A 57,671-nucleotide genomic window follows, 5' to 3' on the forward strand; every position below is an offset into this window, starting at 1 on the left:
AGGCTGAAAGCAGGATGGGATGAAAAATACCTGTCAACACTTTTACAGGACAGCGCATTTTAATGCGTCGGCCCTGACATGGATAATGTTTGCTTTAAACGTATCTGGTTATTTACTTAAAAGGTACATTAAGTAACGCTTAAAGCATATACTTAAATAGATGTAAGTTCAGGCAGAAAATCTATTTCACTCCCCTACAGTGTTATGAAATAAAGTTGAAAGAGGATTTTATGCAGATTGAGCAGAAAAGTCACTATCTTTGCACACTCACTGAACCGATTATAACAAAAAGACACTATAACAATATGGAAAAGAACTTTAAAAGAACCACAGTGACCTCGGCTTTGCCTTATGCCAACGGCCCCGTTCACATCGGGCACCTGGCCGGCGTATACGTACCGGCAGACATCTATGTCCGCTACCTGAGACTGAAAAAAGAAGATGTACTTTTTATTGGCGGGTCAGACGAACACGGTGTGCCCATCACGATTCGTGCCAAGAAAGAAGGAATCACTCCGCAGGATGTGGTAGACCGTTATCATTTCCTTATTAAGAAATCCTTCGAGGAGTTCGGTATCTCATTTGATGTATATAGCCGCACGTCATCGAAAACACATCATGAGTTGGCCTCAGACTTCTTCAAAGAATTATATAACAAAGGGGAGTTCATTGAAAAAACATCCGAACAATACTACGACGAGGAGGCACATCAGTTTCTTGCCGACCGTTATATCACAGGCGAATGTCCTCACTGTCACTCCGAAGGTGCTTATGGCGACCAGTGCGAGAAGTGTGGTACTTCTCTTTCTCCAACAGATCTCATCAACCCCAAGAGTGCTATCAGTGGCAGCAAACCGGTGATGAAAGAAACCAAACACTGGTATCTCCCACTGGACAAACACGAAGCATGGCTACGTCAATGGATTTTGGAAGATCACAAAGAATGGCGCCCCAATGTATACGGCCAATGTAAAAGCTGGCTCGACATGGGCTTGCAGCCTCGTGCAGTGAGCCGTGACCTGGACTGGGGAATTCCCGTTCCGGTAGAAGGAGCCGAAGGAAAGGTGCTCTACGTGTGGTTCGATGCCCCCATCGGCTATATTTCCAATACAAAAGAGCTGCTTCCGGACTCTTGGGAAACCTGGTGGAAAGATCCGGAAACACGCCTGATCCACTTTATCGGAAAAGATAATATCGTATTCCATTGTATCGTATTCCCGGCCATGCTGAAAGCCGAAGGTAGCTATATCCTACCGGATAATGTACCGAGCAATGAGTTCCTGAACCTGGAAGGTGATAAAATTTCAACTTCACGCAACTGGGCAGTATGGTTGCACGAATATCTGGAAGACTTCCCGGGCAAGCAAGACGTACTGCGCTATGTGCTGACCGCCAATGCACCGGAAACCAAAGATAATGACTTCACCTGGAAAGATTTTCAGGCACGTAATAACAATGAGTTGGTAGCTGTTTATGGTAATTTCGTAAACCGCGCAATGGTGCTCACTCAGAAATACTTTGATGGATGCGTTCCCGCACAGGGCAATTTGACCGATTACGATAAAGAAACGCTGAAAGAATTCGCCGACGTAAAGGCCGAAGTAGAAAAGCTGCTCAACGTATTCAAATTCCGTGATGCGCAGAAAGAGGCTATGAACCTGGCACGTATCGGAAACAAATATCTGGCAGACACCGAACCGTGGAAGCTGGCTAAAACAGACATGGAACGTGTAGCAACGATACTCAATATATCTCTGCAACTGGTAGCCAACCTGGCTATTGCTTTTGAACCGTTCCTGCCTTTCAGTTCCGAACGCCTTCGCCAGATGCTGAACATGAACAGTTTCGACTGGTCAGAACTGGGACGTGACGACCTCCTCGCCGCCGGACACCAACTCAACAAACCGGAATTGTTGTTTGAGAAGATTGAAGACAGCGTCATTGAAGCTCAGGTACAGAGACTGCTCGACACCAAGAAAGCCAACGAAGAAGCCAACTATAAAGCCAAACCGATCCGCGAAAACATCGAGTTCGACGATTTTATGAAACTGGATATTCGCGTAGGTACTGTTCTTGAATGCCAGAAGGTGCCCAAGGCAGACAAGTTACTGCAATTCAAAATAGACGACGGACTGGAAACACGTACTATTGTCAGTGGCATTGCCCAGCACTACAAACCGGAAGAGCTTGTTGGCAAACAAGTTTGCTTCATTGCCAACCTTGCTCCACGCAAGCTGAAAGGTATCGTTAGCGAAGGTATGATTCTCTCTGCCGAAAATAATGACGGTAGTCTGGCTGTAGTAATGCCGGGCCGCGAAGTGAAGCCGGGCAGTGAGGTGAAATAGCTCTCATAATTCCAAATAATTCATGAGCGAATCACTTAAAGAAAAGACAGCTAAAGGATTATTCTGGGGCGGATTCAGCAATGGCATACAGCAATTGTTGAATCTGTTCTTTGGGATATTTCTGGCCCGGTTGCTCAATGCCGATGACTATGGTATGGTAGGAATGCTTACCATTTTTATAGCCGTAGCCGGTACCTTGCAGGAAAGTGGTTTCACCAATGCGCTGACCAACAAACGGGAAGTAACCCATAAGGATTACAACGCAGTATTTTGGTTTAGTACCCTGACAGGGATAACCATGTACATTTTACTTTTCTTAAGTGCTCCGCTGATTGCCGATTTCTACGACAAGCCGGAACTTGTTCCACTGGCACGCTATCTGTTCATCGGATTTCTGATCTCGAGTTCTGCTACCGCACACAATGCCGTCTTATTCAAGAATCTGATGGTAAAGCAAAAGGCAATGTCACAAATTATAGCTTTAACCCTCTCCGGGATTATAGGCGTAATTATGGCGTTCAATGGAATGACATACTGGGGAATAGCTACACAAAGTGTGGTTTATATTCTGGTGGTAACCATCTGCTTCTGGCACTTTTCTCCCTGGCGTCCCACACTCAATATAGATTTCAGACCATTGAAAAGTATGTTCGGATTCAGCAGCAAGATACTGGTTACGAATATCTTCACGCAAATCAATAATAATATATTCTCAGTTCTGTTAGGTAAATTCTTCTCAGAAGCAGAAGTGGGCTATTACACGCAAGCCAACAAATGGAACACAATGGGGCACTCGCTCATCACAGGCATGGTTAGCGGAGTAGCACAGCCTGTGCTTACTGAGGTAGCCAATGACGCGGGACGCCAACGAAATGTATTTCGGAAAATGTTGCGTTTCACTGCCTTTATCTCTTTCCCGGCTATGTTCGGACTGGCACTTATCGCTCATGAACTTATTGTCATTTCGGTAACTGATAAATGGCTGGACAGTGTGCCTATCCTGCAATTATTGTGTATCTGGGGAGCCTTCCTGCCGATATTGTCTCTCTACTCCAATCTTATCATCAGTAAAGGAAAGTCCGACATTTATATGTGGAATACAATTGCCTTGGGGATTCTTCAGATTATAGTCATTTTACTGGCTTATCCTTACGGTATACATACCATGATCGTTGCCTTTGTGACTGTCAATATTGTCTGGATGCTGGTATGGCACTATTTTGTATGGCAACAAATCCGCCTCAGTCTCTGGAATGCACTGAAAGACGTTATCCCCTTTGCCGCCCTGGCAGGAATCACAATGGTTGTCACCTATTATGCAACGCGCAGTATCGGCAACATATATCTGCTGTTCACCGCTAAGGTAGTGGTAGCCGCTATACTGTATACCTTGCTGATGTGGGGAAGCAATTCTGTTGTTTTCAAAGAAAGCATACAGTTTTTGAAAAAGAAGAAGTAGGGAGAAGGAAAGATGATAAGCGTAGTTATACCTTTATATAATAAAGAACGATACATAGAAAGAGCAGTCTATTCGGTTCTCTCCCAAACGTTTCAGCAGTTTGAGATAGTTATTGTCAACGATGGTTCTACCGACGGGAGTGTTTCTGTCATCGAACGAATGAACAATCCACTCATCCGCCTCATCCACCAAAAGAACGGAGGTGTATCTGCTGCAAGAAACCGGGGGATTGAAGAAGCACGTTTTGAGTATATTGCATTTCTGGATGCCGATGACGAATGGAAAGAAAATCATCTGGAAGTAATAGCAGGACTGATAAGAAAATTTCCGGAATGCGGTGTATTCGGCACTTCCTATTATTATACCCGGGAAAACACCTCTCCCGCCACTCCGATTCTACCCGTACCATTCACCTTCGGCGGAGAAGAAGGAATCATAGACAACTATTACGAAATGGCTTCGGGAACCGACTTCCCTATCCATATGAGTTCATATGCAGTCCGTAAAAGAGAAATACAAAAAATAGGCGGATTCCCTGTGGGCATTCCATCGGGCGAAGATGTTATCACGCTTGCCAGACTCCATGCCGTTTGTGACATTGCCTATTCCAAACTACCGACTTCAATCTACTATCTGATATACGAAGGCAAAAACATCCGTCCAGTACTCATGAATAATCCGTTGGACGAAGCGTTCGACAGACTGTTTAAAGAGGCATCACACCGCAAAGGTGTACGCCGTTTCGTTTCATCATGGCACAAGCGAAGAATGGTAGGTGCTATCTATGCAGGTAATTACCTGTTGATGTGCAGAGAATTCTTCATCGCTTTTCGCCTTTACCCTTTGCAAAGGAAATTATACACCTCTCTGCTACTCAGTTTCTTCTCCCGGTGTACGGGAAAAGATTTATACTCCATCAACCGGATTTTAAACAAAAAGAAAAGAACATGACAGCCTCTCCTACCAGTTCCTCTTTCTCTCTTGTATCCGTTGTAATGTGCACTTATAACGGAGAGAAATTTCTGCGCGAACAACTGGACTCTATTGTACAACAGTCCTATCCTATCCACGAGTTGCTGATTCAGGATGACCAGAGCACAGACCGGACAACAGAAATCATAAAGGAGTATCAAGCCCGCTATCCTTTTATCCGACTGCATATTAATGAGAAGAACCTGGGATTCAATGCTAATTTCCATACTGCACTCTGTAGCGCAACAGGTGATTTCATCTCTATCTCCGATCAGGACGATGTCTGGCATCCCGACAAACTTAAAGAGATGATGGCTTGTATCGGAGACAAAGCTATGTGTTTTTCTTTTTCCGCTACACCACAAGATCACTCTATAGATGATATAGAGCGCCGCCTCAACAATAACGAAAGCCTGGAACGACTGCTGTTCTCCAACTGCGTACCGGGACATAGCATGCTGCTACGCCGCAGTATGATTGAAAAAATTCCTTTCTGGGATGACAATGTGCTCTATGACTGGTGGCTGGCTATCAATGCCCAACTCTATGGAGGAGTAGCCCGGTGTAATAAGATACTGACCAACCACCGGGTACATCAGGAATCAGCCATGAGCCTTTTTTACCAGAAGAACTATAAAAAAGCGAAACCTTACCTTCCCTATCTGAAAGGTTATCAATCGTACCGGGCATTAAGAAAAAAAGAGAGTTGGCAGAAATTCTACCGCCATATCTATAGAGAGAGCAATGGGCAGAAAGAGCTAAATACTGCACACCGCATTGTGGACGCGATGCTGGGAAGGAGTTTCTTTTCTTTCCTGAAACTATGCCTGTTCTGCACGATACATAAAGACAAAATTGCAGCGAGAAAAAAGATCAATCACCTGAGAGCATTCTTCTATCCCTGCTTCTATGCATACAAGAATAAATGCTTTAATGATAGAGCGTTTCATGATTAACTCTGCGTGTGAACTATTAAAGAAAAAGCCATGAGAATACTTGTTATCATTGTGAGTTACAACTTTGAGCGCTGGATAGATCGCTGTCTTGGCAGCCTGCGTGAATCGGTACATCCGGTTGACACAGTAGTGATAGATAACTGCTCGTCTGATTCTACCACCCAACTCATTGAACAGCGTTATCCCGAAGTACGCCTCATCAAAAACAAAGAGAATCTCGGTTTTGGGCGTGCCAACAATATTGGAATGGAAATAGCCATCAGCGAAGGATATGATGCTGTTTTTCTACTCAATCAGGATGCATGGATAGACCCACAAACCATTGGTACACTTGCCAACCTTTGCCAAAAATATTCGACTTATGGTATCCTCTCTCCGGTACATCTGACCGGTAACGGAGATAAGCCCGAACAAGGATTCAGTGCTTACACCGGTATCCGGCAACTGAGTGATCTGAACAAGGAAGTTCCCATAGTGCAAACAAGTTTCATCAACGCCGCTTTCTGGATGATCCCCGTTGCCGTACTCCATACAGTGGGAGGATTCTCACCTCTTTTTTATCACTACGGAGAAGACAAAGATTACGTCAACCGCCTCAAACACCACGGATATTTCGTAGGATACTCTCCCATAGTATTCGGTTGTCATGACCGGGAAAACCGGAAAGTCAGCCACGAAGTATGGATGCGTTCGGAACAAATATACCTGCTTACTGAATATGCCAACATCAACTACTCGTCTGTACAAGCCTTCGGATACGGCATATTGGCAGGCATCCAAAAAGCATTGCAAATGCTCGTACAAGGAAAAACCAAAGATGCACTGTCCTACCTGGCTATCTCCTGCCGGTTGTTGAAACAGAGTTCCAAAGTGAACCGGTTCCGAAAACAAAGTTGTCAAAGAAAAGCTAATTATTTACATTTATGAAAGTACTCTATACCTTTGGCGGAATGCCCCATTACCTGAATGCCATGCTCAATAAGCTACAGGCGAAAGGTGTTGATATCGTAGTTATTACTCCACAAAAAGGAAATGCCAGCATCGGCAAAGGAGTAAAAATGGTAGAGAGTGGCTCTTATAAGCGTCTTACCAGCCCGGAAAAAAAGATGTTTTACGGGAAAACAGCTTATCCGCAACTGCCAGAAATTATCCGGAAGGAACAACCGGATATTCTTGTAATGGGATGGCCTTACTTCCTGCAACTGTTCTTTCAGCCGGAACTAAGAAAAGCGGTAAAGAGCTGTGGAACAAAAATCGTCATCCGTGAGATACCATTCCAGACTCCACCCTATGGAAAGATAAGAGCGTTTTTCAAGGCTCAGCCTATGTATGACGAAAACATGCGGTTGCAGAGTACCGGAATGTCATTTTACATCAAACAATGGCTTACAGCACATATCCGCAAATATTGTTATTCAAAAGTGGCGGGAACGCTTAATTATTCAACGGCTGCATACGACATCCTCCCTTCCTATGGAGTAGAAAAAGAAAAAATACATGTTACTTATAATTCTACCGACACAGAAGCGTTGCTTCGTGAAAAGGAAAACGTACAGACAGCCCCTTCTATCCTTCCTCCCAATCCAAGACGTATTCTCCACATCGGACGGCTGGTGAAATGGAAACGGGTGGACCTGCTGATAGAAGCTTTACCCAAAGTAATAGCACAGTTCCCGGACACAGAATTGGTGATAGTGGGTGACGGACCGGAGCTGGAGAACCTAAAGCAACAGGCAGAGCAACTGAACCTGAGCAGCTACATCCGTTTTGCAGGTAGTGTTTATAAACCAGAAGTGCTGGGAGCTTATATGAATGAATCTGCTGTATATGTACTTGCTGGTATGGGAGGGCTTTCTATCAACGATGCTATGACTTATGGTATGCCGGTCATCTGCTCTGTATGTGACAGTACCGAACGGGATCTGGTAACCGATGGGAAGAACGGCTTTTTCTTTAAAGCAGGGGATGCCAACAGCCTGGCCGAAAAAATTACAACTCTTTTCTCATCTCCCGAACTTTGTGAGAAGATGCGAAAAGAGTCGCAAAAAATTATTCTTGAAGAGATCAATATCGATACAGTCAGTCAACGATATCTGGACGCTTTCAAAGCATTCATGAGGTAGACTTCCGAGATGTATACTCTATCGCAAAGCTGCTATGATACGTTCACAGGCATGTCCGTCTCCATAAGGATTGTGTGTCTCGGACATCTTCTGATAAAGTGCTTTATCACGCAATAATGTATTTACATTGCTGACAATTGCATTGTAATCCGTACCAACAAGCTTTACCGTCCCGGCAGCTACAGCTTCCGGACGTTCCGTTGTATCGCGCATCACAAGAACAGGTTTCCCTAATGACGGAGCCTCTTCCTGCACACCACCACTATCCGTCAGCAACAAAAGACTGTGCTGCATGGCATAAATAAATGGCAGATAATCCAACGGATCAATCAGATAGACATTACTCAAACCCGAAAGCAACTCGTAAACAGGCTTCTGCACATTCGGATTCAAATGCACCGGATAGACAATATCTATATCAGGATGTTCTGCTGCTATCTCTTTAATGGCTTTGCAAATATGCAAAAAGCCTTCGCCAAAGTTTTCACGGCGATGTCCGGTGACAAGAATATATTCACGGTCTGTCAAGATATAACCTTTGGCTTTCAGAATCTCATGTAGCTCCTGCTGTTTCTCCGGACTGGCAGATATAATATCCACCGCCATCAACAGGGCATCAATCACGGTATTTCCCGTTACAAAAATACGATTACCATCAATATTCTCACGAAGCAGATTCTCTTCAGACTGATGGGTAGGAGCAAAATAGTAATGACAGAGACGATCGGTTACCTGACGATTCATCTCTTCGGGCCAGGGAGAAAGCATATCATAAGTACGTAAACCGGCTTCTACATGCCCTACCTTGATCTGCTGATAAAAAGCAGCCAGGCCGGCAGCCATTGAGGTGGTTGTATCACCGTGTACAAGTACCACATCGGGAGCAAACTCTTTGAATACATCACGTAAACCTAACAATACCTTGGAGGTTATATCATATAAATCCTGCCCTGGGGCCATGATATTCAGATCATACTCAGGTACGATACCAAATACTTCCAATACCTGATCCAGCATCTGACGATGCTGTGCCGTGACACAAACCTTCGTTTCAAAGTGTTCTGTATCTCGTTGCAAAGCTTTTACCAAAGGAGCCATCTTGATGGCTTCCGGTCGTGTTCCGAATACCAGTAATATCTTCTTCATTACTTTCTCACTCCGCAAAAATCCAGTTCCAGTTTGCCTTCCTCACGCACCATCTCTACAAAAGGGGTATGACGCACCAGCCACACTACGATATCTGCCTTCGCATAAGCCTCTTTATAATCCGTCAAATGAAAACTGGGATGTGAACATATATTCGGTTCCACAATCAGTACATCCGCTCTTGACTCTGAAATAATACGGGAAGCAATATATTTGGCAGGAGACTCCCGCAAATCATCAATATTGGGTTTGAAGGCCAATCCCATACAGGCAACAACCGGCTCCCGGTCATTCTTCTCTACAAACCGCTGGCAAGTTTCCATCACTTTGTTAGCACACCAGTCGGCTTTATAATCGTTCGTCTCACGGGCACGCTTGATAAGCTGTGCCTGTTCCGGATAATCAGAGACAATAAACCAAGGGTCTACAGCAATACAATGCCCTCCTACACCACATCCCGGTTGGAGAATGTTAACACGCGGATGTTTATTGGCCAACTCTATCAACTCCCATACATTTACTCCTGCCTTATCACAAATCATCGAAAGTTCATTGGCAAAAGCAATTTGAGAATCACGTGACGAATTTTCAGTAAGTTTACACATTTCAGCCGTACGGGCATTGGTACGGTGCAAAGTACCTTTTACAAAAGCAGAATAAAATTCAATCGCTTTCTCCGTAGATTCCGGATTGATACCACCAATCACACGGTCATTATGAACCAGTTCATAAAGTGTATTTCCCGGTAATACACGTTCCGGACAGTATGCAATGTACAATTTACCTTTCAGCTCCGGTCGTTCTTTATATATAATTTCTGACATCCGCTCGGTGGTAAAAACAGGAGATGTAGATTCAATAACAAATAAATCTCCCGCCTTCAGGTAAGGAATTACCGAACGTGTAGCAGATTCCACATACATAATGTCTGCCCTATGGTTCTGTTTGAACGGAGTAGGTACCACTACAAAGAAAGCATCCGCTGTTTCGGGTTTCGACACAGCCCGAAGATTTCCTTTTTGAACAGCTTCCTTTACTATCTTATCCAAATCCGGCTCTACAATATGTATTTTCCCTTGATTGATAGTGTCCACTACCACTGGGTTCACATCTACTCCAATCACCTGATAACCATGAGTTGCAGCAACTGCCGCCGTAGGAAGACCAATATATCCCAAGCCCAAAAACAGAACCTTTTTCATATGTTAAACCTATTTATATATAGTGCTGCAAAAGTACAAATAATCCATGACTTTGTACGGATTCTCACAGAAAACCGCTATTTTTGCCAAAACATTCTGGCGCATGAGAGTACTGATCATAAATACATCCGAACGAATAGGTGGTGCGGCCGTAGCTGCCAGCCGTCTGATGGAAGCACTGAAAAACAATGGAATCAAAGCCAAAATGCTGGTACGTGACAAACAAACCGACCAGATAAGTGTTGTCGGACTCGACCGTAGCTGGCTGACTTTATGGAAATTCGTTTGGGAACGCATTGTCATTTGGAAAGCAAACCATTTCAAGAAAAACAATCTTTTTGCAGTGGACATAGCCAATACAGGCACAGATGTTACCTCCCTCCCGGAATTCCGGCAAGCAGACATTATCCACCTGCACTGGATCAACCAGGGAATGCTCTCACTCAAAAATCTCAGCAAAATACTGGAATCGGGGAAACCTATTGTATGGACTATGCATGATATGTGGCCTTCTACCGGTATTTGTCACCATGCACGCGAATGTACCAATTACCAGCATGAATGTCACCATTGTCCCTTCCTTTATGGCGGAGGCAATAAAAAAGACTTGTCCACCCGCATATTCAGAAAGAAAAAAGAACTTTATAAAGCTGCTCCTATCACATTTGTAACCTGTAGCCATTGGCTTGAAGAGAAAGCCAAAAGCAGTGCATTGCTTACCGGACACACTGTAACAAGCATTCCGAACCCTATCAATACCAATCTGTTCAGACCCCATAATAAACAGGAGGCCCGTACACATTTCCGATTACCCCAGGAAGGAAAATTGTTACTGTTCGGCTCTGTCAAAATTACAGACAAACGTAAAGGAATCGACTATCTGATAGAATCATGTAAGCTATTGGCAGAGAAACATCCTGAGTTGAAATCCTCACTCGGAGTTGTGGTATTTGGCAACCAATCACAACAACTGACTAATTTGTTGCCTTTTCCGGTCTACGCACTCGATTACGTCAGCAATGAGCATGAATTAGTGAATATATACAATGCTGTCAATCTGTTTGTAACTCCCTCACTGGAAGAGAATCTTCCCAATACTATCATGGAAGCAATGGCATGCGGAGTACCTTGTGTAGGATTCAATGTCGGAGGTATTCCGGAGATGATAGACCACCTGCATAATGGCTATGTGGCACAATACAAATCGTCTGAGGACTTTGCCAACGGAATTTACTGGGCATTGACAGAATCGGAAAACCCTATATTGGCGGAACAGGCCTCACGAAAGGCCATAGCTAACTATTCGGAAAGTATCATTGCCAAGAAATACATCGAAGTTTATAACAAAATCACGGGAAAGCATGCATAACCATCCTACCCCTAAATTCTCAATTATCACCGTAACTTACAATGCCGGACAGGTGTTGGAAGACACAATACAAAGCGTCATTTCACAAACCTACCGACATGTAGAGTACATTATTGTGGATGGAGCCTCAAAAGATAACACGCAGACGATTATAAACAAATACCGCGAACGGATTCATAAAGTGTTCAGTGAACCGGATAAAGGTTTGTATGATGCTATGAATAAGGGAATATCATTGGCGACAGGTGATTATCTCTGCTTTCTCAATGCCGGCGACAGTTTTCATGAAGATGATACACTGCAACAAATGGTACACTCGATCAGTGGAAACGAACTTCCCGATGTACTGTACGGTGAGACGGCAATTGTAGATAAAAACGGACATTTTTTACGTATGCGCCGCCTTTCGGCTCCTAACGTATTAACCTGGAAAAGCTTCAAACAAGGAATGCTGGTATGCCATCAGGCTTTTTTTGCCAAACATACCCTTATAGAATCATATGATCTGAATTATCGTTTTTCTGCCGATTTTGACTGGTGTATCCGGATTATGAAAAAGGCACGTACCCTACACAATACCCATCTCACCGTCATTGATTATCTAGACGAAGGAATGACTACCCGGAATCAGAAAGCATCTCTCAAAGAGCGTTTTCGTATTATGTGCCAGCATTATGGAGTGATGAGCACCGTAGCACATCACGCCTGGTTTATCATACGGGCTATCTCCAAAAAATAAAAAGCTACCCGGAGGAAGGAAGCGTTTTCCTTATCAGTTCAGTCGGACTCTGAATAAAATACCCGTAATCTGCTTTCTGCCTGTTCTATCATTTCTTTATGAATACGGGGACAACCTTCGAAAAAAGAAGTTACTATTTCAATCTTCTTGTTTTTGCCAACAGTTTTTTTCCAGTTACCCACTACCTTACCATTATACAAGATCACCGGATAAAATATCCCGTACGTATTGAACGCTTTAGGATGATGTTCCTCGGCAAGCACAGCTTTACGTTCTTTATAACTAATAAGATATTCATCATAAGATGGCAGAAAGTGAAGTATATCAGCAGAGTTAATCTCTCCCTGATAAGATTCGTGCACGAACAATTCATAAGAGTCAAAACGTTCCTTCACCAATTGTGAATCAATCAGCCCCATAGCAGTTCTTGCTTCGGTAACTGATAAGCCCGACCACCATACAAAATCTGTCAGACTTGCCGGAGAATGACTACGAAAATAACGCAATGCCAATGTAGCCAAAGCTTCATCCTTTGTCAGTTCTTTTACCGGAGGAACACGTTCTTCAAGCAAAGCATACGTTGCTTTCTTCCCTTTATCAACACCGCTGCAAACAATACCTTCCACCTCAGCACGTGCCATAAACCGTGTCATCAATCGATTATCAACAGTCATCCCTTCATTTGCCAGTCCGGCTTCTATCTCTTGCTTAGTCAGACTTTTATTTCCTTCCAGCAGTTTTTCTATTAAGCGGTTACAACGAGAAAAAAGTGTTTCTGAAATATCTACTCCATGTCCCTTCGCGAAGGAGTCATTGGCCGACTTTATACGCTGTGCAGACAGTTTCAGCATCCAGCGTATATCTTCTGCTGCCACTAAATGCCAAGTAGGGCGCATCACATGTGTACGTATTATCTCTCCCCGTGCAAGGGCGTCCTCCACAGCTCTAAGAGTGGGTGATTTTAAGCGGATACCTACAGCCCACTTAGCCATAGCATAATCCTGTCCCTGGATAGCTCCCATCCATGACACAACCTCTTTGGGAGAATTAAAACACGGATTCAGCAATTGCTGACTTATCTGACGAATATTTGCAATCATAGGCCAAGAAGGTGTTTAAGTTCGACAACGCCTTCCGAAGCTCCTTTTTGAATAATATGTATGGAACGGGAAGTATGAGTATCCACCGGTTTAGGATCGATCAGATAAACCTCTGCTGTACGTGGCACATAATTCAACAACCCGGCAGCCGGATAGACATTCATGGAAGTTCCGATAATAACAAATACATCCGCCTTCTCCACAATATCAATGGCTGCCTCTATCATTGGTACAGCCTCACCAAACCAGACTATGAAAGGACGCAGCTGAGAACCGTCTCGGGCACAATCCCCCATACGTACTTCATATTCCTCCGGTTTCAATTCCTTTATATAATGAGGATTATTCGGATCACGGCTGGAACATACTTTTGTCAATTCACCGTGTAGATGAATCACATGTGTACTCCCTGCCCGTTCGTGCAGGTTATCAACATTTTGGGTAATTACAGTCACATTAAAGTGTTTCTCCAACTCTGCCAACAATTCATGCCCGCGATTAGGCTTCACATCCAACAGTTGTTTACGCCGCTCATTATAAAAATGAATCACCAGTTCCGGATCACGTGCATACCCCTCCGGAGTTGCTACCTGCTCCACCGGATACTTATCCCATAACCCACCAGCATCACGAAATGTACTGATCCCACTCTCCGCGCTCATCCCCGCACCTGACAAAATGACTAAATTCTTCATGCTTCCTTTTTTACATTGATTCAGATATATAGCAAAAGTAAACAGAATAATTGAATAATAAAGCGAATAAAAACAGATAACTTATACAGTGATAAGAAATTTTAAATCCAAAAAGCCCGATCATTCAAATAAAACATGTATTTTTGCCAATTGTTAATTTGCAATTGATTGAGAGTAAAAGATTCAAGTTTCTTCCTCCAATCTCCAACAAAAATATATATGGATAAATTTAGTTATGCAATCGGCCTTGGAATCGGCCAGAACTTGTTAGGTATGGGTGCCAAGGGCATCTCGGTAGAAGACTTTGCTCAGGCAATTAAAGATGTACTGGAAGGTAATCAGACAGCTATCAGCCACCAAGAAGCCCGCGAAATAGTAAATAAATATTTCGAAGAACTGGAACAGAAGATGAGTGCTGCCAGCATTGAACAAGGAAAAGCATTCCTGGAAGAAAACAAGAAAAAAGCGGGTGTTGTAACCCTTCCAAGCGGACTGCAGTACGAAATAATCACCGAAGGAAAAGGTAAACTGGCCAAAGCCACCGATCAGGTGAAATGTCACTATGAAGGTACACTTCTTGACGGAACACTATTTGACAGCTCTATCAAGCGCGGACAGCCTGCCGTATTCGGTGTAAACCAAGTGATCCCGGGATGGGTAGAAGCATTGCAGCTGATGCCGGAAGGTTCTAAATGGAAACTGTATATTCCGTCAGATCTGGCTTACGGCGCACAAGGTGCCGGAGAGATGATTCCACCGCACAGCACACTGGTATTCGAAGTAGAATTACTTGAAGTTTTAAACAAATAATTTTTTAAAAGCAAAATGAAAAAGATTACAATCCTGGCAGCAATCGCTGCCGTAACTGGTCTTGCATCATGTACAGCCCAGGCTCCTAAAGCAAATCTGAAAACAGAACTCGATTCACTGTCTTATTCAATCGGTATGGCTCAGACTCAAGGTCTGAAAGGCTATCTAGTAGGACGTATGGATGTTGACACAGCTTACATGGCTGAGTTCATCAAAGGTGTAACCGAAGGTGCCAACAAAACCGGAAAGAAAGAAGCCGCTTACATGGCAGGTCTTCAGATTGGTCAGCAGATCAGTAACCAGATGATGAAGGGTATTAACCACGAACTATTTGGTGAAGATTCAGTAAAAACTATCAGCAAAGAAAACTTCCTTGCAGGTTTCATCGCAGGTACACTGGAAAAAGGTGGCTTGATGACTATGGAAAAAGCTCAGTCATATACTCAGACAGCTATGGAAGCTATCAAAGCAAAAGCTATGGAAGAAAAATACGCTGACAACAAAGCTGCCGGTGAAAAATTCCTTGCTGAAAATAAGACTAAAGAAGGTGTAAAAACAACTCCGAGCGGATTGCAGTATAAAGTAATCACTGAAGGTAAGGGTGAAATTCCTGCTGATACTTGCAAAGTGAAAGTAAACTATAAAGGTACTTTGATTGACGGTACTGAATTTGATAGTTCATACAAACGTAACGAGCCAACTACTTTCCGTGCTAACCAGGTTATCAAAGGTTGGACAGAAGCATTAACTATGATGCCTGTTGGTTCTAAATGGGAACTTTACATCCCACAAGACTTGGCTTATGGCTCAAGAGATCAGGGCCAGATCAAACCGTTCTCAACCTTGGTATTCGAAGTTGAATTGCTTAGCATCGAAAAGTAAGCAAATTATCCCTATAAATAAAAAGAGGTGCAAAGAAATTTGCGCCTCTTTTTTGCTATTTCCTATTTTTTATCCGTTTTATAGAGAGAAATTAAAATAAATCTCTATATTTGCTTACTATTTGATAACAATTGGAAAATATACTCATTAATTATGGAAAAAATAGACAACCTTGACAGGCAGATTCTTGAGATCATTTCTCAGAATGCCCGCATACCTTTTAAAGATGTAGCAGCAGAATGTGGTGTCTCACGTGCAGCCATCCATCAGCGTGTGCAACGCCTTATAGATCTGGGAGTTATTGTAGGATCGGGTTATCACGTAAACCCCAAATCACTTGGATACAGAACTTGTACATACGTTGGTATTAAGCTTGAAAAGGGTTCTATGTACAAATCGGTGGTAGCCGAGTTACAAAAAATACCGGAGATTGTAGAGTGTCACTTCACTACCGGTCCATACACCATGCTGACTAAACTCTATGCATGCGACAACGAACACCTGATGGACTTGTTGAATAATAAGATGCAGGAGATACCAGGCGTTGTAGCTACTGAGACCCTGATCTCCCTGGAACAAAGTATCAAGAAAGAAATTCCTATTCGCATAGATAAGTAAACCAATGGAGTTCTTGAACGAATATCATCTGGCAGGACTTCTAATTGGCATCTGTACTTTTTTAATCATCGGACTCTTTCACCCGGTCGTGGTAAAAGCCGAATATTACTGGGGTACTAAATGTTGGTGGATTTTTCTGGTATTGGGAATAGCCGGCGTATTAGCTTCATTAAGTGTAGACAATATTCTCGTTTCTTCCCTGTTAGGCGTTTTTGCTTTTTCTTCGTTCTGGACTATCAAAGAGGTCTTTGAACAAGAAGACCGGGTTAGAAAAGGATGGTTCCCGAAAAACCCCAAGCGTACTTATAAATTCTGAAACATTGAAAGAATATAAGAAACTGTTTTGATTTTGCTCTAAAAAGTTTGCATATTTCGGGAGAAAATACTAATTTTGTCCCCGCATCCAAGATAAAAGGATACACGGGCTTTTAGCTCAGTTGGTTAGAGCAACAGACTCATAATCTGGAGGTCCTTGGTTCAAGCCCAAGATGGCCCACTTAAAAGAAGACTATAGATCGATGATTTATAGTCTTTTTTTTATAAGAACAGGTACAAAAACTAATCAGAAACAAACTGTTATGAAAAAAGTCCTCAAGTTCGCAGGTAGCCTGATTATTGGTATGTGTATGGGTGCTGCCGGTGTAATACTGGGAATCAGCTGGTTTACCGGGACCTCACTGACTGCATTTCTCGAACATCTGAAAATCGAGACACTACTAAGTAGTATGTTTATATCGCTCATAAGTCTTTTTATTGCCGGTTACCTGCAAATTATCCTACATGAAGCAGGACATTTGCTTTTTGGATTAGCCACCGGTTACAAATTTATCTCTTTCCGTATCGGGAAACTAACATTAATCAAAGAAAAAGGAAGATTCAAGATAAAGTACTTTAAGATACCCGGAACGGCTGGCCAATGTCTGCTTCTCCCACCGGATGTAAGTCCGCAACAACTCCCGTTCATTCTCTACAATCTGGGAGGTGTATTAATGAACCTGTTCTCGGCAATAGTAGCAATCTTATTATTGACTACAATTCCTTCTATTTTTACTCCCCTCAAACTATTCCTTCTATTTACCGCCCTTATCGGAATTCTATTCGCACTACTCAACGGAATTCCAATGAAAAGAAGCGGTATTGTCAATGACGGCTATAACCTCAGGCTGATGCAAAAGTCGTTGGAAAGCCGCCATGCCTTAATACTCCAGCTTAAGGTAAATGCTTTGTTTCAGGAAGGTACCCGGTTGAGGGATATGCCTGCCGAATGGTTTACAGGAGAAGACACAGAGTACAGTAATCCGTTGCTGACCGGTGTTAAGGGATTTTGTGTATCCCGGCTTATAGATCAGAAAGAGTTTGCACAGGCTGAAAAACTATTGCAAGAGATACTTGCACATCGGGAAGAGATTATTCCTATCTTCGTATTGGAAGCCGAGTGTGAATTACTTTTTCTGGAATTGATTGGACAATGTCGTTCAGAAGTAATAGAGGAATTATACAGTACTTCCTTGCAACAATATATCAGCCGGTTCGGAGAAACCTCAACCGGCAAACAGAGGTTGCAATGTGCACTCGCACTCTTATGGAAGAAAGATCGGAAAGCTGCGGAAGAAATATATAATAGTGTATGCCGGAAACGGAATCATTACCTCATGAAAGCAGAAACAGAAATGGATATTGAACTCATGGAATGGACGCTCCAACGATGAAATACAGAAAATGGGGACTCCTGGCATTCTGTCTGCTACTCACAGCATGTCATACCGGAAGAAAACCGACGGGAGAAAAGACAACAGTCATTTCTCCTGTAGAAACTATTGCTACAACAGAAGAAACCCAATCGCCCGTTATAGAGAAGAGCCGTATAGCACTCTATCTTGACTCGCTCGGACTTATAAATATCCAAAGCGCAGACAGTAGTATTGCTGTAAAGTTACTGTATGCAACCCCGGAAAACTTTACAGGAGAACTACTCTACGAAGATTTAAAGGACGCCTATCTGCATCCGGATGCTTTAAAATCACTGCTTCGTGCCCAACAGTTATTGAAAGAGAAACACCCCGGATACAGCCTGATTGTTTACGATGCTGCCCGTCCCATGTCCGTACAGAAAAAGATGTGGAATGTAGTGAAAGGTACTTCAAAAAGCATCTATGTATCCAATCCTTCCCGCGGTGGAGGACTCCATAACTACGGACTGGCAGTAGACATCAGCATTCTCGATAATAATGGAGTTCCTCTTCCTATGGGAACGGAAGTAGACCATTTGGGTGTCGAAGCTCATATCACCCACGAAGCTGAATTAGTAAAAAGCAGAAAAATCAGCGAGGAAGCTGTAAGAAACCGGCAACTACTCCGACTCATTATGAGAGAAGCAGGTTTTCGTGCACTCAACAGTGAGTGGTGGCACTTTAACCTGTGTAGCAGAGAAGTAGCTAAACAAAGATATAAACGAATCGAATAATACCATCTATTATGCTTAAAAGAAAACAAAACCTGTTGTTGGTTTTTCTAACAATGTGGTGTATCGCCTTACCGGCACAAGAAACCACAAAGCAACAGCACACATTCTCCTTCCATACCGGATACGGGAATATGCTGAAAGGAACTGCCGGACTAACCAACAGTTCAAAAAGTTACGAGCGTAGCCTTTCGGAAGGGGTTAGCTGGGATGCGCAATATTATTACCGTCCGGCAGATATAGTCGGAATAGGATTCCTGTATTCAGGATTCTCTTCCCAAGGAAGCCACGAAGAAGGAAGCGATCATCTATACACACACTATTTTGCTCCCCAGGCAGGGATCTATTGCCTTCGGACAAAATGCTTTTTCATTCGCTTGGATGCAGGTATAGGTATATTGTCATATAGGAACTACAGTAAAGTATTCGATAAAAGCAGACGCGTAACTGCAACTTCCTTTGCCACTAATGCAGGGCTCAACGCTACCTTGAAAATAACCCGGCAATGGAATATAGAAGCCGATATACAATACGTAGCCTCCAATATTCACAAAATATACCCACGTTATCATAATGAAACGACTACCGTTAAATTCCGCAACGACCCGTTATCGGTAAGCCGACTTAATCTTTCAGCAGGAGTCTCTTTCAATTTTTAACCTGAAATATATACAATATGATGAAGAAATATATCCTCATTCTTCTTTCCGTTCTTTGCTGTATCGGTTGTGACAGAGAAGATGAAACAGTAGACATTACAGTGATGCCACCTGCCACTACTATTGGTGCAGAGACGTTTGGCTGCCTGATAGACGGCTGGTTATATGTCGGAGGCAGATACCGGGATTACGGTTATTGGTTCGGCCCTTCCGTAGACAGTCCGTCAATCAAATTCTTATACAATGAGAAGCAGGCGGAAGTAGACGTATCTGTCATGGTAAAGCAAGACAGATACATCCGGTTTACCATAGTATCTCCTCAGGAAGGACAAGAATCGGAGTTTACTAACGTACGCTTTGGAGAAGAGAAATTAAAAAACGGAACAGTTACCATCACCCGTTTTGATACGGAACGAAATATCATCAGCGGAACATTCAGTGGAGGCCGGATCACTAACGGCCGCTTCGATGTTCATTATAAAGATCAGGAAGAAGATCTCATGTAATTTATGGAACAACTATCACAACCTACTATCGAGTTTATTCGTGCCCATAGTCGGGATGACGTCCGGCTACTAGCATTACAGGCTCCCAGATATCCGGACGTGGATATGCCTGCCGCTATTGTACAAATAGCCGGAAGACAGGCTGCTGCCAATAAAATACCTTCGTGGCAATCTATTGAGGAGCTATGGTATCCGCGTCATCTATCGATGGAACAATGCTCCTCTGAAATAACAGCACAATACAAATCGACACTGGCAGACGGAGAGACATTAACCGACCTGACCGGAGGTTTCGGGATAGACTGTGCTTTTATGGCAAGCAGGTTTCGTAAAGTGTCCTATGTGGAACGGCAAGAAGAGCTCTGTGAAATCGCAAAACATAACTTCCCCCTACTCGGGCTGAAACATATTACGGTATATAATGAAGACGGAGTAGCTCATTTACAAAAGATGGAACCGGTGGATTGTATTTTTATTGATCCGGCACGCCGGAATGAACATGGAGGGAAGACAATCGCCATATCAGATTGTGAACCTGATGTAGCAGAGCTGGAAGAGTTATTGTTGAGCAAAGGCAAACAGATCATGATCAAGTTATCGCCCATGCTGGACCTTACCCTTGCACTAAAAAGTATGAAGCACGTCAGGGAAGTACATGTTATCTCCGTAAACAATGAGTGCAAAGAGCTATTGCTGATAATAGGAAACGAACCCTCCCGGTTGATTCCTATCCATTGCATCAATCTCACCTCCAAAGAGAAACAAACCTTCACTTTCACCCGGGAAGGGGAACTTACTTCCGAATGTCTCTATACCAAAGAACTTGGTAAGTATCTGTATGAACCGAATGCTTCCATCCTTAAAGCGGGTGCATTTCGCAATATTGCCTCCCGGTATAAAGTAAAGAAGTTGCATCCGAACAGCCATCTCTACACTTCGGATCTGTGGATAGAGAACTTTCCGGGAAGATCTTTCCTGATAACCGGACAATGTTCCTTCAATAAGAAAGAAATAAAAGAAACCATCGGGGAGCTAAAGAAAGCCAATATCACCGTTCGTAATTTCCCGGCTACGGTAGCAGAAATACGGAAGCGAACCAAGTTATCAGATGGAGGGGAGGTTTATCTTTTTGCAACCACTCTATCCAACGAGCAGAAGGTATTTATAAAATGCAGTAAAGTATAGAATGAATAAGAGATCCGATACAGGATTAACTGACTCTTTATAAACAATGCGAATCAGTAGTTATTTACGATTGGACGATTGACGATTTACGATTGGGATTACTCTGTCTCTAATAGCGCTGAAACAGGCTTTTAAAAGAGTAACTTCAATCGTAAATCGTCAATCGTCCAATCGTAAATAACCACTGATTCGCATAAATAATAAGTTCTTGCCAAACAAAGTTCTATTATTTTACATAGGATGTTTCTCCGGAACTGCACGCCCCGCTCGGCTCCGGGGAGGACGTTCCTCGGCTCCGGGGAAGAGGTGCTTCGGCTCCGAGGAGGAGGCTGCTCGGCTCCGGGGAGAAAAAGAGGCCAAACAGGCATTGACAATCAAGAGGTTACAGAAGCATATTTTATCGTCTCGGGATATGCATGAATGACAATATTACTTTACATAACTCCAAGCATTACCTAATAAAGCCCATATACAGTAGGCTGCCAACTTTCTGAATGAGAAACGATATGATCTCGGTTTTACCCTTCTTTAGTCTCCTCCGGTTTCAATCCGCTTTTAGGAATAGTCGTCTCATTTCCATCGCGTACTGCCATATAATGCGGAGACATAATCTCAACATCCGCCTCAGCAAATACATCCTGAATACTCTGATACAGATTGGAATAAATCTGTGCTAACTGGTCCGCCTCTGTTATATACGCATTAATCTGATACACCGGATACCAATCCTGCAATTCCGTTTCAAGTACAAACGGTTCGGGATCCGCCGCGACTCCCTGCGTTGCTTGTGCTGCTTTCAGGAGCAACGAATGCACTTTACGCCAGGGTACATCATATCCGATGCTCACTTCTGCATGAATAATCAATCCGTAGGTTCGTGCCGATGCACTATAATTCACTGTATGAGAAGACATGATAAAGGAGTTGGGAATAGTGACCAGCTCATTCTTTGGCGTACGGATACGTGTCACAAGCGGGGTTTTCTCTATGACATTCCCGGTGGTATCATTCAGCTTGATACGATCTCCCAACTTAAACGGACGCATATAGGTAATAACCAGCCCGGCAATAATATTCCCAATCACCGTACTTGACCCCAATGAAACAATCAGTCCGACAAAGACTGAAATTCCCTGAAAGACTCCCGAATCGGAACCCGGCAGATAGGGGTAGATCATCGCAATCATGAAAGCGTATAACAGGAAACGTATAATATGGAAAGTAGGCATCGCCCAATCCGGGTAAAAACCATTCAGTTTCAATCTGTCAGACTGTACTTCTGTAGCCAGGTAATGAACCAACCGCACCAAGTATTTCACAGCAAGGCATATTACGAAAATAGTGAACAGGTTCGGAATATAATCTATCACCCCACCAAATATACTTTTCACCGGATTCCAGATATATGAGAATATCTGATAGGCCAGCTTTTCGGTCTGCGGGAAAATGGAAAATAGCAAGGGGACCGTAAGAACTAACTGAAGCAACATGAAGGCATAACGCAATATATTGGCCAGAAATATAAGCAGATTAACCTGTTTCTGAGTATCCAGCAATTCATAATCCTGAATCGAAATAGGCTTTAGCTTTGTGTCCTTCAATCGTTGAATACGTATCTTTAGTTTCTTAAATAACCAGGTAGTAGCCCAAAACAGCAGATACTGCCCGAGCAATACCAACACAAAAAATATAATCCTCTTACCCAACTGCCACAAGCTGTGTTCTTTTTTCATATCCTTCAGCTTGTCTACCACTATGTGTCGTTTATCGGCAGCAAGCTGGTCACGTGTGCGACCTTCCCACAACCCGTCCTGATCAGTAAATGAAGCCAATACTTTATCGCCATACATTAAATCGGTCACAATGTCGCTACTCTCCAAATACAGGGAATCCGGCTTGAGATTGAATCGCTTGCCCAACTCTGTGATAGCAGTGGCATTCATCACCGCCCGTTGTTGGGGGGTATGTCCGCCCCGTTTGGCATATATATAAAAAAGCGTATCCCCTTCCACAACCACGGGAACACCTTGAGTGAACTTACGCAATGAGTCTATACGCAACTTTTGCTGAACCAATTTTACAGAATCAGCAGCATATGCCTGCAATTTCAGTTGTTCCATCTCCATCCGCATATTGGCTTCGTTCAGCCTGGCAGTTTCAAGTTCCCTTTTCATGTCGGCAATGTTCGCCGAATCAGAATCACTCCTTATGACAGAATGAGTTTTCAACGTATCGTCACCAAGAAATTCACGAACTTTCTCGACCAGCTGAGCAGACGCTCCGATAGTAAATACCAAAGAGATGAAAAGACAAAATAAACGATTCTTCCTCATACAAAAAACACTTATTAACCTTGCTATAGACAAATAAACGTGCCAAACATACGGAATGTTTTTGATATTTCAGTGGGAATGAATATATTATTTGCTCAAAAAGATACGTCCGATAATTCTCAACACGGTTCCAGTTTTAATTAATTCCGTTATCTTTGTAGCAAAAATCAGGACCCAAATGGATATATTACTTCTCATCGGAGGACTTCTCCTCATTCTAATAGGCGCTAATGGCCTGACGGACGGAGCCGCATCTGTTGCCAAACGATTTCGTATCCCATCCATTGTCATCGGATTAACAATCGTTGCATTCGGCACTTCAGCCCCGGAACTGACAGTCAGTGTATCTTCCGCATTAAAAGGAAGTGCAGATATTGCTATCGGAAATGTAGTGGGAAGCAATATTTTCAATACACTGATGATAGTGGGTTGCACTGCATTGTTTGCTCCTATCGTCATCACTCAGAACACACTAAAGAAAGAGATCCCTCTCTGTATTCTCTCTTCCATCGTATTACTGATATGCGCCAATGATGTTCTATTGGACCATGCTGCCCAAAACGTGCTCAGCATCACCGACGGGCTACTGCTTCTGTGTTTCTTCGCTATTTTTTTAGGATATACCTTTGCCATCGCATCCAACGGTAAGAGTGAAGGAGCAGATGAGGAGATACGCCAGTTACCCATATGGCGCTCGGTGCTCTATATCATAGGTGGACTTGCGGGGCTCATTTTCGGTGGACAATGGTTTGTAGAAGGAGCCGGTAATATTGCCCGCAGCTTGGGAGTCAGTGAATCAGTCATCGGACTGACGTTGGTAGCAGGAGGTACTTCGCTACCCGAATTAGCAACTTCGGTGGTTGCCGCATTGAAAAAGAATCCGGAAATAGCTATCGGAAATGCTATCGGCAGCAACCTGTTCAACATTTTCTTTGTACTTGGATGTAGTGCATCCATCACTCCGCTCAGCCTAAGTGGCATTACAAATTTCGATTTGCTGGTATTGGTAGGCTCAGGAGTACTGCTATGGTTATTCGGGCTCTTTTTCGCCAAACGTACTATTACGCGGATAGAAGGAAGCATCCTGATACTTTGCTACATAGCATATACTACAATTCTTATCTATAAGTAATCGTTCTAAATTATATGATATTATTATTGAAACGCAGAAACTCGCAGATTCACGCAAAGAATATCATCGCTCAAGTATAGCGCAGCTATTTAATCTGCGAAAATCTGCGATCATTTGCGTTTCAATAAAACGCTGTCATAGTATGAACTAAATTTGAAATTCCACAGGAGTTTCGCAGAGTTTCGTTACCTGGCGAAACGCAGATAATCGCGAATCAGCACAGATGAAAAGACGGACACTCTTTCTCATCTATCTATTTGTCTGCACAAACCTGTATTCATCTGCATTTTAACGATAATCCATCGTCCACCGTACTTCCCTGTACGGAAAACCCTCATATGTGCCTATATGAATACAAATATGGCATAAATGCATACAGTTACCCCCATATCGCCTTTGTCTCCATTTCTGCTAAAGTTGTCCCCTATACACTATTGTCAAAACTGTGAATATTTACTGAGAAACAACTGCCTATATTTGTGAAGTGATTTTTGAGAACGAATATAGTTTTTTTAAAGTAAAAAGAAGGTAGGATTTAGTTCAGGAAAAAAAGGAGGGAGCCACAGACTCTCTTCTTTTCTAAAAACCAAATTTCCCTTCAGGTAAATTTCAATAGAATAGCAGACGTATGAAATCATTCTTACCCAAAGCAATCAGTGCACTTTTTCTGGCAATCTCTTTGCTGGCATGCCAAACGTCCGTAACCCAGGAGAACAACACTTCCATTGCCCGCTCTGAAATGTTGCTCGACAGTATCTTCAAATACTATCAGGCAGAAGGGGGCAATTTATTTAATGAGAATTATCCTAAAAGTTCCAATGATAAAGTAACCTACCTGGCTTCTACAGATACGATTACCAAAGACAAAGTAGCCTATTTATGGCCTACCTCCGGGTTGTTTTCAGGAGTAAATGCACTACTCAAAACAACCAGAGACAACAAATATCAGGCACTTCTACAGGAGAAAATCATTCCCGGATTAGAATGTTATTATGACACAACCCGTACTCCTGCCTGTTTTCAATCCTACATCAGTGAGGCCGGGCATTCCGACCGTTTCTATGATGATAATATCTGGTTAGGCATTGACTTCCTCGAAACTTACCGCCTGACAGGAAATAAGAAATACCTGAAACAATCGGAAGAAATATGGAAATTCCTCTTGAGTGGTAATGACGATGTACTAAACGGAGGTATCTATTGGTGTGAGCAAAAAAAGGAATCAAAGAATACCTGCTCCAATGCACCCGCATCCGTACTGGCACTTCAACTTTTTGAGACCACCCGGGACAGTGCCTATTATCAGAAAGGACTGGAGCTATATACATGGACAAAAGTAAACTTACAGGATTCGGATTACATTTACTTCGACAACCTCAAAACAGACGGACGCACCGGCACAGAGAAATATGCATATAATACGGGACAAATGCTGCAAGCAGCCAGTCTGCTATACAAACTAACCGGCAACCGTCAATTTCTGACAGAAGCACAAAACGTGGCCCGTGCAGGAATAAACTACTTCACAGTACCATTCAAGACACAGGACGGTACAGATATCAGGTTCTTCCGCAACCGGGGAACATGGTTCGTGGCTATCATGATGAGAGGATATATAGAACTCTATCTGCAAGATAACAATCCGGAATATCTGCAAATCTTTGCCGACAATCTGGAACTGGCATGGGAAAGTGCCCGCTATGACAATGGACTCATCAACAGTGACTGGAGCGGAGAAAAGAAAGAAAAACAGCAATGGCTGCTTAATCAGGCGGCAATGGTGGAAATGTACGCAAATCTGGGAAACATGAATCTGAAATAAAACAAATATAGAACATGGAAACACGTAAAAAATTCGTTAAGGCAGGGATGCTCGCGCTAATGGTTGCCTGTCTGCCTTCACTACTGATGGCACAAAAAGAGTTTAGGAAATGGCCCAAGGGTTGTTCGCCCGAAGAAGTAGGTGAGTTAGTAAGCCAACGGTTTGTAGCCGTCCCACATCCCAATTTCAACGGTAATCCGGCACCTCCTAATGAAATCACCTATCCGGAAACATGTGCATGGTTTGGTGCTTTGCGTTACGCGCATATCACCAAAAACAAGAAACTCCTCCGCCAACTGGAAGAACGTTTCCTGCCGATCTTTGGTCCGGAACGCAGACTACAACCCCTACCGGATCATGTAGATCATACCGTATTCGGTACTATCCCGCTCCAGCTATATGCACAAACCGGTAAGGAAATTTACTACCACATGGGAATGTGGTATGCAGACGAACAATGGAAAATGCCGCGTAACACCAAACATCGCGAAGCATACCAGGCTTTGCTGGATCAGGGGTTGTCCTGGCAAACCCGCTACTGGATTGACGATATGTTTATGATTTCGGCCATTCAGTCGCAAGCCTATTTCGTTACCAAAGACCGTAAATACATAGACCGTGCTGCTGCCGAGATGGTGAAGTACCTCGATAAGATACAACGTCCGAATGGTTTATTCTACCACGCTGAAGATGTCCCCTTCTTCTGGGGACGTGGCAATGGCTGGATGGCTGCCGGAATGACGGAACTTTTAGGCATGCTTCCGGAAGACAATCCGAACCGGGAAAGAATACTGGAATCTTATCGGAAGATGATGAACAGCCTGCGCGATTATCAGAAGGAGGATGGCTTATGGGGACAATTGGTGGACGACAAAACTACCTGGACGGAAACCTCCGGTTCGGCCATGTTCGTATATGCCATGGTAAAAGGCGTAAAGAAGGGTTGGCTGGATGAAGTAACCTACGCTCCACTGGTACGCAAAGCATGGATTGCTCTGGTTGGGCACATTGATGAAAACGGAGACATCGACGGCGTATGTGAAGGTACCAATAAAACCAACGACCGCCAGTTCTACCTGAACCGGAAAACCCTTCCGGGCAATATGCACGGACAAGCACCTGTACTGTGGTGCGTAAATGCCTTCCTTGAAAAATAAAACAAAAACTCAATAGCCATGAAAGTATACAAACTCTTTGCACTGCTGCTAACCTTCGCCACTGCGTGGGGCAGCCACCTCTCTGCCAAGGTGATAGACGTAAAATCGCCCAATGGAGAACTGAACATCTCTGTCGATGTAAAAGACAAAATCTACTATTCCGTATCTTACGGGAATGATCTTTTATTGAAAGACTGTTATCTCAACCTCCAACTGGAGAATGAAACACTCGGTAATAATCCCAAGCTCCGCAGTACCAAAAAAGGAGTCATTGACGAAAGTGTAAAACGTGAAATTCCACTCAAGAACGCTGTTGTAAAGAACCATTGCAACACACTACGAATGAACTTTGCCGGCAACTACGCTGTAGAGTTCCGCGTATTCGATAATGGAGTGGCCTACCGTTTCATCACCGATAAGAAAGGTGAAAACATTGTCATGGGAGAAGATTTCGTACTAAACTTCCCGGCTAACTATAAGGCCCATTTGTCACAACCCAACGGTTTCAAAACTTCCTACGAATATCCTTATACACACGTAAATACGGAAGAATACAAAGCTACCGACCGTATGAGCTACCTGCCGATATTGTTAGAAACGGACAAGCCTTACAAGATTCTGATTTCTGAAGCAGACCTGCACGACTATCCTTGTATGTTTCTGAAGAGCACCGGACAGAATGGAATGCAATCTCTTTTCCCCAAAGTACCATTGGAATTCGGAGAAGACGGTGACCGCAGTCTCAAGATTCTGAAAGAAGCGGATTATATAGCCAAAACAGCCGGTAAACGTAGTTTCCCCTGGAGATTCATGGTGATTACCAAAGAAGACAAACAACTGTTGGAGAACGAAATGGTTTACAACTTGTCTACTCCTTGTGTACTCGAAGATTACAGCTGGATCAAGCCCGGACAGGTAAGTTGGGAATGGTGGCACGATGCCCGCCTGTATGGAGTAGATTTCCGTTCGGGGTATAACATGGACTCTTACAAATATTACATTGACTTCGCCTCTAAATTCGGCATACCTTATATCATTATGGATGAAGGATGGGCCAAAAGTACCCGTGACCCGTATACTCCCAACCCGACCATCAACTTAGCCGAACTCATTCAATACGGGAAAGAACGCAATGTGAAAATCGTGCTTTGGCTGACATGGTTGGCCGTAGAGAACAACTTCGACCTCTTCAAGACATTTGCCGACTGGGGAGTAGCCGGAGTAAAGATTGACTTTATGGATCGTAGTGACCAGTGGATGGTAAATTACTACGAACGCGTAGCCAAAGAAGCAGCCAAGCATAAATTATTCGTTGACTTTCACGGCTCGTTCAAACCTGCTGGACTGGAACGTAAATATCCGAATGTACTTTCATACGAAGGGGTATTGGGCATGGAACAAGGAGGCAACTGCCGCCCGGCCAACAGTATCTATCTGCCATTCATGCGCAATGCAGTAGGCCCGATGGACTTTACGCCCGGTTCAATGCTTTCCGCTCAACCGGAAGACAATCGTTCCACACGTGCCAACGCCATGGGTTCGGGTACACGTGCCTACCAGATGGCATTGTTCGTAGTCTTCGAAAGCGGTTTGCAGATGTTGGCAGACAATCCGGTTTACTACTACCGTGAACGCCCGTGTACAGAGTTCATATCCAGCGTTCCCGTCACCTGGGACGAAACAAAAGTACTTTATGCCAAAGTAGGTGAAGCCGTAGTAGTAGCCAGACGAAAAGGTGACAAATGGTTCATTGGCGGTATTACCAACAACGAAGGGCGTACAATCAATCTCGACTTGAGTTTCCTGCCTGCCGGTCAATCATTCACTCTCACCTCGTTTGAAGATGGTATCAATGCCGACCGCCAGGCCATGGACTATAAGCAAAGGGAGAGTAAAGTAAACAATGCGACACAGCTTACCATCAAAATGGTACGCAACGGCGGATGGGCCGGTGTCATCAAATAACATCCCGGAATATGAAACTAAAACTCGTCTATATAGCCGCCCTGATTCTCTGTATGCCAATGTTGCATGCAGAGAATGGCTACGACTTGTGGCTCCGTTATCAGAAAGTAGACAACAGCCAACTATTGAACAGTTATTCAAAAACGTTAGCTAAACTGAACTTCCCTGTAAACTCCGCCACACTGACAGAAGCAAAAAAGGAACTGCAACAAGGACTGAATGGCCTGTTGGATACTAATTTGCCGGAAACAGACGGTATCTCCAAAGGTACACTACTGGTAGGTACTCCGGCTTCCTCAAAAGTACTATCCGGTATCCATGCGATAACCAACGAAATATCCGGCTTGGGCGATGAAGGATTCCTCATCAAAACCCTGAAGGTAAACGGAACGCCCTATACCGTTATTGCAGCCCGGAAGGACATGGGCGTAATGTATGGTGTTTTCCATTTCCTCCGGCTTTTGCAGACCCAATCGGATATCAAAGAGTTAAACATCACGCAGGTGCCCAAACTGCAAAGGCGTATGCTGAACCACTGGGACAACCTGAATGGAACGATCGAACGCGGTTATGCAGGCTACACACTTTGGGACTGGCAGCGCTTACCGGGATACATCGATCCGCGTTATCGCGATTATGCCCGTGCCAACGCTTCTATCGGTATCAATGGCACCGTTCTGAACAATGTAAATGCCAACGCACGCAGCCTGACCACCGAATATCTGATAAAGGCAGCCGCCCTTGCAGATGTTTTTCGTCCTTACGGCATCCGGGTATATCTGACAGCCCGTTTCAGTGCCCCGAAAGAACTGCGAGCTTTGAATACAGCCGATCCGCTGGACCCGGAAGTACGCCAGTGGTGGAAAGATAAAGTGAAAGAGATCTATAAGTATATTCCTGATTTCGGAGGATTCCTCGTAAAAGCCAATTCCGAAGGCCAACCGGGCCCTCAGGACTATAAACGCACACATGCCGACGGAGCAAACATGATGGCAGAAGCACTGGAACCCTATGGCGGTATCGTGATGTGGCGTGCCTTCGTATACGAAAACTCCCGGAACGTAGACCGTGCGGGCAATGGCTATGAAGAGTTCAAGCCATTGGACGGAAAATTCAATAAGAACGTATTCGTACAACCCAAAAACGGTCCGATTGACTTCCAGCCACGCGAACCTTTCCATCCGCTCTTCGGAGCAATGCCTCAGACACCACTGATGCTCGAATTCCAGATAACGCAAGAGTACCTTGGGTATGCTACCAACCTCGCCTATCTGGGTCCGTTATTCGAAGAGTGTCTGGACGCCGATACATACACCAAAGGAAAAGGGACAACCGTTGCCAATGTATTGGAAGATTACAACCGTTCACACGGCATCTCCGGCATTGCGGGAGTTGCCAATATCGGTACGGATATCAACTGGTGCGGACATCTGTTCGGACAGTCCAACTGGTATGCTTTCGGGCGCATGGCGTGGAATCCGGAACTTTCGTCAGAAGAAGTGGCAGATGAATGGCTGCGTATGACGTTCAATAACAATACAAGCTTTGTGAATCCGATCAAAGAAATGATGCAGCAATCACGCGAAACGGTAGTAAACTATCGCAATCCGCTGGGATTGAATCATATCATGAATTTTGCGACTCACTACGGTCCCGGCCCCTGGTACAAAGACCCTCACTGGGATGCCAAAGATTATCATAAAGCGGACGAAACCGGTATTGGCGTAGATCGTACTTCCAAAGGCAGCAATGTTGTCAATCAATATGCCAAACCTTTGGCAGAGATACTTGAAAACCTGAATACCTGCCCGCAAAAAGATCTGTTATGGTTCCATCACCTGCCCTGGGATTACAAGATGCCGTCCGGAAAAATCTTATGGGACGAATTGGTAGCATACTATTATAAAGGAGTAGATGAGGTACGCGGGATGCGTAAACTCTGGAACTCTATGGAAGGTAAAATCGATGCCGAACGATTTAATCACGTCAAACAACTACTAAAAGTACAGGAGGACGAAGCTATCTGGTGGAGAGACGGCTGCGTTCTTTATTTCCAGACATTTTCTAAAAGACCGATACCGTCACAATACGAACACCCACAACACACACTTGAATATTACAAAAGAATCCCTTTCCCCTACAACTGGGAAGGAAAGTATGAATAAATAATCAGACAGAATCATGAAACACATAATCACAGTAAGTATCCTTTTTATACTCTCCCTTTTACAAACCATACAAGCCAAGGGAAAAGATGAATACTGGTATACACCTAAAGCAAGTCCGGAAGAACGGAAAGAAAGCTTCCTGAAATATTATGCCGAACACGGGCGAAAAGATTTCCTAACGGGAATCTTCAACCAGATAGCCCGTGTTGCCATTGGCCAGCCAATGGAAGATGAACCAACCTATAAAGCAGTTGCTTTGGTACGTTCTAACCGCGACTGTAATGACTTCTCAATCAACGGTATGCTACGGCTCCTCTATATGGACCGGGAAAAAACAGTGATTCCTGCACATCTTAAAAAAGAGATAGAGGCTTGCGTACTCGACTTTAAATACTGGTGGGACGACGGACGCCGTGATACGACCTACCGGTGTTATCATACGGAAAACCATCAGGCACTCTACCACACAGCCGAACTGCTTGCCGGACAGCTCTACAAAGACAGGATATTTACCAATGGCATGAATGGTGTACAGCACGTGCAACATGCCAAAGAACGCCTGGAACGCTGGCTGGACTTCCGGTTCCGATTCGGATTCAGCGAATGGCTGTCTACTTATTACGAGGTAGAAGCAATGCTACTCGCCAATCTGTATGATTATGCCGAAGACAAAGCTATACGCAAAAAAGCAGGTATGGTGCTGGATCTGTTGATGTTCGACATGGCTCTGAATAATTTCGAAGGCATGATGGGGTCTACCAGCGGACGTATGTATGCTCATTCTCTTATCAATGGCTCACACAATACCTCTCCGCTGACAAAGCTGATGTTCGGAGTCGGCACTTTCGACCGTGATGAAGTAATGGCTCCCATTGCCCTGTCCACCAGTAAATATCAATGTCCCAAAGTCATACAGGAAATCGCTATCGATTATCAGCGCCCCATGCTCAACCGTCAGCGTATAAGTATCAATGTGGAAGATGCACCCTCTTACGGACTCTCTTATGACAATGAACTGGACTGTCACCTCTTTTGGGGTATGCAGGAATTTATTCACCCATTGGCAATCAAAATGTCCAAACAGATCTCAGAAAAGTACGATACCTGGCCCTATCGTAACTACGACCAATATATCCGTAAGTACGAAGAACAGATTAAAACCTACGGTAAACTGGTAAATTCACACCTCGACCGTTTTGCTTTATCCGAAGCCAACGTGGAAACTTATCGTACCCCGGAATATATGCTCAGTAGTGTACAGGATTACCGTCCGGGAGCTCCGGGTTATCAACAACACATCTGGCAGGCCACTTTGGGCAACCGTGCTATCGTCTACACCAATCACCCCGGAGGCAAAAACCTGAAATATTCGCCAAACTACTGGGCAGGTAATGAAATCCTACCACGGGCGGCACAGCACAAAAATGTAGTAGTATGTATCTACAACATCCCCGAAAACCAGAAAAACGATTATACACATGCTTACTTCCCCAAAAATGATTTTGATGAAGTGCTGACAAAAGGTAACTGGACTTTCGGACGCAAAAAAGACGGCTATGTAGCGCTCTATTCACAAAATGCCACTACATATCAGGCGGGTGAAAGGGGAGATATATGCGATTTACTTGCATCGGGCCGACAAAACATCTGGATCTGCGAGACCGGAACAAAAACAGAATGGGGCGACTTTACTAAATTTGTAAATGCGATCTCATCGGCTAAAGTGTCTTGCCAGGAACTAAATGTTAATTATACTTCTCCGTCTATCGGAAATGTAACATTTGGCTGGCAATCTCCGTTTACTATAAAAGGAAAGGAACAAGAACTCAGATGGAAATACCGTTACGACAATCCTTACTGCAAAGCCTTGTTCAATTCACGTAAAATTGAAATTAAAAAAGGATCGGAAAAACTGATTCTCGATTCAACCAAACTCTAATTCTGACACAATATGAAACACCTTATTATTTACATTTTATCTTCTTTCCTATTATTGACCGGTTGGACTGCCAACGCACAAAATAATTCGATACCACGTCCGGAATATCCACGTCCACAGTTTGAACGTGCCGAATGGAGAAACCTGAACGGCCAATGGAGCTATACATTCGACTTTGGCAAATCGGGCAGAGACCGTAAGTTATACAACAGTACAGGATTTAACGAGTTTATCATCGTCCCATTCTGTCCGGAAAGTAAATTATCAGGAGTAGAATACAAGGACTTCATCCCTGCCATGTGGTATCACCGTAAGTTACAAGTTCCGGCAGACTGGCAAGATAAAAAGGTTATCCTTCACTTTGGCGGAGTAGACTATTACTCAGTAATCTATATCAACGGGCAAGTGGCAGGCAGACATTGGGGAGGTAGTTCCTCATTCGGAATAGACATTACACGGTTTGTTAAATACGGAGAAGAACAGCAACTTGTGGTATACGTAGAAGACGACCAGCGTAGTGGAAGCCAGGGAAGAGGAAAACAATCGGGCAACTTCTATTCACAGGGATGCGACTATACCCGTACTACCGGCATCTGGCAGACCGTATGGATGGAAGCAGTAGACGCCTGTGGACTAAAATCTGTTCGTATCACACCGGAACTGGATCAGAAATGTTTCACCGTTCAACCGGAATTCTATGGATTACAAGCCGGACAAAAGCTCCGCGTCAGTGTAAAGGATGGTGATCGTGTAGTCAGCAAACAGACACAAACTGCTGCCACTCCTCTGACACTGATGTTACCATTGAAAACTGTAAAAACCTGGTCACCCGGTTCGCCCTTCTTATACGACATCGAACTGGAAGTATTGGATGCCAAAGGAAAAGTGATTGATCATGTCAATTCTTATGCCGGTATGCGCAAGGTGCATATCGAAGGAAATAAATTCTTTCTCAATAATGAGCCCTGTTATCTGCGCTTTGTACTCGATCAGGGATTCTATCCCACAGGTGTATGGACTGCTCCCACAGATGCAGATCTGAAACGTGATATCGAACTTAGTCTGGCCGCAGGTTTTAACGGAGCACGCCTCCACCAGAAAGTATTTGAAGAGCGTTTTCATTACTGGGCCGATAAGTTGGGATACCTTACCTGGGGAGAGTCGGCAAGCTGGGGTCTTAATACCAGTAGCCCGGAAGCCGCCCGGAACTTCCTCACCGAATGGGAGGAAGTAGTAGTTCGCGACCGCAATCACCCTTCAATCATTGTATGGACCCCATTCAATGAAACCTGGGACCGCCCGAATGACAACGAACAGGCACGCCAACACGACCGTTTCATTTCAGACGTTTATAAACTCTCACACAATTTGGATTATCGTCCGGTAAATGATGCCAGTGGAAATTACCATGTGATGACAGACATCTGGAGTGTACATCATTATGCACAGAGCGGTGAAGAGATGAAAAAACGGTTGGAAATAAAGGACGGTAAGCTCCCCCAGAAAGATGTGAAGAAAGAAGTTCCCTATGAAGGACAGCCTTACTTCCTCGACGAATATGGTGGTATCAAATGGGTGTATGGAAAGCAGTTTGCCAAAAACACCTGGGGCTACGGACAAGGTCCCAAAACACTTGACGAGTTTTATGCCCGGCTGAAGGACATTACATTTACTGTTCTCGAATTTGATTTTGTGGCCGGATATTGCTACACCCAGCTAACAGATGTAGAACAGGAACAGAACGGTATTTATAATTACGACCGTACCCCGAAGTTTGATATGGAGATTATCAAATCCATATTCAACAGACTACCGGAGAAGAAATAAGAACAAAAACATATATCATGAAACGAAACGGCCTACTCATTCTATTGTTGTTTCTAAGCAGTAACCTACCCGCACAGAATTCCTTCGACCTCGTCATTGTCGGAGGAAATCCGGGAGGTATCATGGCAGCCATCGCTGCAGCACGGCAAGGCAAAACTTCCGTCATACTGGAGCGAACCAACCACATTGGCGGACTTCCGGCCAATGGACTTGGAGCTACCGACATTGCAACCCGCGAAGCTACTACGGGACTATTCTCTGAATTCACCTCCCGTATCAGACAGTATTACATCAGTCATTACGGAGCCGATTCACCCCAAGTGAAAACTTGCAGTAACGGTTTTCACTTCGAACCATCCGTAGCCGCCCGTATTTTTGAAGAGATGCTGAATGAGCAGAAAGAGAAGATCACCGTGCGCCTGATGCGTCAGTTTGATGCAGAGAACAAAAACATCTGCATCAGAAACGACCGTATCGAGAGTATCTGTATCCTGAACAGGGAAAACGGACAAAAAGAAACCTATCAGGGGAAAATCTTTATAGATGCCACTTATGAGGGCGATTTAGGAGCCGCAGCAGGTGTGCCGTTCCGTGTCGGTCGTGAAAGCCGGGAAGAATTTAATGAACCGGGAGCCGGAAGGACCTATGAATACTGGAAAAGCCTCCCTGCCGATGGAAGTACCGGGCAGGCAGATAACGCTGTGCAAGCTTATAACTATCGTTTGTGTCTCACAAACGATCCAAAGAACATGGTTCCTTTCACCCGACCGGATAACTACAACCGAGACGAATACGTCTCTCTCATAGAGGATGTATGGACCGGACGTAACACACAACGGGCCATGCTGAAAGTGACAAATGAGATGTTGGAAGAAAATCGCCGGCATATCGCAAGAGGCAACAGAACCAAACTTCCCGGAGACAGCTGGGGGATCTGGAAACTAAGCAGTCTCGTCAACCTGCCGAACCAAAAGACTGACGGTAACAATCAGCACGCTGCTTTCCTTTCTACCGATCTGCCCGAAGAAAACTGGCCATGGCCCACCTCCTCGTGGGAATGGCGGGATAAATTTGCCAAACGCTTAAAAGACTATACTTTAGGGCTTTTCTGGTTTGCCCAGCATGATAAAGAACTCCCGTCCCACTTCCGCAAGGAAATGCTGAAATGGGGACTGGCAAAAGACGAATATCCCGATAATGAATCCTTTCCCCGGCAAGTATACGTACGCGAAGGCCGTCGTTTTGAGGGAGTTTACTTCTTCACAGCAGCCGATGCACTTCCGGTCAGTCCGGGTAAACGCCCTCCTTTACATTCAAGTAGTGTGACCGCAAGTCATTATGCCCTCGACTCTCATGCTGCCCGCAAAAGAGAGACAGGAAGAGTACATCTGGATGGATTCATCAGTTATCCCACAGCCGTTTACACCGTACCTTTAGGAGTAATTCTACCTAAAGACGTAGACAACCTGCTATTGCCGGTACCTGTATCCGGTTCTCACATCGGTTTCTCCACCTTACGCATGGAACCTTGTTGGATGGCTCTGGGACAAGCCGCCGGTATCACAGCAGCACTTGCCATAGACAAAGGAGTGAAAGTACGAAATGTGGATATACCTTCACTACAGGATATTCTGATAAAACAAAAAGCCACCCTTATCTATTTTCGAGATGTAAAACCAACGGATGATGCTTTCCCACTGGTACAATATCTGGGCCTGCGCGGATATCTTCCGGACTGGAATGCTTCATTACAACAGCCGATAGATGAGAGCACCTTACGCAACTGGAGCAATTTGTGCGGTACACAGCTAAAAGCGACTCCCGGACAAACAACCCGACTGAAAGTACTGACAGACATATACAAGTTACAATCGGAAAGAACCGGATTATTCTGACTCCTCCGGAGATAAATAAAATACGCAAAATAAGATATGCCTCCAGTAATCAGTTCTGGAGGCAAAATCATATCACAAATATAATTCAATGTATCGATAAACAAATGCATAAGTAACTGTTCAAAATTATAGGATACTATTATTAAAACGCAGAAACTCGCAGATTCACGCAAAGCATATCATCACTCAAGTATAGCGCAGCTATTTAATCTACAATCATTTGCGTTTCAATAAAACGCTGTCATAGTATGAACTAAATTTGAAAAACTACTTATTAAATTATACCGTTTCTCCTAAATCCGAAATAAATTCCTGTTTACCATCTTTCATATAAAAAATATGTTCTTCTTCACCTCGTGTCCTGTTGCGTAGATGCAACAAAGCATTCGCAGGTACATTATCATATTCAAGACACGTATCAGTAGCTATTTTCTGCCCTAATGAAATCCACCCTTTACTCCCTCCATGATAAAATAATTCATATACATCACCTATACGAATAAAATTATCATCATTCCGGGGCATGAATAAAAAACGGTTTATCTGCACCTGTTTACCGAAGTCAATGATAACAGGTATATCAATACTATCCGTTTTATAATACGTTAGCGGATCACCATCAAACGCGTAATCTAATACACGCATGACGTACGATTCCGGTGCAGCATCAATCTTAACAGGTATTATCAGACTATCCCGGTCACTATAAAATTGTAACTCCGCCAATTCAATAAATCTGCCCATAGCAGGTTTCATACACATATAGCGGCAGGTAACCGGTGCCGGAGGTAAAATCATATTATAATTTGATTTCAATGTATCAGTCACCACATAATGATAAGTATAGCTTTGAAAATCCTTCGTATTCGAAAAATAGAATCCACTTCCAACCATATCTCCCATCCTCACCTTACTCCATTTATATAATACCGCTTTGCGCAGTAACTCTACCTTCCCGCATTTATCCATGTCAGGCACAAATTCCTTTTTTTCTTTACCATCAAACAGAAAAGGATAATTCACCGACCGATACCTATTCCCTTCATAGACCAAAGGCACATATACACATTCCGGTTCCATACAGCGAAAAGCAGCTTTTCCCTTTTCTATTTTAGACATGGCTATCCCTACCCATCTATCCGGATGAAATGTTCCTAAATATCCATATTGGCCGGACAAAGAATTGCCAAAATCAACATCCAGCGCATTCTCAAAGTAATTGCACGACACATCTTTCCGATACCTGTCTTTAAAAAAAGCAGGAATATGTGTATCTTTATAAACACCGCTATATATTTCCGGCTGTTGGGCGTACATCCTTCTAAATACTTTCCCCATTTTACGATGATCTGTTTCAAAAATATCCCGCTTAATCCTCCCATCGGCAAACAAACAGGGTACATACTTACCTGTAGTATCCCTCACAACATTCCAGGTATGCGATTTTCTTGATTCCGGAGAATAAGCATAATAATCTACCGTAACAGGAATGCCCAACGCCCTCATTGTATATACAAAAAAGTCACATGCATCTCTGCAATTCCCCATCGGATGTTCCAGTAAAGTAGCCCCTCCCTGATGAGGAATACTAAAATCCCAACTATACCGGAAGTGTTCTTTCATCCGGAGTCCCACTATATCTGCCGCTTCAATTATATCTCTCGTATTGATTGAATCAAGTATATACGCATATTTCTGATAATAAGCATTTCTCCATTCTCCCAACGGTTCATTGTCTATCCGATAAGGCAATAGAAGTTCACAAAAATCTTGAAATGACAATTCTTTGTTCCATGATCGTGAACGCCAGGCCTCAAAAGCAGTATCAATATTCTTCTGTAAATATTCAGCTGTTATCACATGAGCATCATACACTTTATGCAATTTACGATAACCCACATTACCCCATTTCTTTATCAAATCCGGTTGTATAAGTCCAATACTGTCAATCGTTGCCATAGCCTTTTTTACGCTATCCAACTGCCACCCGTCATAACTAAAATAGTGTGGCATATTCTCAATTAAAAAACAGGCCGCACTATACTTCAACCCACTATCTTCATAATGCTTTAGCACTTTTTCCAACTCTATCCGATTATCACCGGCAAACTGAAGTGCGTACTCTAAACGGTCATTCTGCGAACAAGACGAAACGCCCCATATGAACACCCAATAAATAAAAAAATTTCTCATAGCAAGATATCTTGTTATAACTTTGTAAAAATTCTCTCCCAACGCACCGTGTCGGCTTTCCTATCTTTCGAGAACCAGATAAACTGTCCGACTCCCAAAATAAAATCATCGGGCAGTATTCCCCAGAAACGGGAATCATACGAATCTCCTGTATGATCTCCTTGCATAAAATAGTAATCGTGTTGAAAAGAGTAACTTGTTAATAATGAATCAGAAAGATACACCTTCCCTTTCTCCAACTTCATTTGCCGGGTTGTTTCATATTCGATACACTTATAATATTGATGATAATTTATAGAATCAATCTTTATACAATCGCCTTTTCCGGGTATATATACACTATTTTCTTTCTTATCCCATTGCCAACGATAAGTCTCTCCAGGTATACCCACACAACGCTTACAATAAAAAAGCTTCATACTTAGTATCATTTTCTTCTTATCTTCAGAATAAGGAAAGTTGAAAACAACGACATCTCCCTTTGCCACTGCCCGAACCCCTTCCTTACGACAGACTGTTAAATCACCGTTGGCATTTTCTTTCAAAACTCTACGCCCGGGAATCTGAAGATTAGCAACAATGTAATCTCCCTCAATCAGTGTTGGAGACATAGAATAAGTAGGAATGACACAGGAGGAGAGCCAATAGAGCCGTACCCATACATATCCCTGAAAAAGCAAAAAAAGTATTCCGGATACACACATACATCTTTTTAGTGTCGGTTTCATATTCTTCATATTCAGATTGCATCCCCTTTTATTTTTAACTTTATTGGAGCGTCTTTCACATTACAGTATAGTAAAATCGATTTATTGATATATTCCGGATATTCAGCTTTATATTTAACTGTCAACCGAAATTCCCCTCCTATTTCTATTGGAGACTTATTATAATCTACACTAACGCAGCCACAAGAAGTTATAACGTCATTAATAACCAAGCGGTTTCTTCCGATATTCTTCAATATAAAACAACCCTGCTGCTCTTGTAGCCAATCAAATTGTCCCATATTAAGAATATTTTTATCAACTCTTAGATCTGTTTGTTCTATAGTCTTTTGTTTATCAGTTATCCTATTCGAAATAATATTAAGATACAACTGTTTTATATTATTATTATGCACAGGATTTCCAATAGCGACTACCCGGTTTTCTGCATTTAATAAGAAGGTCTGAAACATTAGATTTGAAGGAAATTTATTCAAAATATTCAAAGAATCATTCTTATCAATGCAAACCGGATAATAAAATTTATTATGCTTCAATATAAGATTAACATCTGTCTTATTACTATTTGAAATATAAAACATAACAGCTATCGATTTATTCGATTCTTTTTTTACCTGCTTAATAAATTTATCCCATTGTATTAGATTTAATTTACAACTAATACAAGATAACGAGTCTATATAGCTAAGCAATAAATAATCATATCCGGGTTTATGTTCCACTGTATCACCATCAAAAGTAGTATGTGCCATCTTCTGTGGAAAAACAATTTCTTTATTGTTCCATTTTTCTACAAGCGATTTTAATTCTCCTTTCCCCTCATTCCCATTACAGGAAAGCAAACAAAATAAACAGATAAGTCCTTTTATTAATAACCTCATTTTAATCGAAATTTTATCAAAATAGGATTCGAGTTCTCATTACATTCATTAATCATCTTTCTCAAAGATTCATCTGCAATAGAAATATCAGTATTTTTTTTCATATATTCTTTCATGAGATAGCCATCAGCAAAAGCAAGATAATAATCTCCGGAAACTCCTACAGGCATAGAAAAAAGATTTCTGATAACCCCTTCATAATCCTTAGTAATCTTAAATAATTGTTTTTGCCTTTTATCGTAATAATAATTTTGATTTACAATCAAATTATTATTACCTTTACTTAAAGAAAAAAACAAATAGTCCGAGGTTTCGTGAACAGGTCCTCCGAAAGCCGTATAGCCATCTTGTTTTATCAGGCAATCTATCTCTCTCCATGATAACTCTTCCTGTGATTTATCCCAAATGCTACGTTTATGTTTGATTACATATTTAACATAATACTCCTTAGGAGACTTTATACAATAGACCGTATCCGACAAAGTAGGAGTAAATAAGAGTTCATTGCAAGAATTATATTGAGCGATTCTCGATACAGTGTATCGTTTTTGTATCGGGGCAAAAGGAAAAGCTTTGCAACAAATAGAATCACCTCGAGATACGGCTATATGATAATTCAGATTTTCATCATAACTCTGTCCAAAACCAAGTTGGTTGATTATATTTCCGTCCATTGCATTGATAAAAAAAGCAGGACATGAAGCTTCTTTACGTAAAAATTTCCCATCCAAATCATAATATAGAGTTCTACTTGACAACCGATCTTTCAAGCAAAGCTCCTTGATGGATGTATCAATAGACATACCAGCTAAACCAATATACTCTTCCGGCCCTTCACCCCGATCATCTATCACACAAAGCAGCCTCCCATTCATATCAAAAATAAAAACACTCTCTGCTATATAAGCGTCCAGAATGTAAATCTTTTCATTATACAGCAAAACTCGATCAACTTCTCCTATCAACTCTTTAGAGTCTAAGGGAATATACGAGATATCAACTAATTTATTCTGTAAAGAATCAGCACTAATCTCTATAGGGTGATCCATATTGATTTCCAGATATTCATGGGAGAGCCTTTGCATCATAGGAGATTTTTCTATACTTGCAGAAATATGTTCACCATAACTGTTACGATTTGTTTGATTACAAGATACAAGTAAAAAAAGAAAGGTACCAACAAAAAAGAACCTTATCTTTAATAAAAAAAAATTAATCATACAAATTATTTTTTAATGTAGCTGGTTAGATTTATCAAAAATAAATCTAACCAATCACGGATTTTACTCATTTCACAGTACAGGAACTTCCATTGACACAATTACCCGAACCATCACCACACACAACTTTTTTACCAGATACTTGTTCGGTTATCACTATACCCGCATCAATCCCTGATGTAATCACACAATCAGTTAATACAGGACACCAGTCTCCAAATCTCGAATTATACCAATGTTCATCTGTATCCCAATCTGTTCCATCCCATCTAAAGCCGGACCCACCTTCATTAAACTCTCCTTCGTTTGCCAACGCTTCTACATTTGCTAATGCCATATCTGATATAGTTGGATTAGCTTGTGAAAGATAAACATTATAGCCTGCAAATATTGCAACTACAATAACATAAATATTCAGATAAATAAATTTTCTCTTCATTTTTTTCTAATTAGCAGTTAAATATTTTCTAATTCATCACAAATAATACATACATTTATTATCTCTAAACTTTCATATCGAAGCCCCTCCTTTGGCTATCCAGAATGGACAAAGGAACAATTCAGTCATACCCTTTCGAAACATTATGACTATTGAACCACTATCACATTCACTCAACAATGAATAATACATAAAATTATACAAGCAGATATTATTTACTTCATAATACAAAATCAATCCTCGTATTAGTCAGCATGAAGTATCTGCAGTAGCTCTATCATATCCGATCGCATTTCATCAATAGCTTTTGACTCTACTTTAGGCTTTTTGAGTAAGACAATAGAAGCCATCTCATCGACTTTGTCCTTGTCAAAGAACATTGGTTCAGCATATAATTTAGCTAATAAATAGTAAGGATAGATACGTCCGGGCAATAAATGAACAGATGATTTAAAACTATTTTCTGCAGCTAAATAATTCCTTGCTTTTTGATAATTTCGTCCTTGCAAATTATACAGCATCGAGCCATTACAAACCATTAATGCACGCTTCAATATTAAATTAGCTTCGTCGTATCTCTCCAGTGCTGTAAGACATTTGGCATAATCCAGCATAAAATTAGAATTGTGCTTCAACACTTCATAAAGTTTACCATAATCTTCTACTGTCTTGTCCACTAATTTATCCGAGTATACAAACTTTGCACGACACCAGCTATCATCTACCTCTTTCAAATAACGTAATGAGTATGATTCCCCCATACTTCCCAACAAAACAGCCAATGAGACCAACGAAGGAAGTAGCAATAATCCCTTACAAGAACACCATTCTTTCCATTCTGAAAAACAAGCAGCCAAAAGCAAAACACCGGCCACCCCAAAAGATAGTATGTGTGAAGGATAAGAATATAACGAAAACACAAATAAAGACAACAAAGCAGAACAAGTACCATAATTCTTAATACGTACTCCTTTTTTTAAAACCAGAAAAAAGAAAAAGAAAAAGAAAACTAATATTAAAATACCTCCTTCTATACATATTTGTAACCACTCATTAAAAGCATACTCAGGAGAGCCTGCTACATACTCTTCTAACTCTGTATAATTGCCGGAAGCAAAATAAGCGGATTGTGCCCGACCATATACGGAAGGAAAACTACCAGGTCCATACCCTAATATCGGCCGTTCCAGAATAGCAGTAATAGTATTCTTCCAAATAAAGATACGCCCTGCAGCCGAAGCTGATTTTATCTGAAATAACAGAAAAAAGCTAAATAATAGAATTCCCAAAGCTAACAAAGAATATAATGCCAGCATACAAGGATGCTTTCTTGCATATTGCTTTAGCGCATTGATCCAGTTTAAACGTACCGCCAATAGCCACAAACAACTAACAAATACTGCCAACCATGCCGAGCGGCTCATTCCAGCCGGAACAACACTCAACATCAAAAAGAGAGCTAAATAGCAAAAATAACGAGGAAAACCTTTAGACAGCAATAAACGATCAAGGCATAAAGGAATAATCATAGCAATATAACCGGAATAAGGTCCCGGGTTATAAAAAGGACCTGTTATAGAAAACAGAGCGTGATTAGATTTCTGACAACCATAAAGTTGGAGTAATCCCCAAATAGCAAACAAAGCTCCTACTCCAATAAGGCTAAAAATAAAGCAAGATTTTAGATTTAAAGAACTCGAGAATATGATTCGTGCAGCAAACCATAATAGTAATAATAAGAAAGCATAAATTATCTTCCAATTAGCCAGTTGAAGTTGATAATCATAGCGGGCAGCATAATAAGCAACTATTAAAACCAGTAGAGCATCAATTTTAGAAAACCGAAAATAACTTTTACCTATAATAGATAAAAATAGCGAAATAGCAGAAACTAAACCAATACTTAGCGACAAAGGTAAGAGCTGAAAATAGTTGTCATTCATTTTAAATGGGAAGAATGTACTACACAATGTAGCACAAAAAACCAAGACAATCAAAAACATGAATGCAACATATTTTAAATGCAAATTACTATGAGAAAGCACTTCACTAACCTTATAATCAAAAATAGTTTTCATAGCGTCGATTTTTCAATAATACTATACTCACAAAGGAGTTCTAACGTTACAAAGGAAGACGAAAAGTATTGAAAACATGTATACAATAGTGCCAAAACTGTCTGAATATACAAGAAAACATAGACGGAGACAGTTTTGTCCAAATCAATTTCAATAAATATTGCTTTTCGTGATATTATTCAACATTTTGTCTAAAAATGTGATATAGAAAGGAAACACTTTTTTGTTATAAGTACTGATTCAATATTAGTATACTATATAAATACGAATTTATTGAAACACAAATGAATGCAGATTTTCGCGAATTAGAAATCCTTTTCTAAATATACGTTTCAATAACATTTTCATTTATTTCCTATTATCGTTTTTATGTCTGTGCGCATTTCCTCAACAGCTTTAGAGGGTACTTTAGGAGATTTATTCAAAACTATATCAACCATTTTCATAGCCTCTTCCTTTTTAAAGAAAGACGGAGACAAATAAAGTTTCGCTAACAAATAATAGGGATATATACGTCCCGGCAATAAATTGATAGAACGCATAAAATATTTCTCAGCATTTTCGTAATCTCTCATTTGTTGGTAATTCTTTCCAATCACATTCAAAATAACAGGATCACAACTATACAAAGAAGCCTCCTGCAATATTTCATTTGAGTATTTATATTTTTCCAGTTTATGTAAACAAAGTCCATACTCAAACAAGAAGAGAGCTTTCTTTCTCAAAACCGGATATAACTTCTCATAATCCTCTTTTGCTGCAGAGTATGCTCCAACATCATATCGAGCTTTAGCATCTTCCCATCTTATAGATTCTTTATATGTATTTGTATTCAACCAATATCCTCCTAAAAGTCCTATAAACACAGCAAAAAGACTCCAACCTTTCCAAGAATTATCTAAAACGCAGGAGACCAATAAGATAATTAAAGTTATCACAAAAACAGGAAATTGCATCGGATATGAAGAAAAAGCGACAACCATTAATGAAATAAGACTTCCACAAATGCCTATTCTTTTTTTCGTCCAACCACTATAAAAACAATAAGCCAATAACGACAATACACCTATCAAAAAAGGTATACCACCTTCCAACGCAACCTGTATATATTCATTAAAAGCATATTTAGGATTTCCAGCCACTAATTCTTCCCAATCAGCATACATTCCTTGGGCAAAATATTTTTCTTGCGTAATACCATAAGTTCTGGCAAAACTATTATATCCATAGCCCGTTAAAGGTTGCTCTAAAATAGCAAGGCTACTTATTTTCCACATGAAAAACCTTCCATTTGCAGAATTTTTCTTCAAGAGAAAACAAGCAACTATAATAATACAAAAGCAGATTGCTGCAAGAAATGCTATTTTATAAAACTTTCCTTTATTCAACAACCATACTTGCTTACATCTATCCACCCATGAATAATGAATAGACAATATCCACCCTCCGGCAACAATCACTGCCATCCATGCAGAACGGCTCATTCCTGCAGGAAGAACACAAAGGCATCAGTAACAAAACAACCAATGAGAAATAGAAGCAAGCATTATCTACCCATTTTTTCTCTTTTACTGCTTTGAAGTATAAGTATTCGTTCAAACAAACAGGAAATACCATGGCTAAATAACCAGAATAGGGACCCGGATTATAAAAAGTACCCGTAATAGAGTATAAATAATGATTTGAAAAAGTGACCCCCAATATTTGACATATTCCCCAAACAGCTTCGATTCCTCCCAACAGAATGAGTTCCCATTTTATTATACAATAGAAAACCATTCCCAAATTATTTCCACTAAAAAATAATTTCGCAAACAATGCACCTATCATAAATAGAATCCCCGCTCTTCCCAACCACATCCACTGACCGGACATTTCACCTGCAGGGATTCCTGAAAATGACAAACACCCGACCATTAATAAAGAAAATGTCGAAATTGACAGTAAGGCAACACTAACTAAATTATTCCATTGCATAAATTTATCTTTGCAGGCCATGTTTACTATTAGGAAAAATAGATTATGATCACTTAAACACCCATTTATTGACAATCATAACTTGCTCATTAAAGTCCATATTCTTATACTGTTTGGGACAGTCATTAAATTGATATTCATCCGTAAATGTTGTTACCAATGTATTAGGAAGATTGGAAGAAATCATAGTCCCTAAAGAAGAATAACCGGGAAAATCAATGAAAGGCTTCTTGAAGACTGTCATCTTTTGTGCCTTTTTAGAATATAGAGAAAATGCTGCAGAAGTATAACCCGGTAAAGACCACAATGAAAAAATATAATTGTCAGTATTAAGAGTTATTGAACTATCAGCATAACCTTCATTGACATCCATCTCTCTATCAATGCCCTTAAAATCACCTAACATTTTCGCATTTGCTCTCAATTGTATCACTTTTTTCAATGAATGTTTTTTTATATCAAAGGAGTAATAGGTTCCCGTGGGAGATTCATAAATACCTATTAATCCCTCCCCAAGCATAGATAAGGTATTCCAACTACTATGAATATAAGGATAGACATCTTTATTTGCATACAATATTTCTGATTTCTCCCCTTTTTCATTCATAATCCAAATCCCACGATTATTTTTTGCAGGTGCTATCCGATGACATAGAAATCTCCCATTCGACAAATATACTATGTCCTCATATACAAAACTAAATGGAAATGATATTGTATTTATAAAATTTCCCTCCTGAGTGTAACTAAAAATCCTTCGAGTATCAAGATCACTTACAAACACGGTATCTCCATTCAAGAAACAAGAACTACACGAAGAAAACTCTCCCGGTCCATTTCCAAGTTTTCCTATCGTATTTAGAAAATTTCCTTGACAATTAAAGCGGAATATCTTTGTTTGTTTTTTATCAACTACATAGATATTTGTATCGGTAAACAAAATCTCCGAAGTTACACCAAAAAACAAGGGGCTTGGAAGTTCCAGTCTAACAGAAATTAAGGTATCAATAAATGACGATACCGATACTTCTTCAACTGGATTAAATAAATCCACCTCAACAATGGGAAAAATATCTTTCTCATTATTTCTATCCTTACAGGATACAGATACCAACACACCCAGTATTACTATAACAAACTTGATCAGAATTTTCATATTATTTTATTTTTAATGATTAAGAGAATATCCTTTAAAAATATTCTCCTAATCATATTATTTTACTTGCAACCAGACAACCCTTTCGCACATCCGCTATATTTACTCTCATCCTTTTCACAACATGGAACCTTAGTTGGATATGGATAATCTCCAATATATACATCCATAGAACTCAATCTACTATAAGGTACCAAGAGTAGACTTATCTGTATTCTCTGGATCAGTAGGTCCATCCGTATGTTTCGGATCAGAGAACGCTTCTATATTTTCCAACAACAAATCTGAAACCTTCTAATTTTTCTGATATGCATATCAGTAATACCTTAATTCTACAACGAACTATTAAAAACCAATAAAAAGAAAAATAGATTATGATCACTTAAACACCCATTTATTGACAATCATAACTTGCTCATTAAAATCCATATTTTTGTATTGCATTGGACAATCATCAAATTGATATTCATCCGTAAATATTGTTACCAATGTATTAGGTAGATTGGAAGACATTGGAGTTCCTAAAGAAATATAACCGGGAAAATCTATCAGAGGTTTCTTAAATACACTTATTTCCTTTGTCTTTTTTAGATACAAAGAAAAAACTCCAGTATGATTAGAGAGCGCCCACAATGAAAATATATAATTACTTGCATTAAGTGTTACTATAGAATAATCATACTCTTCTTTTACATTAAAAATCTGATCAATACCTTTAAAATCACCCAACATCTTCATTGTAGATCTTTGCTGAAATACTTTATCAAGCGTATGCTTATGTACATCAAAAGAATAATAAGAACCAGTAGGTGGCTCATAAATTCCAATTGAACCATCTTCCATCACAGACAAAGTGTTCCAATCAGAATTACAATATGGATATATCTCCTCATTTGCATATAGCACCTCGGCCTTTTCCCCTTTCTCATTCACAATCCATATTCCCCGATTATTTTTTGAAGTCTCTATTCGGTGACACAAAAAGCCACCGCTTGGCAAGTACGCAATATTATCGTATACTAAACTAAATGAAAAAGGAATAACATTTATAAAGTTGCCTTCCGAAGTATAACTCAAAATCCTACGCGTACCAAGATCACTAACAAAAATAGTATCACCTCCTAAAAAACAAGATTTAATAGAAATAAATTCCCCAGGGCCGTTTCCCATATTTCCCACCGTATTTAAAAATCGTCCGCTATTATTAAAACGAAAAATTTTCTCTTGTTTTCTATCAACAACATAAACATTTGTATCGGAAAATAATACCTGAGAAGTTACACCAAAAAACAAAGGTTTTGGCAACTCTAATCTAACCGAAATTAAAGTGTCAATAAATGACGATACCGGCACTTCTTCAACTGGATTAAATAAATCCACCTCAACAACAGGAAAAATATCTTTCTCATTATTTCTATCCTTACAGGATACAGATACCAGCACACCCAGTATTACTATAACAAACTTGATCAAAATTCTCATATTTTATTTATTTTTTAATGATTAAGAGAATACACCCTCTTAATCACAATATAGAGCAAAATAATTCGCACAACCAATATTTAATAAGTCTACTCTCTCCCAAAAGAGTTGATGCTACAAAGAAACATAAAGTATATTCAAAAGATGTATACAACAGTGCCAAAACTGTCTGATTCTGTAAGAAAGCATAAACTACAACAGTTTTATCCGAATTAATTCAAACAATTAACACCTTCTATTAAATTATCCAATATTTTTCTCACAATAAAATGATAATTCCAACCTCTTAATCTGATTTTATAGTTGTCTAATTGAGAAAAACACTGTTGAAATGTATATATTAGCAACAACAAAGCATATTAGAATTAAACAATTGAAACATACTATATTGCATGATTATTATTTGATTTCTGATTATAAAACACCCGGATGTTTTTAGTGATAACATCCGGATGTTCAACAAAAGAACATCCCCATGTTGTGCTCCAAAACATGGGGATGTTTTTAATTCTCATCTTTGTAGATAATAGATGAAGAAAGCAAACGATCTATAGAGATAAAGTACGTTATGATTAAGTATAAGAAAGTATATGTTTAGAAGAAAACAATCAATGCCTCCATATCAATCATCCTCTACGTAAATAAAACAACATAGGTTATCATTTATATAAATAATCATTCTCAACATCAACGAACAATAATCTTCGCAGACTGTATCTTTACTCCATCCTGATTTATATTCAGAAGATATACTCCCGGAGTGGAAGGTGCCGACAACAGCAACGGGCTATTCGAATAAAAGTCTGAACGAGATATACTTAAACCATCAATAGAGAGTATCTCAATCTGATATAAACCTGTTTCAGCCGTATGAAAATGAATTTCCATCGCCTCTCCTTTCACCGGAGATGACGGATGAACCACAAACTGATTTCCATTTACAGACGGATTAACAACTCCGGTTGTTGTAGCGACTGCATACGCTCCGACAGGAATATCTATCATATCTCTATAATTATTACCATCCATATCTCTAAAGACATATCGTCCGGGAATATTTGATTTTGTCCCCGCTTTAGCACACGGTGAACTGGCAAGCAGATGAAAATCACCATTCAGAGGATTTACAAAATTAGGACCGGATATATTCTCATTCTTTTCGTGCAATACAATGACTGGCTGATCTACTGTGGTAGTCGCTTGTCGGACAGCACAATTATAGGCGGGTATATCCACAAAATCCAAAGGGGAATTATCTACGTCATAGTTATTCCAAAACAAAGAATTTTTGATAGCTGACAAAGCAGCACCTAAAGCCATTTCTACTGCATACTCTCCTTTTTTCATCGCAACATTATTCACAATTGTAGAATTATAAATGTAAGCTCTTTCGCTCATATATATAGCCGATGCTTCGGGAGCTTGATTATCATATACAAGGCAAGAGATAACATATGACCCCTCGTTCAGATACAAACCTCCTCCCATTCCTTTGATAGTATTCGTATCCACTCTCCTTACTCCACGCAACTTATTGTACTGCAAAGAGTGTATCTTATTAATAGAGTTACTTGCAAAATTCACATACCACAACTCTCCCAGCCCAGTAGTCGACGCTGCTGTTGACGACCAGTACCGATTGCCTTCAATGGGAGTTTTATTATTTTTTTTCAGAGTTTCATTAACCAGGACTCCGGTTTCAGACAGAGTTCCGGATAAAGTGTCCGGTGACAGGAGAGTGCTCCATTCGCCGATAGAAGGTATGTACCAATCAGAGATTGTTCCGGCTGAAGTAACCGGTTTATACTCCGAAAGAGCTTTTGCAGCCCGGGATTGCACCAGTGCCTCCGTATTCTTTTTACCGTCCCAATCTTGCAAAGCATTCTCCAGTTTATAGTAGCTTTTCAACCCAACAACAGAAGACTGGAAATTTTTCCCGTATTCTTCAACTGCCAAAATATGAGCTTTACCTTCACTTGCATAAAAAATAACTCCACCCAATGACTCTATATAATCACCTATATTAGCATTACCACCTATATTATGGCGTATAATACAAGCCTCCAACACAGTATTGTTGAAAAGACAAGCCCCTGCTCCGGACAGGGCATATCCATTCTGAATAACAAATCCCGATATAACAGTACGGGATGAGAAGTCTTTCTCCTGAGTAAGTACTCTCTGCTTATTCCCTCCATCCAAAATAGTCAGATTCTGTCCGCTTCCGGGTAACTGACGGTCTATAAAGGATCTTTCCGTTCCATCAAAACCTCCCCCCATACAAACGCCGTCTTTCAGAGTAAATCCGCCATAATAAGTACCTGCGGCAACACAAATTGTATCACCGGCAGATGCATTATTTATCATATCCTGCAAATTGTTTGAAGCATGAGCCCAAGAGATACCAGACCCCTGACCGGAATTTACCGGCTTCACATAATAACTCTTTGCCGACAAAAAAGATACAGCAATAAGAGAGAATAAAATTACTAACAGGTTTCGTTTCTTTATCATGATCATTGAAGAGTTAGTTTTAGATAGTTAGTAGACAAATTTTTCCCTCCATTCGAGGAAACAGCCGTTAAAGACATCTTAAAATATTTGGTGCCGGAGGTATGGAATGTATAATCTCCCATATCCAGTGTTTCCATTTTCTCAGCACCCGTTGTTGCCTGAGAGAATGGTTTTCCGATATCCGTATAATTTATATTATCCTCGGATACTGCCCATCCACACTCCCCACGGCTACTTTTAGACAATTTATAATTTAATGATATGTTATAAGTCCCCGCTGAAGGAATCTCTAATTTATAGACAACATAGTCTCCTACCGCATTCATACCGGCAAATGAACTGTACCCCCCTTCCGAATCGGGATTACCATTAAAAACAGAAGACATTTTTATCTTATCATCAGAAAGAATAAGATTGTCGTGCAGGTTTTCCAGATCATAGCGCAAACCACCACTAAAGCCAGGATAGCCATCCTCCTCTTCTTCGCCCTCGGGAACAGAAGTGCAACGTAATTCTCCCTGTCCATTTTCGTCTAACAGGATCCGATAGTGATTTACTTTATTTTCCGCCTGATAATATAAAATAGCCAAAGCCTCTTCGTTCGCCTTTCCTTTAAGAGTAACAGTCAGTACACCATCCATATAGTTTTCCTGGTAGTCATCTACATTCTCGTTCATATAAAGCACCTGCACCGGCTGACCGGCTTTCATTTCCTGTATCCAGAATGCTTTTCCACGAGAACTGTTCTGGTACATATTGATAGCAAATGCCCCTTTCTTTAAATCAGCTCCCGTAAAAACACCCTCAAAATGATAGGTAAACTGCCGGGTATCATCAAGTGTTATATCTTCAATCAGATAGTACTTCCGATCATCCAACCAACGAATCGGAAGAGGCATCTTACCAATATGTCCTACTTCGCCACAATTACTACTGATTAGTAAAGCCTTATCTTTCTGTTCAGTAGTATACATCCAGGATAGGGGCCCCGAACCAAAATCCCAGTTTGCCACTTCATTGCTATCCCAACCCTTCCCCAGATAAACCGGGCGAATAATTTGTGTAGACATATCAGCAATACGTTTACTTCTACGCCATTTATTGAACTTAGCCATCAGCTCTATCCCTTTCTGACTCCACTGATCGGGACAAACACCGAATTTGATATCACGGGCTACCATAAATTTATAATAATCCTCCATCAGGGCACTATGTGTACCTCCAAAGTAAACAGAATTGAGAGGGTAATGCCCAAAACAATAACTTACCATCCCAATAACACCTCCTCCGGCATCTCCTACAGAAGTCATAAATCCGTTATAAGGAATATGAAGCAGTTCCACCGCCCTGTCCCCCTGAGTAGGATGGATATCCAGTTCACTGGTTACTTTTACGATGTATTGCGGATACTTATCAGCCAGCTCATTCATCAGGTTCTTTGTTCTGACTACCTTCCTGTAGACATTGTCACTGGGATAACTATGCGAAGTTTCATCAAGCACTTGCCACATCTCTGTAAGATCAACCATCTGATGGGACATATGATGATCCTCCAATAATGTTCTTACTTTCTCTCTTTTTGCTGAAATAAAAGCCGGATCAGACAAGTCAAACCCCATGTTATGATTGCCTCCACTCATACTGTACCACAGACCAAACATAAGCCCGTTGTCATGGATAAAATCGGTTAATCCTTTAAAATCGGTCGTTACCATAGGAGAGGGAACTATTTCATCCCGGTGTGTGCCACTATTATCAAGACCGGTATTCGTACTGTTAGGGTTATTCCATCCATCATCCCACATCACCATATCCATTCCTGCCTCCTTTGCTTTAGGTATGACAACTTCACGGTAAAAACGGTCAGTACGCTTTCCGGTAGTAAACCAGTCCCAGTCATTTGTATTAAATAAAGTTTGCGTATCGTGATATTTATAGCGTTTACGCAAATGCTCTTCTACTGCCATTTTACCGTCTACCATATCTCCGGTAAATAAAGTGAGGTTAACCGCTATATATTCAAATTTCTCTTGTGGAAAGAGTACCAACTGGAACGATTCCGGATGGGTAATCACCTGTACATAATCGGAAGCGGATGAAGACCAGGCTGTTGCACCGGCAAAAGAGCGGTGCATATATTCATAAGCGGATGAAGGAACTTCCGGGCCATACTGAGTCCGCCAATTCACTTCCGGTGCCAAATACCATCCTGTCCCATCTTCGTATCTGTTTAAAAGAACTTTAGCCACTCTTTTTCCTTTATTATACAAAGGAGCTTCTTCCACACCTCCAGTAGTACTTTCCCACTTCGTATTGCAGGAAAAATGCAAATGATGAGGATTGTTAGGAAGATTTAAACGCAAAACGGTTGATTCTTCAATAACAAAACGATAATTACCGGTGAGGTTCTTTAAATAGTTCTGTATACGTAGCCCTGACTTGCCATCATAGATTTCGGCACATATAGTTACTTCCAAATCTTCGTTTTGAACAACAACAGAAAGTCGTTTTCCCAAAGACTCTTTCCCGGAAAAAGTTGTCATCAGAATGTCTTCTACAGAAGAACCGGCCAGGCTCCATCCTTTCATTCCGGCAGAATATTCAAACGGATAGGATACAAGTTCTCCTTCTTCTGTTTTTTTATGAGCCACCGCCCTTCCTTTATAATGGAATAAAGAGGAACTTCCGTGTCCGGTCAGGCATTCCGACTGAGAAGTTTTATTATACAAATGAGTAAAAAGTAATTGCCCTGAAGAATTCAGTTCTATTTGAGCTGACAAGGTTTCATTTTCAATAAGCCACACCGAAGTTCCTTCCCGGGTTGAAGGAGTAATGCTGGCTTTGTCTTCGGCAGCAATAGAAATAAAGGGCCACAATAATAACAAAGGTAAAAGAATTTTCTTCATAAATCAGCGGATTTGTTTTCATACTATTAAGAATCAGCTGCACCAAAGTGCTTGACTCTACAAAAATATGTGCCGAAATACAAATCAAACTTCTTTTTTGTGACAAAAATGTCTCCAATAATGTCTTTACACTATTGAAGTCACTTTTGTCACGAAAAAGGACACTTATAGATGCGATTTTTATGATAAAGTCTCATCCTTATGATTATGAGCCTCGCGGAACTCTCTCGGAGTGGTATTGAATCTCTTATCAAACTCTTTATAAAAATGAGAACGATTATTGAATCCCGACTTATAGATAATCTCCTGAATCGTGAGCTTTGTAGTTTTCAGTAACTTAGCCGCATGATGAACCCTGTAATCTTTGATAAAGTCTTTTGGAGGTAGCTGATCAAGCTCTTTAAACTTGCGATACAAATTACGAATACTGAGCTGCAGATAACTCGCCATATCTTCCGGAGAAAGTTCGGCATTATCCATATTCTCATTAATAAAGGCAATCACATTCTGCATGAAGTCCTTATCTTCTTTCTGCATAAGTTGCCCGTTTGTAAACTCATACGCACTGGCAGAAGAATTATAGTACTCTTTTAATTTATTGCGATTATCAAGCAAACGGTCTACCACCGCACACAGATAAGTCGCATTAAACGGTTTCGGTATATAGGCATCCGCCCCCGCTTCGATACCCTCTATTTTTTCTTCATTCGTATTCTTTGCCGAAAGAATGATCAATGGAATGTACATCGTATGCTTATTCTGTTTGATCTGACGGGTGAGTTCAAAGCCGTCCGTTCCCGGCATCATGATATCAGTAATAACAAGATCGGGCATCTCGGCTTTCAGGATAGCCATTCCCTTCTCGCCGTCATCAGCTGTTACTATCCGATATTTGTCAGAAAGAATCTCCTGAACTAATCCCAATATCTCTTTATTGTCATCAATAACCAATATCTTCGCTTTCATGTCATTTGGAAGTTGCTCTGACGAAACAAGCGGTACAGGTATCGTTTCATTCTCAGTTGTTTCAGACATTTCTGCCTTATCCGGCTGATGGGAAGAAACAGAGGAAATCTGTTTTCCATCTGTCAACGGAGTTAACTCCAGTTCGGGCAGACTCACAATGAATTCTGCATATTTATCAACCTCACTTTCAATATGAATTTCCCCCTTTAATAACTCAACCATACTGTGGCAAATAGCCATTCCCAAACCGTTACGGGAAGAAAGCCCTTTCACTGCATTCTCTTCTATATTATCCAATATGCTATACCGATTGAAGATCAGCTCCCTGTTTTCTTCGCGAATACCTTTTCCGGTATTGTACACCCGCAACAAGAGGTGACTATTTTCAGTCAATACTCTGATACGAATAATACCTCCCTCCGGGGTATATTTAAAAGCATTGGAAATCAAGTTATTCAGTATCTTAGACAAACATCTGAAATCCGTATTCCAGTAAATGGATTTATCGACCTCCATCTCAAACGTTACTTTGTTTTGTTCCGCCAATTCGGAGAAGGAAACTGAAAGATCATTCAGCACTTCGTTGATATTCACCTGCTGGATATTACATGTTTTATGTCCCGTCTCCATCCTTCGAAATTCGATAACTTCCTGTATCAGCGCATTCAAACGTTCTGTATTCGATTTGATAAGCCGGACATACTTCCGGGTAAATGAATCTGTATTCGGATGTGTCAGAATTCGTTCACAGGGTCCGTAAATCAAAGTCAATGGTGTACAGAACTCATGGGTGATGTTAGTAAAGAATCGTAATTTTTCTTCATATACCTCTTCTTTATGGCGCTCCTCAAGCTTCTCGGCAATGATTTTTCTTTTTCGCTCATTTCGTTGCCCTATCCAGCGGAAAACATAGAAACCAATACCAATAATCAATAAAAAATAACCGATCTTGGCATAAATACTAAAATACCAGGGAGGAAGAATAACAATGGTAATACTTTCATATTGATCTTTAGAACCATCGGTACCACTATTATAGCGTACTTTCAACACATATTTCCCAGGAGGAATACTTGTGAAATGTGCCTCGTTTGTCTGTTCGGTATTCATCCAGACATTACTGAAGTTTTCCAACAGGTATGAGTAACTGCTATTTGCCCCATTGATAAAGTCCATAGCAACAAAAGATATAGAGAAGAAATTTTGGTTGTGTTTCAATTCCAGATATCGATTCTCGCCCTCTCCTTTCATCAAATCGTTGATATTATAGTCTTCATTGAAAATACGTAAACGGGTAAAATAGATCTCGGGCACCATTTTATTTTCTGTTATGGAATCCTCTTGAAGCCATACCACTCCATTGATCCCACCAAAAAAGATAGAACCGGTGAACGGACTCTGATAATAGGCATTATCACTAAACTCAAAAACATCCAAACCTGTTTTGTAGTTATATTGACGAAAGACTTCGCTATCGGGATTGAACTGAATAATACCGGTATTGCTACTGAGCCACAAATTACCACGGCTATCTTCTTTCATCCCATGTATCGTATTATTAGGCAAACCTTTATTTTCACTGTAACTGGTAAAAGATACACTATCTTTCTGATAACTGTCCAAACGGGTCAAACCATAGCTGGAGCCGAACCACAAACGTTGTTTA

At 41.3% G+C, this 57,671-nt stretch carries 43 protein-coding genes and 1 tRNA gene (1 of these 44 running past the window's edge); 26 read left to right on the plus strand and 18 right to left on the minus strand.

The window, feature by feature from the left end:
* Positions 1 to 305 precede the first annotated feature (305 nt).
* The 6 genes from metG to ACESQI_RS16770 are packed head-to-tail and all read left to right on the plus strand — an operon-like array spanning position 306 to position 7,855.
* On the plus strand, positions 306 to 2,345 hold the full coding sequence (metG, locus tag ACESQI_RS16745; RefSeq protein ID WP_025866873.1) for a methionine--tRNA ligase: 2,040 nt from the start codon (positions 306 to 308) through the stop codon (positions 2,343 to 2,345).
* 22 nt (positions 2,346 to 2,367) lie between these two features.
* Entirely contained in the window at positions 2,368 to 3,804 is a 1,437-nt protein-coding gene (locus ACESQI_RS16750; protein WP_373126581.1) for a lipopolysaccharide biosynthesis protein, read from the plus strand.
* A 12-nt stretch (positions 3,805 to 3,816) separates the two neighbouring features.
* A complete protein-coding gene (locus tag ACESQI_RS16755; RefSeq protein WP_234129990.1) occupies positions 3,817 to 4,755 on the plus strand; it encodes a glycosyltransferase family 2 protein in 939 nt (312 codons plus the stop codon).
* Positions 4,752 to 5,732, plus strand: a complete 981-nt coding sequence (locus ACESQI_RS16760; RefSeq protein ID WP_234129991.1) for a glycosyltransferase — start codon at positions 4,752 to 4,754, stop codon at positions 5,730 to 5,732. The genes ACESQI_RS16755 and ACESQI_RS16760 overlap by 4 nt, the downstream gene beginning before the upstream one ends.
* A 30-nt stretch (positions 5,733 to 5,762) precedes the next feature.
* A complete protein-coding gene (locus ACESQI_RS16765; RefSeq protein WP_234129992.1) occupies positions 5,763 to 6,659 on the plus strand; it encodes a glycosyltransferase family 2 protein in 897 nt (298 codons plus the stop codon).
* Positions 6,656 to 7,855, plus strand: a complete 1,200-nt coding sequence (locus ACESQI_RS16770; protein WP_007482890.1) for a glycosyltransferase family 4 protein — start codon at positions 6,656 to 6,658, stop codon at positions 7,853 to 7,855. The genes ACESQI_RS16765 and ACESQI_RS16770 overlap by 4 nt, the downstream gene beginning before the upstream one ends.
* 18 nt (positions 7,856 to 7,873) lie before the next feature.
* On the opposite strand, the gene wecB is transcribed toward ACESQI_RS16770, so the two are convergent.
* Together wecB and wecC are read right to left on the minus strand one after the other, a co-directional pair.
* Entirely contained in the window at positions 7,874 to 9,001 is a 1,128-nt protein-coding gene (gene wecB, locus ACESQI_RS16775; RefSeq protein ID WP_025866868.1) for a non-hydrolyzing UDP-N-acetylglucosamine 2-epimerase, read from the minus strand.
* A complete protein-coding gene (gene wecC, locus ACESQI_RS16780) occupies positions 9,001 to 10,203 on the minus strand; it encodes a UDP-N-acetyl-D-mannosamine dehydrogenase (RefSeq protein WP_002558341.1) in 1,203 nt (400 codons plus the stop codon). The genes wecB and wecC overlap by 1 nt, the downstream gene beginning before the upstream one ends.
* A gap of 103 nt (positions 10,204 to 10,306) precedes the next feature.
* Between wecC and ACESQI_RS16785 the strand changes: the two genes are divergently transcribed.
* Entirely contained in the window at positions 10,307 to 11,572 is a 1,266-nt protein-coding gene (locus ACESQI_RS16785) for a glycosyltransferase family 4 protein (protein ID WP_234129993.1), read from the plus strand.
* Positions 11,565 to 12,311 carry a glycosyltransferase family 2 protein gene (locus ACESQI_RS16790; RefSeq protein WP_373126582.1) on the plus strand — a complete coding sequence of 249 codons (747 nt, stop codon included), beginning with the start codon at positions 11,565 to 11,567 and terminating at the stop codon, positions 12,309 to 12,311. The genes ACESQI_RS16785 and ACESQI_RS16790 overlap by 8 nt, the downstream gene beginning before the upstream one ends.
* 38 nt (positions 12,312 to 12,349) lie before the next feature.
* Here the strand turns inward: ACESQI_RS16790 and ACESQI_RS16795 are convergent, their stop codons facing one another.
* Both ACESQI_RS16795 and ACESQI_RS16800 read right to left on the minus strand, forming a co-directional pair.
* Positions 12,350 to 13,411, minus strand: a complete 1,062-nt coding sequence (locus ACESQI_RS16795; RefSeq protein ID WP_234129995.1) for a winged helix DNA-binding domain-containing protein — start codon at positions 13,409 to 13,411, stop codon at positions 12,350 to 12,352.
* Complete coding sequence (locus tag ACESQI_RS16800; RefSeq protein ID WP_002558345.1) at positions 13,408 to 14,106, minus strand: NAD-dependent deacylase; 699 nt, start codon at positions 14,104 to 14,106, stop codon at positions 13,408 to 13,410. Before ACESQI_RS16800 ends, ACESQI_RS16795 begins: the two co-directional genes overlap by 4 nt.
* A 219-nt stretch (positions 14,107 to 14,325) precedes the next feature.
* Here ACESQI_RS16800 and ACESQI_RS16805 point away from each other — a divergent pair, with 219 nt between their 5' ends.
* The 10 genes from ACESQI_RS16805 to ACESQI_RS16850 all read left to right on the plus strand — a co-directional run bounded on the left by ACESQI_RS16805 (position 14,326) and on the right by ACESQI_RS16850 (position 21,227).
* Positions 14,326 to 14,916, plus strand: coding sequence for an FKBP-type peptidyl-prolyl cis-trans isomerase (locus ACESQI_RS16805; protein WP_002558346.1), 591 nt, complete (start codon positions 14,326 to 14,328; stop codon positions 14,914 to 14,916).
* A gap of 15 nt (positions 14,917 to 14,931) precedes the next feature.
* Positions 14,932 to 15,798 carry an FKBP-type peptidyl-prolyl cis-trans isomerase gene (locus tag ACESQI_RS16810; protein WP_002558347.1) on the plus strand — a complete coding sequence of 289 codons (867 nt, stop codon included), beginning with the start codon at positions 14,932 to 14,934 and terminating at the stop codon, positions 15,796 to 15,798.
* A 153-nt stretch (positions 15,799 to 15,951) separates the two neighbouring features.
* Positions 15,952 to 16,416, plus strand: a complete 465-nt coding sequence (locus ACESQI_RS16815) for an Lrp/AsnC family transcriptional regulator (protein WP_002558348.1) — start codon at positions 15,952 to 15,954, stop codon at positions 16,414 to 16,416.
* Between the two features lie 4 nt (positions 16,417 to 16,420).
* Positions 16,421 to 16,732: a DUF4491 family protein gene (locus ACESQI_RS16820; protein WP_002558349.1), complete on the plus strand. Its 312-nt coding sequence runs from the start codon at positions 16,421 to 16,423 to the stop codon at positions 16,730 to 16,732.
* 106 nt (positions 16,733 to 16,838) lie between these two features.
* Positions 16,839 to 16,912: transfer RNA gene (locus ACESQI_RS16825), tRNA-Ile, on the plus strand.
* 82 nt (positions 16,913 to 16,994) lie between these two features.
* Positions 16,995 to 18,125: a M50 family metallopeptidase gene (locus tag ACESQI_RS16830; protein ID WP_226812729.1), complete on the plus strand. Its 1,131-nt coding sequence runs from the start codon at positions 16,995 to 16,997 to the stop codon at positions 18,123 to 18,125.
* Positions 18,122 to 18,880 (plus strand): M15 family metallopeptidase, encoded by a 759-nt coding sequence (locus ACESQI_RS16835; protein ID WP_007482907.1) that lies wholly within the window; start codon positions 18,122 to 18,124, stop codon positions 18,878 to 18,880. Before ACESQI_RS16830 ends, ACESQI_RS16835 begins: the two co-directional genes overlap by 4 nt.
* A gap of 11 nt (positions 18,881 to 18,891) precedes the next feature.
* Positions 18,892 to 19,536: an outer membrane beta-barrel protein gene (locus ACESQI_RS16840; protein ID WP_007482910.1), complete on the plus strand. Its 645-nt coding sequence runs from the start codon at positions 18,892 to 18,894 to the stop codon at positions 19,534 to 19,536.
* 20 nt (positions 19,537 to 19,556) lie between these two features.
* Positions 19,557 to 20,042 (plus strand): hypothetical protein, encoded by a 486-nt coding sequence (locus ACESQI_RS16845; RefSeq protein WP_373126592.1) that lies wholly within the window; start codon positions 19,557 to 19,559, stop codon positions 20,040 to 20,042.
* A gap of 3 nt (positions 20,043 to 20,045) precedes the next feature.
* Positions 20,046 to 21,227 carry an SAM-dependent methyltransferase gene (locus ACESQI_RS16850; protein WP_122201421.1) on the plus strand — a complete coding sequence of 394 codons (1,182 nt, stop codon included), beginning with the start codon at positions 20,046 to 20,048 and terminating at the stop codon, positions 21,225 to 21,227.
* A gap of 518 nt (positions 21,228 to 21,745) precedes the next feature.
* Here the strand turns inward: ACESQI_RS16850 and ACESQI_RS16855 are convergent.
* Positions 21,746 to 23,560, minus strand: coding sequence for a mechanosensitive ion channel family protein (locus ACESQI_RS16855; protein WP_002558355.1), 1,815 nt, complete (start codon positions 23,558 to 23,560; stop codon positions 21,746 to 21,748).
* A 178-nt stretch (positions 23,561 to 23,738) separates the two neighbouring features.
* Between ACESQI_RS16855 and ACESQI_RS16860 the strand changes: the two genes are divergently transcribed.
* From ACESQI_RS16860 to ACESQI_RS16895, 8 genes are all read left to right on the plus strand, one after another.
* Positions 23,739 to 24,692, plus strand: coding sequence for a calcium/sodium antiporter (locus ACESQI_RS16860; protein WP_025866864.1), 954 nt, complete (start codon positions 23,739 to 23,741; stop codon positions 24,690 to 24,692).
* Between the two features lie 628 nt (positions 24,693 to 25,320).
* Complete coding sequence (locus ACESQI_RS16865) at positions 25,321 to 26,514, plus strand: glycoside hydrolase family 76 protein (protein WP_373126583.1); 1,194 nt, start codon at positions 25,321 to 25,323, stop codon at positions 26,512 to 26,514.
* 14 nt (positions 26,515 to 26,528) lie between these two features.
* Positions 26,529 to 27,671, plus strand: coding sequence for a glycoside hydrolase family 88 protein (locus tag ACESQI_RS16870; protein ID WP_320935865.1), 1,143 nt, complete (start codon positions 26,529 to 26,531; stop codon positions 27,669 to 27,671).
* Positions 27,672 to 27,689: 18 nt separating this feature from the next.
* Positions 27,690 to 29,636 carry a glycoside hydrolase family 97 protein gene (locus tag ACESQI_RS16875; protein ID WP_320908870.1) on the plus strand — a complete coding sequence of 649 codons (1,947 nt, stop codon included), beginning with the start codon at positions 27,690 to 27,692 and terminating at the stop codon, positions 29,634 to 29,636.
* Between the two features lie 11 nt (positions 29,637 to 29,647).
* Positions 29,648 to 31,801: an alpha-glucuronidase family glycosyl hydrolase gene (locus tag ACESQI_RS16880; protein WP_195661147.1), complete on the plus strand. Its 2,154-nt coding sequence runs from the start codon at positions 29,648 to 29,650 to the stop codon at positions 31,799 to 31,801.
* 16 nt (positions 31,802 to 31,817) lie between these two features.
* Entirely contained in the window at positions 31,818 to 33,743 is a 1,926-nt protein-coding gene (locus ACESQI_RS16885) for a hypothetical protein (protein ID WP_007482922.1), read from the plus strand.
* 12 nt (positions 33,744 to 33,755) lie between these two features.
* Positions 33,756 to 35,570 (plus strand): glycoside hydrolase family 2 protein, encoded by a 1,815-nt coding sequence (locus ACESQI_RS16890; protein ID WP_195661148.1) that lies wholly within the window; start codon positions 33,756 to 33,758, stop codon positions 35,568 to 35,570.
* A 17-nt stretch (positions 35,571 to 35,587) separates the two neighbouring features.
* A complete protein-coding gene (locus tag ACESQI_RS16895; RefSeq protein ID WP_195661149.1) occupies positions 35,588 to 37,465 on the plus strand; it encodes an FAD-dependent oxidoreductase in 1,878 nt (625 codons plus the stop codon).
* 279 nt (positions 37,466 to 37,744) lie between these two features.
* On the opposite strand, the gene ACESQI_RS16900 is transcribed toward ACESQI_RS16895, so the two are convergent.
* The 13 genes from ACESQI_RS16900 to ACESQI_RS16960 form a co-directional block, all read right to left on the minus strand.
* The gene (locus ACESQI_RS16900; RefSeq protein WP_195661150.1) at positions 37,745 to 39,658 is read right to left on the minus strand and encodes a transglutaminase domain-containing protein; all 1,914 of its coding nucleotides are present in this window, start codon (positions 39,656 to 39,658) and stop codon (positions 37,745 to 37,747) included.
* Between the two features lie 14 nt (positions 39,659 to 39,672).
* Positions 39,673 to 40,386, minus strand: a complete 714-nt coding sequence (lepB, locus tag ACESQI_RS16905) for a signal peptidase I (RefSeq protein WP_195661151.1) — start codon at positions 40,384 to 40,386, stop codon at positions 39,673 to 39,675.
* An 11-nt stretch (positions 40,387 to 40,397) separates the two neighbouring features.
* Positions 40,398 to 41,267, minus strand: a complete 870-nt coding sequence (locus tag ACESQI_RS16910) for a DUF1573 domain-containing protein (RefSeq protein WP_195661152.1) — start codon at positions 41,265 to 41,267, stop codon at positions 40,398 to 40,400.
* Positions 41,264 to 42,487: a 6-bladed beta-propeller gene (locus ACESQI_RS16915; RefSeq protein WP_373126584.1), complete on the minus strand. Its 1,224-nt coding sequence runs from the start codon at positions 42,485 to 42,487 to the stop codon at positions 41,264 to 41,266. Before ACESQI_RS16915 ends, ACESQI_RS16910 begins: the two co-directional genes overlap by 4 nt.
* A 67-nt stretch (positions 42,488 to 42,554) precedes the next feature.
* Positions 42,555 to 42,926, minus strand: a complete 372-nt coding sequence (locus ACESQI_RS16920; RefSeq protein ID WP_195661154.1) for an NVEALA domain-containing protein — start codon at positions 42,924 to 42,926, stop codon at positions 42,555 to 42,557.
* 245 nt (positions 42,927 to 43,171) lie between these two features.
* Entirely contained in the window at positions 43,172 to 45,004 is a 1,833-nt protein-coding gene (locus tag ACESQI_RS16925) for an O-antigen ligase family protein (protein ID WP_229127703.1), read from the minus strand.
* A gap of 344 nt (positions 45,005 to 45,348) precedes the next feature.
* Positions 45,349 to 46,470 carry an O-antigen ligase family protein gene (locus tag ACESQI_RS16930; RefSeq protein ID WP_229127704.1) on the minus strand — a complete coding sequence of 374 codons (1,122 nt, stop codon included), beginning with the start codon at positions 46,468 to 46,470 and terminating at the stop codon, positions 45,349 to 45,351.
* On the minus strand, positions 46,412 to 47,002 hold the full coding sequence (locus ACESQI_RS16935) for a hypothetical protein (protein WP_373126585.1): 591 nt from the start codon (positions 47,000 to 47,002) through the stop codon (positions 46,412 to 46,414). Before ACESQI_RS16935 ends, ACESQI_RS16930 begins: the two co-directional genes overlap by 59 nt.
* A gap of 28 nt (positions 47,003 to 47,030) precedes the next feature.
* Positions 47,031 to 48,137: a 6-bladed beta-propeller gene (locus tag ACESQI_RS16940; protein WP_373126586.1), complete on the minus strand. Its 1,107-nt coding sequence runs from the start codon at positions 48,135 to 48,137 to the stop codon at positions 47,031 to 47,033.
* A gap of 378 nt (positions 48,138 to 48,515) precedes the next feature.
* Entirely contained in the window at positions 48,516 to 49,619 is a 1,104-nt protein-coding gene (locus ACESQI_RS16945) for a 6-bladed beta-propeller (protein WP_373126587.1), read from the minus strand.
* Between the two features lie 687 nt (positions 49,620 to 50,306).
* The gene (locus ACESQI_RS16950; RefSeq protein ID WP_229127707.1) at positions 50,307 to 52,133 is read right to left on the minus strand and encodes a DUF1566 domain-containing protein; all 1,827 of its coding nucleotides are present in this window, start codon (positions 52,131 to 52,133) and stop codon (positions 50,307 to 50,309) included.
* A 2-nt stretch (positions 52,134 to 52,135) separates the two neighbouring features.
* Positions 52,136 to 55,039, minus strand: coding sequence for a hypothetical protein (locus ACESQI_RS16955; RefSeq protein ID WP_195661159.1), 2,904 nt, complete (start codon positions 55,037 to 55,039; stop codon positions 52,136 to 52,138).
* A gap of 180 nt (positions 55,040 to 55,219) precedes the next feature.
* A protein-coding gene (locus tag ACESQI_RS16960; protein WP_373126588.1) for a response regulator crosses the window boundary here: on the minus strand, positions 55,220 to 57,671 show its 3' portion. 1,610 nt of this gene lie beyond the right edge of the window; the window shows 2,452 of its 4,062 coding nt (coding positions 1,611-4,062); its start codon lies beyond the right edge, outside the window; its stop codon occupies positions 55,220 to 55,222.

The organism is Bacteroides sp. HPS0048 (genome assembly GCF_964240755.1).
Lineage (GTDB): Bacteria > Bacteroidota > Bacteroidia > Bacteroidales > Bacteroidaceae > Bacteroides > Bacteroides nordii.

Coding starts and splice junctions, on each gene's coding strand:
- metG (WP_025866873.1), top strand. CDS start 306: ATGGAAAAGAACTTTAAAAGAACCACAGTGACCTCGGCTTTGCCTTAT.
- ACESQI_RS16750 (WP_373126581.1), top strand. CDS start 2,368: ATGAGCGAATCACTTAAAGAAAAGACAGCTAAAGGATTATTCTGGGGC.
- ACESQI_RS16755 (WP_234129990.1), top strand. CDS start 3,817: ATGATAAGCGTAGTTATACCTTTATATAATAAAGAACGATACATAGAA.
- ACESQI_RS16760 (WP_234129991.1), top strand. CDS start 4,752: ATGACAGCCTCTCCTACCAGTTCCTCTTTCTCTCTTGTATCCGTTGTA.
- ACESQI_RS16765 (WP_234129992.1), top strand. CDS start 5,763: ATGAGAATACTTGTTATCATTGTGAGTTACAACTTTGAGCGCTGGATA.
- ACESQI_RS16770 (WP_007482890.1), top strand. CDS start 6,656: ATGAAAGTACTCTATACCTTTGGCGGAATGCCCCATTACCTGAATGCC.
- wecB (WP_025866868.1), bottom strand. CDS start 9,001: ATGAAGAAGATATTACTGGTATTCGGAACACGACCGGAAGCCATCAAG.
- wecC (WP_002558341.1), bottom strand. CDS start 10,203: ATGAAAAAGGTTCTGTTTTTGGGCTTGGGATATATTGGTCTTCCTACG.
- ACESQI_RS16785 (WP_234129993.1), top strand. CDS start 10,307: ATGAGAGTACTGATCATAAATACATCCGAACGAATAGGTGGTGCGGCC.
- ACESQI_RS16790 (WP_373126582.1), top strand. CDS start 11,565: ATGCATAACCATCCTACCCCTAAATTCTCAATTATCACCGTAACTTAC.
- ACESQI_RS16795 (WP_234129995.1), bottom strand. CDS start 13,411: ATGATTGCAAATATTCGTCAGATAAGTCAGCAATTGCTGAATCCGTGT.
- ACESQI_RS16800 (WP_002558345.1), bottom strand. CDS start 14,106: ATGAAGAATTTAGTCATTTTGTCAGGTGCGGGGATGAGCGCGGAGAGT.
- ACESQI_RS16805 (WP_002558346.1), top strand. CDS start 14,326: ATGGATAAATTTAGTTATGCAATCGGCCTTGGAATCGGCCAGAACTTG.
- ACESQI_RS16810 (WP_002558347.1), top strand. CDS start 14,932: ATGAAAAAGATTACAATCCTGGCAGCAATCGCTGCCGTAACTGGTCTT.
- ACESQI_RS16815 (WP_002558348.1), top strand. CDS start 15,952: ATGGAAAAAATAGACAACCTTGACAGGCAGATTCTTGAGATCATTTCT.
- ACESQI_RS16820 (WP_002558349.1), top strand. CDS start 16,421: ATGGAGTTCTTGAACGAATATCATCTGGCAGGACTTCTAATTGGCATC.
- ACESQI_RS16830 (WP_226812729.1), top strand. CDS start 16,995: ATGAAAAAAGTCCTCAAGTTCGCAGGTAGCCTGATTATTGGTATGTGT.
- ACESQI_RS16835 (WP_007482907.1), top strand. CDS start 18,122: ATGAAATACAGAAAATGGGGACTCCTGGCATTCTGTCTGCTACTCACA.
- ACESQI_RS16840 (WP_007482910.1), top strand. CDS start 18,892: ATGCTTAAAAGAAAACAAAACCTGTTGTTGGTTTTTCTAACAATGTGG.
- ACESQI_RS16845 (WP_373126592.1), top strand. CDS start 19,557: ATGAAGAAATATATCCTCATTCTTCTTTCCGTTCTTTGCTGTATCGGT.
- ACESQI_RS16850 (WP_122201421.1), top strand. CDS start 20,046: ATGGAACAACTATCACAACCTACTATCGAGTTTATTCGTGCCCATAGT.
- ACESQI_RS16855 (WP_002558355.1), bottom strand. CDS start 23,560: ATGAGGAAGAATCGTTTATTTTGTCTTTTCATCTCTTTGGTATTTACT.
- ACESQI_RS16860 (WP_025866864.1), top strand. CDS start 23,739: ATGGATATATTACTTCTCATCGGAGGACTTCTCCTCATTCTAATAGGC.
- ACESQI_RS16865 (WP_373126583.1), top strand. CDS start 25,321: ATGAAATCATTCTTACCCAAAGCAATCAGTGCACTTTTTCTGGCAATC.
- ACESQI_RS16870 (WP_320935865.1), top strand. CDS start 26,529: ATGGAAACACGTAAAAAATTCGTTAAGGCAGGGATGCTCGCGCTAATG.
- ACESQI_RS16875 (WP_320908870.1), top strand. CDS start 27,690: ATGAAAGTATACAAACTCTTTGCACTGCTGCTAACCTTCGCCACTGCG.
- ACESQI_RS16880 (WP_195661147.1), top strand. CDS start 29,648: ATGAAACTAAAACTCGTCTATATAGCCGCCCTGATTCTCTGTATGCCA.
- ACESQI_RS16885 (WP_007482922.1), top strand. CDS start 31,818: ATGAAACACATAATCACAGTAAGTATCCTTTTTATACTCTCCCTTTTA.
- ACESQI_RS16890 (WP_195661148.1), top strand. CDS start 33,756: ATGAAACACCTTATTATTTACATTTTATCTTCTTTCCTATTATTGACC.
- ACESQI_RS16895 (WP_195661149.1), top strand. CDS start 35,588: ATGAAACGAAACGGCCTACTCATTCTATTGTTGTTTCTAAGCAGTAAC.
- ACESQI_RS16900 (WP_195661150.1), bottom strand. CDS start 39,658: ATGAGAAATTTTTTTATTTATTGGGTGTTCATATGGGGCGTTTCGTCT.
- lepB (WP_195661151.1), bottom strand. CDS start 40,386: ATGAAACCGACACTAAAAAGATGTATGTGTGTATCCGGAATACTTTTT.
- ACESQI_RS16910 (WP_195661152.1), bottom strand. CDS start 41,267: ATGAGGTTATTAATAAAAGGACTTATCTGTTTATTTTGTTTGCTTTCC.
- ACESQI_RS16915 (WP_373126584.1), bottom strand. CDS start 42,487: ATGATTAATTTTTTTTTATTAAAGATAAGGTTCTTTTTTGTTGGTACC.
- ACESQI_RS16920 (WP_195661154.1), bottom strand. CDS start 42,926: ATGAAGAGAAAATTTATTTATCTGAATATTTATGTTATTGTAGTTGCA.
- ACESQI_RS16925 (WP_229127703.1), bottom strand. CDS start 45,004: ATGAAAACTATTTTTGATTATAAGGTTAGTGAAGTGCTTTCTCATAGT.
- ACESQI_RS16930 (WP_229127704.1), bottom strand. CDS start 46,470: ATGGCAGTGATTGTTGCCGGAGGGTGGATATTGTCTATTCATTATTCA.
- ACESQI_RS16935 (WP_373126585.1), bottom strand. CDS start 47,002: ATGGCCTGCAAAGATAAATTTATGCAATGGAATAATTTAGTTAGTGTT.
- ACESQI_RS16940 (WP_373126586.1), bottom strand. CDS start 48,137: ATGAAAATTCTGATCAAGTTTGTTATAGTAATACTGGGTGTGTTGGTA.
- ACESQI_RS16945 (WP_373126587.1), bottom strand. CDS start 49,619: ATGAGAATTTTGATCAAGTTTGTTATAGTAATACTGGGTGTGCTGGTA.
- ACESQI_RS16950 (WP_229127707.1), bottom strand. CDS start 52,133: ATGATAAAGAAACGAAACCTGTTAGTAATTTTATTCTCTCTTATTGCT.
- ACESQI_RS16955 (WP_195661159.1), bottom strand. CDS start 55,039: ATGAAGAAAATTCTTTTACCTTTGTTATTATTGTGGCCCTTTATTTCT.